The 57,671-nt window shown below is 37.7% G+C and carries 61 protein-coding genes (1 of these 61 only partly in view); 46 read left to right on the top strand and 15 right to left on the bottom strand.

The genetic code is table 11. The features are described 5' to 3' along the window. Window positions 1–157 precede the first annotated feature (157 nt). The 6 genes from FY049_RS07800 (at window position 158) to FY049_RS07775 (ending at window position 6,419) form a co-directional block, all read left to right on the top strand. The gene (locus FY049_RS07800) at window positions 158–922 is read left to right on the top strand and encodes a glutathione S-transferase family protein (protein WP_004821170.1); all 765 of its coding nucleotides are present in this window, start codon (window positions 158–160) and stop codon (window positions 920–922) included. 71 nt (window positions 923–993) lie between these two features. After that, the gene (locus tag FY049_RS07795) at window positions 994–1,368 is read left to right on the top strand and encodes a hypothetical protein (protein ID WP_004720910.1); all 375 of its coding nucleotides are present in this window, start codon (window positions 994–996) and stop codon (window positions 1,366–1,368) included. A 319-nt stretch (window positions 1,369–1,687) separates the two neighbouring features. Beyond that, window positions 1,688–1,957 (top strand): hypothetical protein, encoded by a 270-nt coding sequence (locus FY049_RS07790; protein ID WP_004720907.1) that lies wholly within the window; start codon window positions 1,688–1,690, stop codon window positions 1,955–1,957. A 384-nt stretch (window positions 1,958–2,341) separates the two neighbouring features. Further along, window positions 2,342–4,981: a bifunctional aconitate hydratase 2/2-methylisocitrate dehydratase gene (locus FY049_RS07785; RefSeq protein WP_004720906.1), complete on the top strand. Its 2,640-nt coding sequence runs from the start codon at window positions 2,342–2,344 to the stop codon at window positions 4,979–4,981. An 87-nt stretch (window positions 4,982–5,068) separates the two neighbouring features. Next, window positions 5,069–5,767, top strand: coding sequence for a hypothetical protein (locus tag FY049_RS07780; RefSeq protein WP_446083461.1), 699 nt, complete (start codon window positions 5,069–5,071; stop codon window positions 5,765–5,767). A 319-nt stretch (window positions 5,768–6,086) separates the two neighbouring features. Further along, the gene (locus tag FY049_RS07775) at window positions 6,087–6,419 is read left to right on the top strand and encodes a helix-turn-helix domain-containing protein (protein ID WP_004720899.1); all 333 of its coding nucleotides are present in this window, start codon (window positions 6,087–6,089) and stop codon (window positions 6,417–6,419) included. Between the two features lie 353 nt (window positions 6,420–6,772). Here the strand turns inward: FY049_RS07775 and mqo are convergent, their stop codons facing one another. Next, window positions 6,773–8,419: a malate dehydrogenase (quinone) gene (gene mqo / locus FY049_RS07770; RefSeq protein ID WP_004720897.1), complete on the bottom strand. Its 1,647-nt coding sequence runs from the start codon at window positions 8,417–8,419 to the stop codon at window positions 6,773–6,775. A 320-nt stretch (window positions 8,420–8,739) separates the two neighbouring features. Further along, window positions 8,740–9,225, bottom strand: coding sequence for an Lrp/AsnC family transcriptional regulator (locus FY049_RS07765; RefSeq protein ID WP_004720894.1), 486 nt, complete (start codon window positions 9,223–9,225; stop codon window positions 8,740–8,742). Window positions 9,226–9,706: 481 nt separating this feature from the next. On the opposite strand from FY049_RS07765, the gene FY049_RS07760 reads away from it, so the two are divergent. The 4 genes from FY049_RS07760 to FY049_RS07745 all read left to right on the top strand — a co-directional run bounded on the left by FY049_RS07760 (window position 9,707) and on the right by FY049_RS07745 (window position 14,293). Continuing rightward, window positions 9,707–10,690: an ion transporter gene (locus tag FY049_RS07760; RefSeq protein WP_151801695.1), complete on the top strand. Its 984-nt coding sequence runs from the start codon at window positions 9,707–9,709 to the stop codon at window positions 10,688–10,690. Between the two features lie 8 nt (window positions 10,691–10,698). Continuing rightward, window positions 10,699–11,298, top strand: coding sequence for a hypothetical protein (locus tag FY049_RS07755; RefSeq protein ID WP_262780000.1), 600 nt, complete (start codon window positions 10,699–10,701; stop codon window positions 11,296–11,298). Between the two features lie 302 nt (window positions 11,299–11,600). After that, window positions 11,601–12,821, top strand: a complete 1,221-nt coding sequence (gene gltS, locus FY049_RS07750; RefSeq protein ID WP_105712785.1) for a sodium/glutamate symporter — start codon at window positions 11,601–11,603, stop codon at window positions 12,819–12,821. Between the two features lie 458 nt (window positions 12,822–13,279). Continuing rightward, a complete protein-coding gene (locus tag FY049_RS07745) occupies window positions 13,280–14,293 on the top strand; it encodes a sensor domain-containing diguanylate cyclase (protein ID WP_056510791.1) in 1,014 nt (337 codons plus the stop codon). 206 nt (window positions 14,294–14,499) lie between these two features. Here FY049_RS07745 and FY049_RS07740 read toward each other — a convergent pair whose 3' ends face one another. Beyond that, complete coding sequence (locus FY049_RS07740; protein ID WP_056510794.1) at window positions 14,500–14,958, bottom strand: DUF441 domain-containing protein; 459 nt, start codon at window positions 14,956–14,958, stop codon at window positions 14,500–14,502. Between the two features lie 108 nt (window positions 14,959–15,066). Next, window positions 15,067–15,525, bottom strand: coding sequence for an RrF2 family transcriptional regulator (locus FY049_RS07735; RefSeq protein WP_004720880.1), 459 nt, complete (start codon window positions 15,523–15,525; stop codon window positions 15,067–15,069). A gap of 102 nt (window positions 15,526–15,627) precedes the next feature. Between FY049_RS07735 and FY049_RS07730 the strand changes: the two genes are divergently transcribed. The 3 genes from FY049_RS07730 (at window position 15,628) to FY049_RS07720 (ending at window position 17,706) form a co-directional block, all read left to right on the top strand. Continuing rightward, entirely contained in the window at window positions 15,628–16,536 is a 909-nt protein-coding gene (locus FY049_RS07730) for an NAD(P)/FAD-dependent oxidoreductase (RefSeq protein ID WP_056510798.1), read from the top strand. 109 nt (window positions 16,537–16,645) lie between these two features. Continuing rightward, complete coding sequence (locus tag FY049_RS07725) at window positions 16,646–17,368, top strand: pseudouridine synthase (protein ID WP_446083460.1); 723 nt, start codon at window positions 16,646–16,648, stop codon at window positions 17,366–17,368. A 2-nt stretch (window positions 17,369–17,370) separates the two neighbouring features. Further along, entirely contained in the window at window positions 17,371–17,706 is a 336-nt protein-coding gene (locus FY049_RS07720; protein WP_056510805.1) for a peptidyl-tRNA hydrolase, read from the top strand. Between the two features lie 23 nt (window positions 17,707–17,729). On the opposite strand, the gene FY049_RS07715 is transcribed toward FY049_RS07720, so the two are convergent. The 3 genes from FY049_RS07715 to FY049_RS07705 form a co-directional block, all read right to left on the bottom strand. Beyond that, window positions 17,730–18,173, bottom strand: a complete 444-nt coding sequence (locus FY049_RS07715; RefSeq protein WP_004720871.1) for a GNAT family N-acetyltransferase — start codon at window positions 18,171–18,173, stop codon at window positions 17,730–17,732. Window positions 18,174–18,267: 94 nt separating this feature from the next. Further along, on the bottom strand, window positions 18,268–18,579 hold the full coding sequence (locus tag FY049_RS07710) for a type II toxin-antitoxin system RelB/DinJ family antitoxin (protein ID WP_004720870.1): 312 nt from the start codon (window positions 18,577–18,579) through the stop codon (window positions 18,268–18,270). A gap of 107 nt (window positions 18,580–18,686) precedes the next feature. Further along, window positions 18,687–19,604 (bottom strand): pseudouridine synthase, encoded by a 918-nt coding sequence (locus FY049_RS07705; protein ID WP_056510808.1) that lies wholly within the window; start codon window positions 19,602–19,604, stop codon window positions 18,687–18,689. Window positions 19,605–19,751: 147 nt separating this feature from the next. Here FY049_RS07705 and tsaE point away from each other — a divergent pair, with 147 nt between their 5' ends. The 4 genes from tsaE to hfq all read left to right on the top strand — a co-directional run bounded on the left by tsaE (window position 19,752) and on the right by hfq (window position 23,842). After that, a complete protein-coding gene (gene tsaE / locus FY049_RS07700) occupies window positions 19,752–20,210 on the top strand; it encodes a tRNA (adenosine(37)-N6)-threonylcarbamoyltransferase complex ATPase subunit type 1 TsaE (protein ID WP_224965401.1) in 459 nt (152 codons plus the stop codon). Window positions 20,211–20,275: 65 nt separating this feature from the next. Then, the gene (gene mutL / locus FY049_RS07695; RefSeq protein ID WP_446083459.1) at window positions 20,276–22,285 is read left to right on the top strand and encodes a DNA mismatch repair endonuclease MutL; all 2,010 of its coding nucleotides are present in this window, start codon (window positions 20,276–20,278) and stop codon (window positions 22,283–22,285) included. A gap of 6 nt (window positions 22,286–22,291) precedes the next feature. After that, a complete protein-coding gene (miaA, locus tag FY049_RS07690; protein ID WP_056510816.1) occupies window positions 22,292–23,236 on the top strand; it encodes a tRNA (adenosine(37)-N6)-dimethylallyltransferase MiaA in 945 nt (314 codons plus the stop codon). 90 nt (window positions 23,237–23,326) lie between these two features. Next, window positions 23,327–23,842 (top strand): RNA chaperone Hfq, encoded by a 516-nt coding sequence (hfq, locus tag FY049_RS07685; RefSeq protein ID WP_004720864.1) that lies wholly within the window; start codon window positions 23,327–23,329, stop codon window positions 23,840–23,842. Window positions 23,843–23,975: 133 nt separating this feature from the next. Here hfq and FY049_RS07680 read toward each other — a convergent pair whose 3' ends face one another. Both FY049_RS07680 and FY049_RS07675 read right to left on the bottom strand, forming a co-directional pair. Beyond that, window positions 23,976–25,292 (bottom strand): peptidylprolyl isomerase, encoded by a 1,317-nt coding sequence (locus FY049_RS07680; protein ID WP_446083458.1) that lies wholly within the window; start codon window positions 25,290–25,292, stop codon window positions 23,976–23,978. Next, window positions 25,292–27,742, bottom strand: coding sequence for an LPS-assembly protein LptD (locus FY049_RS07675; RefSeq protein ID WP_446083457.1), 2,451 nt, complete (start codon window positions 27,740–27,742; stop codon window positions 25,292–25,294). Before FY049_RS07675 ends, FY049_RS07680 begins: the two co-directional genes overlap by 1 nt. Window positions 27,743–27,861: 119 nt before the next feature. Here FY049_RS07675 and FY049_RS07670 point away from each other — a divergent pair, with 119 nt between their 5' ends. From FY049_RS07670 to FY049_RS07540, 27 genes are all read left to right on the top strand, one after another. Further along, the gene (locus FY049_RS07670; protein WP_056510819.1) at window positions 27,862–28,881 is read left to right on the top strand and encodes an aminoglycoside phosphotransferase family protein; all 1,020 of its coding nucleotides are present in this window, start codon (window positions 27,862–27,864) and stop codon (window positions 28,879–28,881) included. Next, on the top strand, window positions 28,878–29,567 hold the full coding sequence (gene murU / locus FY049_RS07665; protein WP_056510822.1) for an N-acetylmuramate alpha-1-phosphate uridylyltransferase MurU: 690 nt from the start codon (window positions 28,878–28,880) through the stop codon (window positions 29,565–29,567). The genes FY049_RS07670 and murU overlap by 4 nt, the downstream gene beginning before the upstream one ends. 106 nt (window positions 29,568–29,673) lie before the next feature. After that, entirely contained in the window at window positions 29,674–30,306 is a 633-nt protein-coding gene (rsmG, locus tag FY049_RS07660; RefSeq protein WP_004720854.1) for a 16S rRNA (guanine(527)-N(7))-methyltransferase RsmG, read from the top strand. 24 nt (window positions 30,307–30,330) lie between these two features. Beyond that, entirely contained in the window at window positions 30,331–31,113 is a 783-nt protein-coding gene (locus tag FY049_RS07655) for a ParA family protein (protein ID WP_004720853.1), read from the top strand. Continuing rightward, the gene (locus FY049_RS07650; RefSeq protein WP_004720851.1) at window positions 31,110–32,000 is read left to right on the top strand and encodes a ParB/RepB/Spo0J family partition protein; all 891 of its coding nucleotides are present in this window, start codon (window positions 31,110–31,112) and stop codon (window positions 31,998–32,000) included. The genes FY049_RS07655 and FY049_RS07650 overlap by 4 nt, the downstream gene beginning before the upstream one ends. Window positions 32,001–32,035: 35 nt before the next feature. Then, entirely contained in the window at window positions 32,036–32,668 is a 633-nt protein-coding gene (locus FY049_RS07645) for a MotA/TolQ/ExbB proton channel family protein (RefSeq protein WP_004720849.1), read from the top strand. A gap of 20 nt (window positions 32,669–32,688) precedes the next feature. Next, window positions 32,689–33,111 carry an ExbD/TolR family protein gene (locus tag FY049_RS07640; RefSeq protein ID WP_056510829.1) on the top strand — a complete coding sequence of 141 codons (423 nt, stop codon included), beginning with the start codon at window positions 32,689–32,691 and terminating at the stop codon, window positions 33,109–33,111. 3 nt (window positions 33,112–33,114) lie between these two features. After that, the gene (msbA, locus tag FY049_RS07635) at window positions 33,115–34,845 is read left to right on the top strand and encodes a lipid A export permease/ATP-binding protein MsbA (RefSeq protein WP_056510831.1); all 1,731 of its coding nucleotides are present in this window, start codon (window positions 33,115–33,117) and stop codon (window positions 34,843–34,845) included. A 6-nt stretch (window positions 34,846–34,851) separates the two neighbouring features. Beyond that, on the top strand, window positions 34,852–35,868 hold the full coding sequence (lpxK, locus tag FY049_RS07630) for a tetraacyldisaccharide 4'-kinase (protein ID WP_056510834.1): 1,017 nt from the start codon (window positions 34,852–34,854) through the stop codon (window positions 35,866–35,868). 4 nt (window positions 35,869–35,872) lie between these two features. After that, window positions 35,873–36,634: a 3-deoxy-manno-octulosonate cytidylyltransferase gene (gene kdsB, locus FY049_RS07625; RefSeq protein ID WP_446083456.1), complete on the top strand. Its 762-nt coding sequence runs from the start codon at window positions 35,873–35,875 to the stop codon at window positions 36,632–36,634. 67 nt (window positions 36,635–36,701) lie between these two features. Beyond that, window positions 36,702–37,682 (top strand): DNA polymerase III subunit delta', encoded by a 981-nt coding sequence (locus FY049_RS07620; protein ID WP_446083455.1) that lies wholly within the window; start codon window positions 36,702–36,704, stop codon window positions 37,680–37,682. 26 nt (window positions 37,683–37,708) lie between these two features. Then, window positions 37,709–38,050, top strand: coding sequence for a PilZ domain-containing protein (locus tag FY049_RS07615; RefSeq protein ID WP_004720833.1), 342 nt, complete (start codon window positions 37,709–37,711; stop codon window positions 38,048–38,050). Between the two features lie 27 nt (window positions 38,051–38,077). Further along, a complete protein-coding gene (locus FY049_RS07610; RefSeq protein WP_446083454.1) occupies window positions 38,078–38,851 on the top strand; it encodes a TatD family hydrolase in 774 nt (257 codons plus the stop codon). Between the two features lie 87 nt (window positions 38,852–38,938). Further along, the gene (locus FY049_RS07605; protein WP_004720824.1) at window positions 38,939–39,553 is read left to right on the top strand and encodes a TetR/AcrR family transcriptional regulator; all 615 of its coding nucleotides are present in this window, start codon (window positions 38,939–38,941) and stop codon (window positions 39,551–39,553) included. 5 nt (window positions 39,554–39,558) lie between these two features. Continuing rightward, entirely contained in the window at window positions 39,559–40,125 is a 567-nt protein-coding gene (locus tag FY049_RS07600) for a prepilin-type N-terminal cleavage/methylation domain-containing protein (protein WP_446083453.1), read from the top strand. Then, on the top strand, window positions 40,112–40,495 hold the full coding sequence (gene gspI, locus FY049_RS07595) for a type II secretion system minor pseudopilin GspI (protein WP_105712766.1): 384 nt from the start codon (window positions 40,112–40,114) through the stop codon (window positions 40,493–40,495). Before FY049_RS07600 ends, gspI begins: the two co-directional genes overlap by 14 nt. Then, window positions 40,495–41,151 (top strand): type II secretion system minor pseudopilin GspJ, encoded by a 657-nt coding sequence (gene gspJ / locus FY049_RS07590; RefSeq protein WP_081407352.1) that lies wholly within the window; start codon window positions 40,495–40,497, stop codon window positions 41,149–41,151. Before gspI ends, gspJ begins: the two co-directional genes overlap by 1 nt. Before the next feature lie 47 nt (window positions 41,152–41,198). Further along, a complete protein-coding gene (gspK, locus tag FY049_RS07585; protein ID WP_446083452.1) occupies window positions 41,199–42,155 on the top strand; it encodes a type II secretion system minor pseudopilin GspK in 957 nt (318 codons plus the stop codon). Window positions 42,156–42,388: 233 nt separating this feature from the next. Beyond that, a complete protein-coding gene (locus tag FY049_RS07580; protein WP_056510859.1) occupies window positions 42,389–42,985 on the top strand; it encodes a 6-pyruvoyl trahydropterin synthase family protein in 597 nt (198 codons plus the stop codon). Between the two features lie 74 nt (window positions 42,986–43,059). After that, on the top strand, window positions 43,060–43,773 hold the full coding sequence (gene ung / locus FY049_RS07575) for a uracil-DNA glycosylase (protein ID WP_151957114.1): 714 nt from the start codon (window positions 43,060–43,062) through the stop codon (window positions 43,771–43,773). Continuing rightward, on the top strand, window positions 43,770–44,891 hold the full coding sequence (locus tag FY049_RS07570) for an enoyl-CoA hydratase/isomerase family protein (protein WP_004720808.1): 1,122 nt from the start codon (window positions 43,770–43,772) through the stop codon (window positions 44,889–44,891). Before ung ends, FY049_RS07570 begins: the two co-directional genes overlap by 4 nt. A gap of 6 nt (window positions 44,892–44,897) precedes the next feature. Further along, entirely contained in the window at window positions 44,898–45,422 is a 525-nt protein-coding gene (gene tadA / locus FY049_RS07565; protein WP_056510868.1) for a tRNA adenosine(34) deaminase TadA, read from the top strand. 85 nt (window positions 45,423–45,507) lie between these two features. Further along, on the top strand, window positions 45,508–45,942 hold the full coding sequence (locus FY049_RS07560; RefSeq protein WP_004821248.1) for an SRPBCC family protein: 435 nt from the start codon (window positions 45,508–45,510) through the stop codon (window positions 45,940–45,942). Window positions 45,943–45,953: 11 nt separating this feature from the next. Continuing rightward, on the top strand, window positions 45,954–46,643 hold the full coding sequence (cmk, locus tag FY049_RS07555; protein WP_004821249.1) for a (d)CMP kinase: 690 nt from the start codon (window positions 45,954–45,956) through the stop codon (window positions 46,641–46,643). 118 nt (window positions 46,644–46,761) lie between these two features. Continuing rightward, window positions 46,762–48,447, top strand: a complete 1,686-nt coding sequence (rpsA, locus tag FY049_RS07550) for a 30S ribosomal protein S1 (protein WP_016539437.1) — start codon at window positions 46,762–46,764, stop codon at window positions 48,445–48,447. 159 nt (window positions 48,448–48,606) lie between these two features. Beyond that, the gene (locus FY049_RS07545) at window positions 48,607–48,909 is read left to right on the top strand and encodes an integration host factor subunit beta (RefSeq protein WP_004720793.1); all 303 of its coding nucleotides are present in this window, start codon (window positions 48,607–48,609) and stop codon (window positions 48,907–48,909) included. 21 nt (window positions 48,910–48,930) lie between these two features. Next, window positions 48,931–49,296 carry a lipopolysaccharide assembly protein LapA domain-containing protein gene (locus FY049_RS07540; RefSeq protein ID WP_004720791.1) on the top strand — a complete coding sequence of 122 codons (366 nt, stop codon included), beginning with the start codon at window positions 48,931–48,933 and terminating at the stop codon, window positions 49,294–49,296. A 141-nt stretch (window positions 49,297–49,437) separates the two neighbouring features. Here the strand turns inward: FY049_RS07540 and FY049_RS07535 are convergent, their stop codons facing one another. The 6 genes from FY049_RS07535 to FY049_RS07510 form a co-directional block, all read right to left on the bottom strand. Further along, a complete protein-coding gene (locus tag FY049_RS07535; RefSeq protein ID WP_419301098.1) occupies window positions 49,438–50,505 on the bottom strand; it encodes a fimbrial protein in 1,068 nt (355 codons plus the stop codon). A gap of 15 nt (window positions 50,506–50,520) precedes the next feature. Continuing rightward, window positions 50,521–53,025, bottom strand: coding sequence for a fimbria/pilus outer membrane usher protein (locus FY049_RS07530; protein ID WP_446083451.1), 2,505 nt, complete (start codon window positions 53,023–53,025; stop codon window positions 50,521–50,523). A 24-nt stretch (window positions 53,026–53,049) separates the two neighbouring features. Continuing rightward, window positions 53,050–53,754, bottom strand: coding sequence for a fimbrial biogenesis chaperone (locus tag FY049_RS07525; protein WP_446083450.1), 705 nt, complete (start codon window positions 53,752–53,754; stop codon window positions 53,050–53,052). A gap of 87 nt (window positions 53,755–53,841) precedes the next feature. Further along, window positions 53,842–54,378, bottom strand: coding sequence for a fimbrial protein (locus FY049_RS07520; RefSeq protein ID WP_004720781.1), 537 nt, complete (start codon window positions 54,376–54,378; stop codon window positions 53,842–53,844). A gap of 1,086 nt (window positions 54,379–55,464) precedes the next feature. After that, the gene (locus FY049_RS07515; protein WP_446083449.1) at window positions 55,465–55,800 is read right to left on the bottom strand and encodes an AzlD domain-containing protein; all 336 of its coding nucleotides are present in this window, start codon (window positions 55,798–55,800) and stop codon (window positions 55,465–55,467) included. A gap of 1 nt (window position 55,801) precedes the next feature. Next, complete coding sequence (locus FY049_RS07510; RefSeq protein WP_327858584.1) at window positions 55,802–56,464, bottom strand: AzlC family ABC transporter permease; 663 nt, start codon at window positions 56,462–56,464, stop codon at window positions 55,802–55,804. A gap of 116 nt (window positions 56,465–56,580) precedes the next feature. Between FY049_RS07510 and FY049_RS07505 the strand changes: the two genes are divergently transcribed. Then, entirely contained in the window at window positions 56,581–57,129 is a 549-nt protein-coding gene (locus FY049_RS07505; protein ID WP_004720777.1) for a helix-turn-helix domain-containing protein, read from the top strand. A gap of 103 nt (window positions 57,130–57,232) precedes the next feature. Further along, on the top strand, window positions 57,233–57,671 hold the 5' portion of the coding sequence (pyrF, locus tag FY049_RS07500) for an orotidine-5'-phosphate decarboxylase (RefSeq protein WP_171252519.1). 257 nt of this gene lie beyond the right edge of the window; the window shows 439 of its 696 coding nt (coding positions 1–439); its start codon is at window positions 57,233–57,235; the stop codon falls past the right edge of the window.

The raw sequence follows: 57,671 nt of genomic DNA, 5'->3' as shown, positions 1-57,671 counted from the left end.
CCATAGAATAAGCATTGGGTCATATGACGAGCGATTGAAGTAAAAAGTACATTGTAATTCAGGTGATGAATGTCTAAAGTACACAAGATTACTCAGGATTAATCTTAACTTTTAGATTTATCTAAGCTTTTAATTAAAAAAATAATTTGGAGACTACATGCGTACGTTGTACCAATTCCCACTCTCGCATTACTGTGAAAAAGCCCGCTGGTTGCTTGATCATAAAGAATTGGATTTTGTTGCGCAGAATTTAATCCCAGGTGTCCATCGTGCATTTGCACAACTTAAAACAGGGCAAAACAAGTTGCCTATTTTAAAAGATGGAGAACGTTTTATTGCGGGGTCGACTCAAATCGCATTGTATCTAGATGATGTTTATCCTGAACATCGACTGCTTCGTACAGATCACACGCTTCGTGAAAAAACCTTAGAAATTGATCTGATTGCCAATGAGTTAGGTATTCATGTACGTCGTTGGGGATTGGCACATGCTTTAGCAGAAGGCGATGAACCGCTAGAAATTATGATTGGTGAAAAAGGCTATTTACGTCAATTTGAAAAAATTTCAAAGCCTATTCTAAAAACCATGGTTTCAAAAAGTTATCAATTAGATAAAGAGAAAGTCGAAGAATCTAAATACAATTTAGAGCTGACTATCGACAGTTTAAATAAGATTTTGATTGATAACGGTTGCCGTTATTTTGTTGGCGATCGCCTTGGTTTGGCAGATATCTCGGTATGTTCAATCCTTGCACCGTTATTAGAATTACCTGCGACACCGTGGGAAAAGGAATATGCAGAAAATATTTCTCAAGAATTTACCGAATTTAGCCAACATTTGTTAGAACTGCCTTTAGGGCAATACGTGAAAAGAATTTACGCCACTGAGCGCAATGCACGTGTAGATTGGCGAGGAATGTAAGATTTCAAAGCAAGAAACTCTCCAATTTACTGAAAAATTAAGTATCATAGTGTGGAATTGGAGATTTTTTAATGCAGAAGTTCGTAATTTTAGGTGCGATAAGCACTGTTTTATTGATGGCGGGTTGTACTGAGAAAAAGCCTGCAACTCCTGAAGAAATTTGGAAAGGTTACTGTACCAGTATTGGTAATGCTGCACGTTCTATTACTTTAGATCGTCAAAATGGGATTACCAAGAAAGAAGCAATTGAATATGCAAATAAAGTCACTGATCCAACAACTAAGGGCTTTGTACTTGAGTATTTAGAGAAAGTCTATGCATTATCAGATGCAGAGCTAAAAGCGGATAAAGATGCAGTTCAAGCAAAGTTTAAGAACGAAGCATTTGAACAATGTCTAAATACCCCCCATGATCCGACAAAAATGCCAGATTATAAACCGTTCTAAGGAGCGGTTTTTTTATGGCTTAAAGCACAACAAGCAGGATATATACCTGATCAGCAGACAATGAAAGAATACGATTTGTGTACATTAGAAATGCGAATCGTGAATGGTCAAGACATGCATACTTTTGAGTCCTGATTCTTTTAAACCATTTAAGTGTATTTTTGAATAAAGATTACGATGACGTGGTTTTTTTATGTTGAGTTATCGAGAATATATAAGTAATCGACAAGCCTCGTCACAAAAAATGATTAGCATAAAAATTGAAAAGCATATATACAATATAGAAATAGAAAACAAAAAGTAGCATAGGAGTGAGACAATGGAAGTAGTTGCTTATTTACATAATGCAGATTTGCTCTTAGAAGATGACAATGGTGTCGCTGTGATTAGCGGCAGTCATTATGTGCTGAGTTTAGGTGATCAAGTTTTTTTCCAAGAAGTCATTGATGAACGAGCGAAGTTATACCAAGTAAAAATTTCATTTGCGTGTACTGAACATTCAATGTTTCATGAAGATGAAGTGCAAATGAAATTTGAAGGTTGTCGTACGGAATTCCAAAAGTATGTAGACAGTACGACAGTCCACTAAGGTGGAATGTACTTTGTTCTAAAAAAAAGGCAACATATGTTGCTTTTTTTATGGCTGAAACAGTCTAAAGGCAAGGTAAACATAACTTCAATCTTATTAAAGAGAAGTTCATGTTTTACAAAGATAATATTTTTAGAGCTTTTTCAAATTAATTTGAGAAATAATTTACATAAACGTCTGATGAAAGCGTACTGTGTAGATCTGTAGTTAAATGAAGCGAAAAGTGATGAGTATTTATTTATAAAATAATGGTCATCACGAATTAATACGCTCATTGCATTAACTTTTGGCTTGATTTTTAGTAAAATTTGACAGTCCATATTGCCTGTGAAGCTTTAATAAGCAGGAATTCACAGGTAAATTTTTAAAAAGAGGAATTACACCGTGCTAGAAGCTTACCGCCAACACGTTGCAGAACGTGCCGCACTCGGAGTCCCACCGAAGCCACTTGACGATGCTCAAACTGCTGACTTGGTTGAATTACTAAAAAATCCACCAGCGGGTGAAGAAGCATTTTTAGTAGATTTGCTTGAAAACCGTGTTCCAGCAGGTGTTGACCAAGCTGCATATGTAAAAGCTGCTTTCTTGACTGCTGTTGCTAAAGGTGAAGCGACTTCTCCATTGGTTTCTAAAGAGCGTGCGGTTTACTTACTAGGTACTATGCTTGGTGGTTATAACGTAGCACCTTTGGTTGAATTGCTTGATGATGCTGCACTTTCAAGCTTAGCTGCTGAAGCATTGAAAAAAACGCTTCTTGTATTTGATGCGTTCCATGACGTTGCTGAAAAAGCCAAAGCGGGTAATGCAAATGCACAAGCCGTTATGCAATCTTGGGCTGATGCTGAATGGTTTACTAGCCGTAAAGACGTTCCAGAAGAAATCAAACTTACTGTTTTCAAAGTAACTGGCGAAACAAATACTGATGATTTGTCTCCTGCACAAGATGCTTGGAGCCGTCCAGATATCCCATTGCATGCAAACGCAATGCTTAAAAACGTACGTGATGGTATCAACCCAGAAGTTCCTGGTGAAGTTGGTCCATTAAACCAAATCAAAGAACTCATCGCAAAAGGCAACCAAGTTGCTTATGTTGGTGACGTTGTTGGTACGGGTTCTTCTCGTAAATCTGCGACTAACTCAGTGCTTTGGTTCTTTGGTGATGACATTGCTCACATCCCGAACAAAAAAGACGGTGGTTACTGCTTAGGTTCTAAAATCGCTCCAATTTTCTTCAACACAATGGAAGATGCTGGTGCGTTACCTGTAGAAATTGATGTTGCTAACATGAACATGGGCGATGAAATCGTTCTTAAAATTGATCATGCTGCTGCAAAAGTCACTGCATTTAAAGCAGGCGAGCAAATCGCTGAATCTGAGTTGAAAACGCCTGTTCTTCTTGACGAAGTTCGTGCGGGTGGTCGTATCAACTTAATCGTTGGTCGTGGTTTGACAACTAAAGCGCGTGAAGCTTTAGGTCTTCCAGCATCTACTTTATTCCGTGTTCCAGTTCAACCTGAAAACACTGGTAAAGGCTTTACTCAAGCTCAGAAAATGGTTGGTCGTGCTTGTGGTCTTCCAGAAGGTCAAGGCGTTCGTCCAGGTACTTACTGTGAACCGAAAATGACGACTGTTGGTTCGCAAGATACGACTGGTCCGATGACTCGTGATGAATTGAAAGACTTAGCTTGCTTAGGTTTCTCTGCTGATCTTGTGATGCAATCTTTCTGTCACACAGCTGCATATCCAAAACCAGTTGACGTTCAAATGCAACATACGCTTCCTGATTTCATCATGAACCGTGGTGGTGTTTCATTACGTCCAGGTGACGGTATTATTCACTCTTGGTTAAACCGTATGCTTCTTCCAGATACAGTTGGTACTGGTGGTGACTCACATACACGTTTCCCAATCGGTATTTCATTCCCAGCGGGTTCTGGTCTTGTCGCGTTTGCTGCTGCAACTGGTGTTATGCCGTTGGATATGCCTGAGTCGGTACTTGTTAAGTTCAAAGGTAAAATGCAGCCTGGTATCACGCTACGTGACCTTGTACATGCAATTCCTTACTACGCGATTCAAGCGGGTGACTTAACTGTAGAGAAAAAAGGTAAGAAAAACATTTTCTCTGGTCGTATCTTAGAAATCGACTTAACAGAAATGGAAACAGACTTAACTGTAGAGCAAGCATTCGAACTTTCTGATGCTTCTGCTGAACGTTCTGCTGCTGGTTGTTCAATCACACTTTCTGAAACGAAAGTTGCTGAATACTTGAACTCTAACATCACAATGTTGAAGTGGATGATTTCTCAAGGTTATGGCGATGCACGTACTATGGCTCGCCGTGTTGAGAACATGGAAAAATGGTTAGCGAATCCATCACTTCTTCAAGCTGATGCTGATGCTGAATACACTAAAGTGTATGAAATTGATCTTGCTGACATTAAAGAACCCGTTCTTTGCTGCCCGAACGATCCAGATGACGCTAAACTTCTTTCTGATGTTCAAGGCGTTAAGATTGACGAAGTGTTCGTTGGTTCTTGTATGACGAACATTGGTCACTTCCGTGCTGCTGGTAAATTACTTGATAAAGTACCAGGTGGTTCATTGTCTACTCGTTTATGGTTGGCTCCACCAACACGTATGGACGAACATCAATTGATGGAAGAAGGTTTCTATAACATTTATGGTAAAGCTGGCGCGCGTACTGAAATGCCAGGTTGTTCATTATGTATGGGTAACCAAGCACGTGTAGCTCCGAACACAACTTGTGTATCGACTTCTACGCGTAACTTCCCGAACCGTTTAGGTCAAGGCGCAAATGTATACTTAGCTTCTGCTGAGCTTGCATCTGTTGCTGCGGTACTTGGTAAATTGCCTTCTCCAGAAGAGTATCAACAATATGCTGCTCAAATCGACAGCATGTCTGCTGACATCTATCAATACTTGAACTTCGACAAGATGGGCGAGTATACAGATGCTGCTAAAGACATTGATACTAAGAAAATTGCTGCTGCTCAATTGAGCTAATTTATTGAAAAATAGATTAAATTGAGTTAAAACTAAGGGCTGATTAATCAGCCCTTAGTTTTTAGATATAGTGTGTACAGAATTGAAATGATGCAAAAATTAATAACAGTTTTAAAGGATTTATCAGAAGAGTTTAATCTCGAAGATTATGACTGGGGAATTCCAAGCAGTTGTCCAATAGAAATTCCAGAACTAAATGGCTCTAATTTTGAAAAAAATAGATACCTAAAAGAAAATTTAAAAGATTTTTTATTAAAACAGCACTCTCTAGATTGTTATTATTGGATTATCCAACAGTGGGGTGGCATCGGTTCTTTTAAACAAAATGACGTTAATGATGCCAGAATCAAAAAATTTATAATTGAAATGGGGCAAGATAAATTAACTAAAAATTCATTTGATTGTATTTCTTCATTTTCTAAAGTTGCTTCATTTATTAATCCTGATAATCATGCAATTTATGATTCAAGAGTGATTTATGCATTAAATTGGTTGATTTTTAATTATGCACCTGAAATGGAGTTGTTTTATCAACCTTTAGGGAGAAGCTCTGAGTTAGCTAAATATGACATGCAAACTATTTTTCGATTAAGTAAGAAAAAATATGTGTACAGAAGCAATAAAAGTGCTTATCAAGAATATTGTAAATTAATGAAAGAGTTATCAGTTGAGGTTTACGGGAAAGGCAGTAAGCCATATTTAATGGAGATGCTTCTTTTTGTAATCGCACCAATTAAAATTGTTGGAGATATTGAGGCTAAAGTTTCTGTTGCTATAAATTATTAGATATTAATAAAATAAAAGGTATCGATGAGTATTTTTCTTTAAATGTGGAATACTCATATTCTTAATATGTTATTGATAAAAATAAAAATCTGTTAAATATACATTTTTAGAATATCAGTCATCATATTTTTAAAATCTAAAATAACGACATAATGATTGATGCTCGATGGATCAAAATCAGTGTTCACAGAATCAAACAATGTATTTGTTAGTGGAGTGATATCAAAATTATCGATAAGACAAGGGGAGCCTGAATTAAAATACTCAATATAATAATTAACTTTTTTTTGCATATTCTGAGTATTTAAAACTAGATAGAATGAATATCGGTCATGCAATACGTTATTTGAGAAAACGGAAGGGCTGGACTCAGCAGCAATTAGCCGATTTTTCCAATACTTCAAAAAGTAATATTTCCAATCTTGAGAATGGCAATCAAGGGTACAGTCCTGCAATACTCCAGTACCTTGCTGAAGCATTTAATTGCACTGTAGCGCAATTGTTTTTATTGGCAGAAAGCTTAGATGATGATGAAAACATTGCTGAGAATTGGGATCAGATGCCCATAGATGCACTATTTATACAACTCCCAAAAGATATTCAAGATAATTTAAAACAGCTTATACATAGCTTGATTAAAAATAAGTCCTAATTCTATATCTCATATTTATTAATCTTCTACGATTGATCTTCAGCTTCTATAGTTATTTCATTATACATAATGATTTTAAACAATTTAATCTAACTTGATATAATTGAAATCAACCCGTATGTATCTTTGAAATTTAACACTTTTATTTTCTAACTGTGTTTTAAAATAATAATACTCATTTAACTTATAGATAAAATGATCAGACAATAAAAAGCCCCTTATTCAGGGGCTAGTCGTATAGATCACTCTATACTTATATAAGGCTCATCTCATACTGATCGTATTAAAACACAAAATGAGATATTCAGCCATAAAAAAGATGAGCCGTAGCTCATCTTTTTTACACAAGAAAATTAATGTGCATTTGCTACAGCAGGTGCAGCAGCGGCTGTCGCATCATTTGCAGCTTTACGAGTAGGTGTGTAATTTAAACCTAAAGTCGAGCTGGTATATGTACGCACTTGATCAAGCAGAGCAGGGTTGGTATTTAAATCCTGTTGATAAGACTTCACAATCTCATGCAATTTTGGATTCCATTTACCTTTCACTTGCTCAGGGAACGCTTTTTCCATCAAGCTCAACATAATGTATGGAGAGGTTGATGCACCTGGTGAAGCACCAAGAAGGCCAGTGATTGAACCATCTTTAGAGGTGAAGATCTCTGTACCGAATTGAAGTGTTGCAGGTTTACCCGGTGCTTTTTTGATGATTTGAACACGTTGGCCAGCTTGGCTTAAAGTCCAGTCTTCAATTTTTGCATCTGGATAATACTTTTTCAATTCATTGAACTGATCTTGCTTAGACATCGCCACTTGGCTGACTAAATATTTCACCAAGTCCAGATTTTCCATTCCAATGGTTGCCATCGGAATCACATTGTTTTTGTTGGTCGCATCAATCAAATCAAACTGAGAACCATTTTTTAGGAACTTGTTTGAATAGGTTGCGAATGGACCAAACAATACATACTTTTTACCATCAACATAACGAGTATCAATGTGTGGTACAGACATTGGAGGTGCACCTAATTCAGGCTTACCATAGACTTTTGCAGTATGTTGTGATGTAACAGCCGGATTGTCTGTCATCAAGAAAATACCACCGATCGGGAAGCCAGCATATTGCTTAGTTTCTTCCAGACCTGTCATTTGCAATAATCTAATCGCAGCACCACCCGCACCAATAAACACATGACGAGTTTTAACATGGCTGGTTGTGTTGGTTTTTAGATTTTTAAACGATACAGTCCAAGTTTTGTCTGCATTTTGACTAATACCTGTTACTTCAGATGAAGTTTCAAGTTTGAATTTAGGCTGTTTTTTCAAATGATCAATTAATTGGGTCGTAATTGAACCATAATTTACATCAGAACCTACGTCCATACGTGTTGCAGCCACTTTTTGGTTTGCATCACGGCCTTGCATAACTAAAGGCGCCCATTGCTTAATTTCAGCAGGATTTTCAGTATATTTTAATCCTTCGAACATTGGGCTTTGGCTCATCGCTTCATAACGTTTTTTCATGTAGTTCACGCTATCGCCCCAAACAAAGGCAATATGTGGTACAGGATTAATAAAGCTGTTTGGTTGACCCAACACGCCATTTTTGACCTGATAAGCCCAGAATTGTTTACTTACTTCAAATTGTGAAGCAGTATCAATGGCTTTTTTAATATCAACTTTACCGTCTTTTTCAGGGGTATAGTTCATTTCCATAAAGCCAGAGTGTCCCGTTCCTGCGTTGTTGAATCCCGCAGAACTTTCTTGACCTACCTGATCCAAACGTTCATACATATTGATGGTCCAGTCTGGTTCAACTTCATTGAGGTAAGTCCCCAAGGTTGCACTCATAATACCGCCACCAACAAGTACCACATCTACAACTGGTTCATCTGCTGTTGTGTTGACTTTTTTAGAAGCAATTGGTCTGAATAAAAAGATCAATCCAATAACAAAAATAACCCCGATGACAATCAGTAGGTATTTAAAAAATCTCTTCATATATTTCCTGTTTCATCAAGTTTTAATAATATTGTAATGTAGAAAAGTTACATAAATGTTAGTTTGTGTAATGATTTTTTTCGTAAATGATTTAAATATATGAAATAATTTGTTTTTAAATTTGTAAAGATGTGTACAAAAAACAACCAGATTAAAATTTGATTAGTATATTTGTGTAATAAATATTCAAAAAAGTCTTAGACTAAAGTACTATTTTTTGTAGGTGTTAAGCTTTTTGTAGCTTTAAGCTGGCTAAAAAATATGCTGAAAAGAAGAGTTTTCCTGCTTCAATGTGAAAACTCTTCTCAAGATTTTTTTGCTTATTCAATCATCATGAGGTCTGATTTATTTTCAAGCTTTAAAGGACGTAAAGCAAAAATAGAACGAGTATGGCGAATACCTTTCATTGAATATAAATTTTTACGTAAAAAGCGCTCATAATGTTCAGCATTTTTCACCGCAACTTTGACCAAATAATCATAATCGCCTGTTACCAAGTGCGCTTCTACAACTTCAGGCATTTGACTGAGTGCATCACTAAATTGTTCTAAAATTTCGTCATCATGACGTTCTAAGGTGATCTCAATAAAAAATAGTTCATTAATCCCGATGGCTTTGGCATTTATGGTTGCAGTATAGCCTTCAATGACATTTAAAGATTCTAGACGTTTAACACGTGTCCAACATGGCGAAGAGGAAAGTCCAACCAGTTCAGAGAGCTGAGCGACCGTTAAACGACCATCTTTTCGAAGTGCCGATAAAATTTTGCGATCAATCCTATCTAAAGTGTACTGACTTTCATTCATGAGCTTTACCACAGAAAATATTTTCGAGAATAATGGAATATATGAAAAATCATTCCGAAAATACTGGAGATTTATATTAAATACGGGAAACATTCTATTCAGTAGAACGCTAGAATAAACTTATCAAATCAAAGACATTTGGGAGACTGGCTTTGATTTAGCGGATAGTATCTTTAGAGGAAAGGGTGCCTTTAACGATACTGTCCGCGACCTTATTCTACGCTTTAAAAAAATTATAAAAATAGTTTCAAAACGATAAAATTCAACCGCGCCTTCACAAATTGCATATGATTCAATAAGACATTGTAATCTTATTTATTGTATAATAAAAAATTATGCAATGAATAAGATATATTTATACTTTGAGTTCGATTCTTTAACAGTCAAAATAATCAACAAAATTGTAAACTCAAGCAGCTGAAGATGTGCAATTAAATCGATAAGTATTAAGATGATTTATCTTTAAAATAAAGAATAATGCATGCGATTCACAGCTTGGTACACACTCCGAAAATTTGTATATGACAATTTGCATAATGAAGATTATGAAACGTGGTTTAGTCGTGCGATCAATTTTTCTTTGATTTTTCTAATCATTGGTAATGTTGTCGCGGTACTTTTAGAATCAATCAATGATGTTTATAAAGCCTACCAGCTTTACTTTGACGCTTTTGAGGATTTTTCAATCATTGTCTTTACAGTTGAATATATTTTACGTTTTTGGAGTGTTGCAGAAAAAGAACCGTTTGATTCTGAATGGAAAGTACGTTGGAAATATGTGACCAGTGGTGCTGCGATTATCGATTTACTGGCGATCTTACCTGCATATATCAACTTCTTTGTACATATTGATTTGAGATTTTTGCGGATTCTGCGCTTACTGCGTTTATTAAAACTTACCCGATATTTTATTTCATTACAGATTCTACTGCGCGTTATAGAACGTGAAAAGGGTTCATTTCAAGCCGTGATTTTTATTTTGGTGATTATGATCGTGATGGCGGCAGCAGGCATTTATGTTGTCGAAGGTCGTGCACAACCCGATGTCTTTAGCTCAATCCCTGCATCTATGTGGTGGGCGGTGGTGACATTAACCACTGTGGGTTATGGTGATGTAACGCCAATTACTCCACTTGGACGCTTCCTTGGTGCTTTGATTACCATACTTGGTGTTGGATTGGCTGCTTTACCCGCTGGTATCTTGGCAAATGGTTTAGCCAATGAATTGGAATTAAGAAAGCAACAACTGGAGTTAAAGTTTCGAGATTTGTTAGAAAGCTGTGAAATTGACATTATTCATGATGAAGACAAGATTGATGATATTCGTAGAGATGTTGGCTTATCTGCTGAGCAGACACGAGATATTGTTTTACAACTGATTCGTGAACGTAAAGAACAGGAATTGGAAAGAGAAAAAAACAAGTATTGTTTCTGTCCAAATTGTGGGTATAAGTTACCTGAGTGAGTATTTGGATGAATAAATTTAATCTTTCTGAACAACAGAAAGCTAAATTCGTGAGTATTTTTTCTGAAAGTTTTGGGCTAGATATTTTACAAAACCGATTGCAATCATTTTTTGAGGAAATTTTTCAAAATCATCCATATTTAAAACTTCCACAAATGGATATCGTGTCTACAGCTTCTTTAAAATATCAAGTGTATTATCAAGAACCTGATGCCGATCCTGAAACATTAACTATTGGTATAGGGCATTGGAATATCTATATCTGGAGAACTTTGGATGGAAACTGGTGTCTAGATGATTTGTATGAAGAACCAATCGGAATCGTGGCAGAGATTTTAACTTTGTGTCCGTTGTTTTCAATGATTCCAAAAAATGTGAAAAATCTCAAAGAACTATTGGAAATAGGAATGATTTTAGAACAGCATTTATTTCAATTACCGAAATTTTCGGAAATTCAACCTGATGACTGTCGTGAAGTATTGTCATGGGATGGACGTTATTTATTAACAGGTAATAAAGTCGAAAATTTGAAGTTGTACAGTTATAGGGAGTGGGATGAATTGATTCAGCGTGAAAATTTTTTTAATAATGAATTGACTCTAAAATGAAGATGAGTAATTGCCATTTATCATGATATAAGTAGTGAATTATTTAGACTCAGCAGTCATCATCTGCATAGCTGTATCCATCCTTACATTGGCCGAGACGAATCAATCCTCGCTTTATTTGCGCTAAGTGCTTCACAATAACAACGATAAATTCAATCTATATAATGATGAAAATTCTTCTAAATATTTTGACCAACGAATAGCCGAATAAGAGTTTTAAATTTATTTTTTACATATTTTTTAATGAATTATTGAGTAAATTTAAGTATTAATAACGCCATAAAAGTTTTGAATGGTTAACAATGAACATTAATGTTGATATTTTTGGCACGATTGCAATTGCTGTAGCCGTTCTTTTTATTGGTTATTTTCTTGTAAATAAGATCAGTATATTAAAGCAATATAATATTCCTGAACCTGTAGTAGGTGGATTAATTGCTGCTGCTGTGACTTTTGTGCTTTTTAAGCAATTTAATATGACGGTAAATTTTAATGCTGATATTCAACAAAGTTTTATGTTGATGTTTTTTACTTCTGTTGGACTGAGTGCGAGTCTGATTAAGTTAAAAGAAGGGGGAAAGTCACTGATCCTTTTTATGGTCTGCGTAGTGATTTATGTGCTACTGCAAAATGCTGTTGGGATAAGTTTGGCAACCGCACTCGATTTAAATCCTTTGATTGGCTTGATTGCAGGATCTGTTACTTTAACTGGTGGGCATGGTACAGCTGGAGCATGGGGCAGTATTTTTGAAGAAAATTATGGTATCAAAGGTGCGATTGTCTTAGGAATGGCGAGTGCGACATTTGGTCTGGTCATTGGTGGAATGATGGGTGGTCCAGTTGCAAAGTTTCTGATTCGTCGTTATCAATTGGCTGAAGAAATAGCGCCATCAGCAGCGCGTATGCAAGCTCCTCCATCTGCTGAAACAGCACCATTTGAATATCCAGAAAAAACCCGTTTGATTACCGCCGATGATGCGGTTAAAACCATAGGAATGTTTGCACTGTGTATCGTCTTTGCTAATTTCATGACGGGTGTTGCCAAAGGACAATGGTTTGAGTTACCGACCTTTGTATGGGCATTGGGTTGTGGGGTATTTTTACGTAATACACTGGAATATGTATTTAAAATTGAACTGTTTGACCGTTGTATTGATGTGTTTGGTAATGCCTCATTGGCTTTATTTTTAGCTATCGCCTTGATGTCTTTGCAATTGTGGTTACTTGCTGATTTAGCAGGTCCATTGGTGATCATTCTGATCGTTCAGACGGTTTTCCTTGCTTTATATCTATTTTTTGTCACTTTTCGAGTTATGGGTAAAAATTATGATGCAGCAGTATTGTGTGCAGGTCAGTGTGGGGTAAATTTAGGTGCAACACCGACTGCTATTGCCAATATTCAAGCGGTAACCAATACTTATGGACCATCACATAAAGCGTTTTTAATTATTCCTCTAACCGGCGCATTTTTTGTTGATATTGTGAATGCCGTTGTTATTCAAACCATTACAAAGTTCTTTTAAATGTTCTGTTAGAAAAAGCGATGTGATGACTTAAGCATTTGGGAAACAGCCACAAAAAGTGGCTGTTTTTTTGTATTTAAATCAGTTTGATCATTACTCTTTTGAATCTCACACTGTTTTATACAATTCATATGGCTGCAATAAATCGTGATTTAGACTAAGGTTTTCTGTTGGTGACTTTAAACATTCAAAAACACTTAGATGAGGAATTGAATATTTGAGCGAGATCAACGCTTAAAGGATGTAACGGATTGAAGTTTTACTCAAAAATTTAATGAACACAGTAATATACTTTAAATATGAATCATCATAATATGTATACCACAAACTCTGTATTTGATATATTTTACGTGTTCAAGCTTTGAAATTAAGTCAGCGCTAGGCACTTGCATTTATTTCATCAGTGTAGCGTTTGAGCTTATATACTTAAATTGGATCACACTCGTCTAGGATGATGTATGTCTAAAACGAAACAACCAACCTCAAAACAATTACTGTCAGTGATTCAGACGCAGACAGCAATTGCAAAATTGGGCTTGGATATCAATGCTGTCATGACCTTAGTGGCAGAGCAAGTTCAATTGATTACCCATGCAAAAGGTGCAATTGTAGAGCTCGCTGAAGAAGGTGATATGGTTTATCGTGCCGTTTCGAATGGTGCAAATCAATTTCTAGGCCTACGTTTGAAGATGGATTCTAGCCTTTCAGGGCTTTGTATCGCGCAGAATACGACTTTATATTGTAAAGACAGTGAAACTGATGAGCGTGTAGATCGTGAAGCATGTAGACGGGTTGGGCTGCGTTCTATGGCTGTTGTACCACTAATTCATTGTGATGAACCGATTGGTGTATTAAAAATTTATTCAGAACGGGTAAATGCCTTTAAAGAAAGTGATATCAATTTACTTACACTCATGTCTGAACTGATTGCTGCTGCGATGTATCATGCCAGTAAGTTTGGTGCTCAAGAACTCTATAAGCTTGCGACACAGGATCAGTTAACAGGACTTGCTAATCGTGCTTTGTTTCTTGATTGTTTAAGACAAGGTGTTGAACAGGCTAAACGTACACAAAAGCTACTTGGAATCTTGATTATTGATATGGATGGTTTGAAACCAATCAATGATCAATATGGACATCGTTTAGGTGATGAGGCGTTAAAAGAAATTGGTAAACGTATCGTCAATATTACCCGACATGATGATTTGGTTGCACGTTTAGGTGGTGATGAGTTTGCAGTGATATTAAGTAGTCTTGGCGATCAAGAGCTGGCAAAAAAAGTCATGAATCGTATTGTTGAGGCGTGTGGATTACCGTTTGTATTTGAAAACGTCAAATTGACTATGGGTGCAAGTGTAGGTTTGGCTTTATTTCCTGAAGATGGTATTGAACTCAATAAGTTGATTGAGTTTGCAGACCTTAAAATGTATGAACATAAACGTTCTAGAAAAATGATTAATCTAAATACTTGAGATTTAAGATCTTTAATAGGAAATAAATTTTAGTGAAGTTTAGGTTTGTTTAATATTAATTATTTGGAGCATATGCATTGAAAGTATCTGCAAATAAGTATGTACAAGTATTTATCAATTGAATGTAGCTCAAATTTAACCTGACAGCCTCAATAGAATATCGATAACTGTCAGATCAGCTTTAAGTAAGGACATTTTAATATACCTTAAGTTTTTCCAATCAGTAAAGATAGGATTCCTGCAGCAATCAAGGGACCCACGGGAACACCTCTGAGTAATGCAACTCCAGCGACTGTTCCAATCAATAAGCCTGCAACGACATTGGGTTGGCTGGTCATTAAGGAAACGCCACGACCACCTAACCATGCAACCAATAAACCGATCGCAATGGCTGTTAATGATTTCCAATGCATAAATGATTTTAAAATGACATCACCGGGGATTTTGCCGCTGGCAATTGGAGTAAGCACGCCAATGGTTAAAATAATAATGCCGACTTCTAAACCGTGAGTTTGTAATAATGGGAAAAACTCACTTAAAGGTGTGATTCTAAAGACGATCAAAACCCCAGCTGCAATGGTGACCGCAGTATTGTGACTAAAGATACCGCAGGCCAGTAAAACAAGGAGCACAATTAAATTTAGGTCCAGACTAGAAAGACTCATCAATATTCATCATTAAAAATTAATACATCACCCCATTATACTGAAAAGCAGCATGTGAATTTGTCTTGTCAGGCGATGATTCACATTTAAATTCCGCCGAGTGCGGATTTAATGGACAATAAATTTTTCAGTTTCAGCACCCAATAAATTCCACTCATACTCAAAGTCTTGGGCCAGTTTAGACAGATTTGTTGATTTAAGCTGTTGTATTAAAATATTTTGTGCTTCTTGCATGGCTTGGTTTAAAGCCTTGTTCACTACCAATTCAACCAGACAGTTGGGTGTTTCTTGTTCATTGCCAATGGCAAAAATAGTAGGTTCTCCAACAGCCTGATAAATATCAAATAAAGATATTTCCTCTAAAGCTTGTACTAAGGTCCAGCCACCACCGGGGCCTTTGTCTGCATGGACAAAGCCTGCTTTTTTTAAACCAGACATGGTACGACGTACTACGACAGGATTGGTGTCTAACATGATTGAAATTTGTTCAGAGGTGAACGGTTTTTTTTCACGGGCCATATGTAATAGCACATGCAACATTCGAGAAAGCTTACTGTCTTTACGCATAGTTCTTAAGTCAACGCTCTTTTGTTAATTGTAACATTAAAAGTTGCAAATATAAAAATAACTCAATATAGTAACTTTTAAAGTTGCTTATTGGTGTTGGAAATGAACTACGATGTTGTAATTATTGGTGGGAGTTATGCAGGTTTATCAGCAGCATTACCATTGCTTCGTGCTAGAAAAAAAGTGTTAATGATTGATGCAGGCATGCGTCGTAATCGTTTTGCTGAACATTCGCATAATTTCTTAACCCAAGATGGCAATACGCCAGCAGCAATTATTCGTGATGCAAAATTACAGTTGGACAAATATCAAACTTTGTCATGTATTAACGCATCAGTCACCGATGTGAGGGCTGTCGGGCAGCAATATGAGATTCAAATAGACCAAGCCGATGACACGGGTACAACCATTCAAGTCAAAAAAATAATTATTGCTACAGGTGTTAAAGATGATTTACCTGAAATCGATGGTTTAGCAGTACGGTGGGGGAAAAGCATTTTTCATTGTCCATACTGTGATGGCTATGAGTTAAATCTGGGGATGCTTGGAATGTTATGTTCAGGTTTACATTCGATCCATATGGCACTGATGTTGCCCGACTGGGGCAATACCACTTTATTTTTAAATGATGCAATTTCACAAGCTGAATTAGATCCCGTCATACTTGAGCAACTTAAACAAAGAAATGTGAAATTGGATACACGCAAAATTGTCAAAATACACAATCATTGTGATTTAGTTTTTGAAGATGGTGAGCAGGTTCAATTAGATGGATTATTCGTCTCTACTTTTATGCGCATCAACGCTCCTTGGGTTAAAAAACTGGGGATAGTGCTTGATGTAAATGAATATAGTGAAGCCATTCAAACCACAGCCATGAAAGAAACCAATCTTAAAGGGATATATGCTTGTGGCGATATTACCCGTTCAGGTGGGTCAGTTGCTTTCTCAGTCGCAGATGGGGCACTAGCAGGTGTTGCTGTACATAAGTCATTTATCTTTAATACCTGATAAAAGCATCTATTGATTAATCAATAAGGCTAAAAAAAGCCTGAATGTTGTTTGGGTTTCAATTCACGATACTTTAAAATGTATCGTGAATTTTTTAAGGTATTGATTTATGTTCTTGGAAAAAATGTTGCAATCACAAGGCTTTGGTTCACGTAAGCATTGCCAACAACTCATTAAAAATGGTGCAATTCAAATCCAAAACGAGGTCGTTACCGACCCCAAATTTAAACTTGATCCTCAAAACCTAGTATTTTCAGTCTATAGCGGAACATTTCAATACCGTGAAAACGTCTATATTGCCTTAAATAAACCGCAGGACTACGAATGTTCCCATCAATCAACACACCATTTTAGTGTTTTTGATTTATTCGATGATGTCCTTATGAACCGTGGTTTACAAACTGTTGGTCGTTTAGATCAGGACACGACGGGTCTATTGTTACTGACGGATGATGGGCAGTTTTTGCAAGCATTGACTCATCCTAAAAAGCATGTGGCTAAAGTTTATCAAATACAAACAGCAGATCCGATTACAGATGATCAGATTCAACAACTTGAACAGGGTGTAGAATTACGCAATGAAAAGGGTACATTTGCAGCAACAGATGTACAGCGCTTGGCTGAATATGCATTACAAATCACTGTGCACCAAGGGGTTTATCATCAAGTCAAACGGATGTTGGCTGCTGTGGGGAATAAGGTTGAAAGCTTGCATCGTGCACAAGTCGGGCAATTAGCACTCAAAGAATTAGTTGAAGGTGAGTGGGTTTATTTGACAGAAGATCAGGTGAATGCTGCTAGAAATAGTCAAAATGAACAAATAGTGATTTGATCATGGCTTTAAAGCTCTATATTGCTGTTTTAGATGAAATGCCAGACTTTATGGTTCCAACCCTTGTTGCACACGCAGTCTTGGCTGCGCATTTACAATTCGTTCAAGATGCTGATGTCGAAAGTTATAAAAATTGGTTAGAACATTCTTTTCGTAAAGTTGTGGTCAAGGTGAATCAAAAAGAATTTGATAAAATTGCTCAATTAAAGTGTTATTTAGGGCATGAAAGTACAGTATTGGATGCTAAAAAATCCTGTGCTGTGGTCTTTCCTATTTCACAGGACACGGTACCCAATGTACTTAAATTCGCAAAGATGTGGAAACCTACGTTGAATTGATTAAAAAATGCATTGTAAAAAAACTACTTGAGGAAACAATGAAATGTCTGGAATTCATTGTCTTTAACAAAGCCCATTTGTTCATACAGCTGATGTGAATGGTAATTGTTTTTCTGGGTCTCTAAACTGATCCGTTGCGCATCTTCATGGCGTGCAAACAGAATTGCAGTATCAATCAGTTGTTTGGCAGAACCTTGTCGACGAAAAACAGGTGTTACATAAACATCATCTAAAATATAGTACTTTGAACAAGAAACAGATGAAAAGCCTTGGTATAACAGCACAAAGCCTGTAAAAACATCATCTTTTACATGAATAAAGATAACACTTTCTTGATTTTCAAAACGTTGTTTTAAAAAATTAAAGGACTCTTGGATATTGGAAGATGCGCCGTAAAATTGGCGATATTCATCAAATAAAGTAGCAAGTTGATTTAAATCTTCTTTGGTCGCTCGTCTAACGATCATTTATTACTCCTTGCAATGATTTTTATCTTTGCAAAAGAGCATAACCAAAAAATAGAAAAGTAAACTTAATTATTTGTTTAAAAATGCGACAGTGTTATTTTTTGTCACTTTCACCCAAGATGGCATTTAACTCTGCAAATAGATCTTCATCGTCATCATTTAAATCAACAGAAGAATTGAGTTGCCCGTTTTGTTGGTCTTGCTTAAGTTTTCTCAGCTTGAATAACTGATCCATATTGATATTTTGATTTTCTATGGCGAAAGGGATGGATTTTGTGATGACGACTTGTTTAAAAAACAGTCGAACTGCTTGTGCAGGCGTAATCCCCAATTGTTTAAAAACAGCAAATGCTAGTTTTTTTTCTTGTGAATCAAGGCGTACTTGATAGACTTCGGTTTTTCTCATGAATAGTAACCAAACAAAATTTGAGTTTGAATGCTTATTTTAATCAAAGCTTTCGGAATTTCAATGCTTAATCGTCAAAAAGTCATATATTTGTCATTACGTCAAAATTACAGTGTCAATTCATAGTCAGAACAAAAGCAATATTCGACTTGTGTAATTGGGTCAAGGAACTCAATTTTTTTGGCTAACAGCTGTAAGGGTTGTGAAAAATCAGCAGCATTTTTATGTAGAACTTGCGGGTAAAAAGGGTCATTTTTAATTGGAATATTTAACCAATTTAAATGTACCCGTAATTGATGTTGTTTACCTGTAGTAGGCTTTAGTAAGTATTTTGCCCAAATTTGATTGTGTTCAATTAGATTAATTTCGGTATATGAGTTTGATTTTCCCTCAACAACTTTCATGGTGTAAAAGGGTTCACCCTTTTCCATTCTCAAGTCCACAGCACATGGAAATTTTAAATCAGCATTGAATTGAGCAATCGCTTGATAGGTCTTATTGACTTGTCGCTCAGCAAACATTTGTTGATATAAACCACGTGTTTGAGGGCGTTTAGAAAACAATACAACGCCAGCAGTTTCCCGATCTAAGCGATGGATTGGGGTGAGGTCTGGGTTGTTTGTGGTTTTTTTTAAACGAACTAATAATGTTTCTTGTATATATTGCCCTGATGGGCTGATGGTTAAAAAGTGAGGCTTGTCTACGACAATTAAATCTTCATTTTCAAACAATATCTTTTCTTGAAATGGCACATGAATTTCATGGGGTAAAAATCGATAGTAGTAAAGATGGGTATTCTCTAGATAAGGCTGATCAACCGTTAATGCTTGACCTTGTATATCGATGATGAGTTGCTCTTGAAAACGTTGTTGCCATTCATTGGCTGAAATATGTGGAAAATGTTCACATAAATAACTGAATAAATTTTTAGGTAAAGCTGCTAGCTTGGGGAGATAAACTTTTGATGCAGTTACGCCATCTCTCATTGGTGGTTGATATTCTGAAAGAGCGGTGACGGGTTTCATAAGCGTATTTTTTATGCAGATAAGTTTAAAGTGAGTTGTCTAAGCGTGTTGGAAAGTATCAAAACATGATTTCTAAACAATGCAACATAGGTTTTAAAGTCACGCAATGCTATCATATTGTCTGGTTTGAATCATGTCGTGAGCGTTATGCAATATTCATATAAATTAAGTCTGAGCAATGAACAAGACACCGAAATGTTGGCACAAAAGTTAGCTCAACATATTGCAAAAGGCGTGATTTATTTAATCGGTGACTTGGGGGCAGGTAAAACCACACTTACACGCTATTGGTTGCAAAGTTTAGGTCATCAAGGTGCGGTTAAAAGTCCAACATATACCTTGGTGGAACCTTATAATATCAATACGAAAGAGGTGTTTCATTTTGACTTATACCGTTTAAATGATCCTTATGAGCTTGAATTGATGGGTATTCGTGATTATTTAGAGGTCGAGAATGCTTTATTCTTATTTGAATGGCCTTCTAAGGGCGGTGATGAAATTCCACAGCCAGATCACGTCATTCGCATTTTAAAAACAGAAGATGAAGCTGCACGAGAAGTGGTCATTGAAAGTATTTCTGCTGAATTGATTGAAGCGTTGACTTGATCAATGTTTTCAGCATTTTAAGCCCATCATATATTTTAATTTATTTAAATTTTTAGGTTAATTGAATGCAACGCGAAGATATCAGTTTAAGACGTATCCAAAATCTAGATCCAGCACTGGCCAACCAAATTGCTGCAGGTGAGGTGATTGAACGACCATCATCGGTAGTGAAAGAGTTGCTTGAAAACTCGATTGATGCAGGTGCGACTGAGCTGATTATTCGTGTGGCAAATGGCGGCAGTACCCTGATTGAAATTATTGACAATGGTCGAGGTATTCACGCTGAGGATCTAGCACTTTCAGTCACCCGTCATGCAACCAGTAAAATTCAATCTGCTGAAGATTTACATGCAATTGTGAGTTTGGGCTTTCGTGGTGAGGCGCTTGCATCTATCGCAGCGGTTTCGCGTTTAACCTTAACCAGTAGTCAGGATGATTCAGGTGTCGGTTACCAACTGGAAGTCAATGGTACAGCATTTGATCATCAAGATATTCAAGCGGTAGCAACCCAACAAGGTACACATATCCGTATTCAGGATTTGTTTTTTAATGTGCCTGCGCGGCGTAAATTTTTAAAGAAACCAAGTACTGAATTTGGTCATATTGAAGAAATTGTACGTCGAATGGCACTTACGCATTTCGATATCCGCTTTGTTTTAGAACATAATGACAATATTCGCCTTAATTTGCCGATTGCAGATAGTGGTGAGCTAAGATTTCAACGGGTACAGCAATTATTAGGTCGCCAATTCACTGAAAATGCTTACTGGATAGATGCAGACAGTATTAGTATGCGTTTATCAGGTTGGTTAGGACATCCTTCAGATGCGCGTGCACAAGCCGATTTGCAATATGTCTATGTGAATGGTCGTATCGTCAAAGATAAAACCATTTCTCATGCTTTGCGTATGGCATACGATGGTATTTTGCATGGGCATCAACATGCAGCGTATTTGCTGTTTTTAGAAGTTGATCCTGAAAATATTGATGTGAATGTGCATCCAACTAAGCATGAAATTCGCTTCCTAAATCAGCGTGAAGTGCATGAGTTTGTACGACATTTTGCTAAAGACACCTTATCTCAATTCCAAACTGCAACTGCGGATTTGTCTTCTGCAATGAAGCAGGATAGCGCAAAAGAAAATCAAGCATTGCCAGCACAGCCACGTTATCAGGAACAATTTCATTTACATCGCAATGTACCAACTGAGCAAGATGTAAGTGATCAAAATAACCGAAGCAATTCAGATGGGTCTATACAGCATAGTGGTCTAACAGATTTTAGTGATGGACATGCCCAAACAGTCAATTATTCCCACTATGAACTACAACAGCAGTATCGAGGCACTCAACAACTCAATAACGCCTTGAAAAGCTATTTAGCCCCTTTACGTGACTCTGGGGATGCTGATCAAGAATTAACAGATCAAGCGTCCTATGAGCGATCTGTACAAGAAATCCAAAATAAACAGGTCCATCAGGTTGATGAATATCCGTTGGGAATTGCAATAGCGCAATTACATGGAATTTATATTCTTGCACAGAATACGGAAGGACTGATTATTGTCGATATGCATGCAGCGCATGAACGTATTTTGTTACAACAAATGAAATCTGCATGGGATAAACCAGAATTTTGGACCTCACAGCAGTTGCTTATTCCTAAAGTTATTTCGATTACCCGTATGCAGGCAACCCGTGTTGATGATTTAAAACCACAGTTGGAACGCTTAGGTCTAGAAATTGATCAATATGGTGATGATCAAGTGATTGTACGTGGTGTGCCTGCGATTTTACATAAAGCAGATTTTGAATCCTTGGTACCTGAATTACTCAATGATTTAGATCCAAATGATGAAGCGCAGGCGCTACAGCAAAAGCGTGATCAAATTTTAGCAGGCATGGCATGCCATGGTGCAGTGCGTGCTCATCGAATGCTGAGTCTTTCCGAAATGAATGCTTTGTTGCGTCAAATGGAACACACAGAATTTGCCAGTCAGTGTAATCATGGTCGACCAACATGGCGAGCATTTCCATTACCCCAATTAGATAAATTATTTGCTCGAGGAGAGTAGTTGTACATGTCAAATCAATTGCCCGTCATCAATTTAATGGGACCAACCGCAAGCGGTAAAACTGCTTTGGCATGTGAACTGTATGATCATGGGAATTATGAGCTTATTTCTGTAGATTCTGCCTTGGTCTATAAAGATATGGATATTGGTACTGCAAAGCCAACCAAAGCGGAGCAGGAGTGTTATCCGCATCATTTGATTGATATTATTACCCCACTAGAGGTTTATTCTGCTGCTGAATTTGTCGAGGATGCTTGTAGACTGATTGATGATATCCATGCACGCGGTAAAACACCTATTTTAGTTGGCGGTACAATGCTATATTTTAAAGCGTTGCTTGAGGGGCTCTCTACAAATTTACCAAGTGCTGATTACGAGATTCGTGCTGCGATTGAGTTAAAAGGTGAAACGGAAGGCTGGCAATCGGTGTATGATGAATTAAAATCTGTTGATGTATTGGCAGGTGAAAAATTTAAAGTCAGTGATAAGCAAAGAATCATTCGCGCTTTAGAAGTGTATAAAATTACTGGTCGTCCGATTACTCAACTACAGGCGGAACAACCGAAGAATCAACCGTACCGATATGATTTTCATAATTATGCTTTATTGCCTGATCGCCTAGAGCTGCACAAGAGAATTGAACTTCGTTTGGAAAAAATGTGGGAAATCGGATTTTTAAATGAGGTTGAAAATCTTATGAAAAAATACGATCTCGAAGAAAATTTACCTTCTTCACGCTCTGTTGGATACCGACAGGCGATAGATTTTTTAAAAAACAGTGATTTGAGTCAAGAAAGTGAGCGTCAAATGAAGGATAAAGCACTATTTGCGACACGACAATTAGCAAAACGTCAATACACATGGTTACGATCTTTGCAAGAAACACACTCTTTTCAAACTTTTTTTACGATAAACCAAGCACAAGAAGACTTGCGAAACTTATACGGATAAAGCAAAATTTAACAACTACCTTTTTTATAAATTTTAATTGAAAAATAAAGGTAGTTTTTGCGCTGATTTTAATTTTTTTTGGAGTATAAAATGTCTAAAGGTCAAACTTTACAAGATCCGTTCTTAAATTCTCTCCGTAAAGAACGTATTCCTGTTTCTATTTTTCTTGTAAACGGTATTAAATTACAAGGTCATATTGAATCTTTTGACCAGTATGTTGTTTTGTTGAAAAACACAGTAAGCCAAATGGTTTATAAGCATGCTATTTCAACTGTAGTACCTGCACGTAATCCACGTCCAGCTGGTGCTCCTGCTGGTGCTCAAGGCGCTGCTGGTGGCTTCGGCGGTCAAGCTGGCGGCTTCGGCGGTCAAGCTGGTGGCTTCGGTGGTCAAGGTGGCTTCGGTGGTCAACAAGGCGGCTTTGGTGGTCAACAAGGCGGTTTCGGTGGTCAAGGTGGTTTCGGTAGCCAAGGTGGCTTCGGCGGTCAAGGTGGCTTCGGTGGTCAAGGCGGCTTTGGTGGTCAAGGTGGCTTCGGCGGTCAAGGTACTGACTTTGGCGGCGAAACAAAATTTGAAGATTCACAAGAAGATGAAAACAATCGTTAATTTCTTGATTTAACAAGAACGATTGTAAAGGAGACGCCAAATTGGCGTCTCTTTTTTATTGGTGTTGCTAAATTTAGAGAGAAAAAAACCAGTGCAAAAGCACTGGTTTTTAATTTAACGACTTAGCATAGACTTAACTTTCATTTTTCTTTGGATCTAGGCTTGGGTCTTTGATTTCAATGTAAGTATTTGCACGTAACTCTCTTAACCAGCCATCATATTCTGATTCGAATTGACGTTCGCCTAAAATTTGGCGAGCCATACGCTTTTGGTACTCTGAGGTCATATCTTGTTGACGTGTGCCTGTAACTTGGAGAATATGCCAGCCAAATTGAGTTTGAAATGGTTTACTGATTTCGTTGACTGGCGAACTTTGCATGAGTTTGTCAAATTCAGGAACCATCATGCCAGGGCTTACCCAACCAAGACTTCCGCCATCACGAGCAGAACCAGGATCATTTGAATAGGTTGAAGCAAGCGTAGCAAAATCATCACCTGCTTTTAAACGGTTATAAATACTGTCAATGGTTTGCTTTGCATTTTCAGGGCTAACAACTTCTGATGTTTTAATCAGGATATGACGCGTATTAAATTGCGGAACTAAAGCTTTTTGCTCATTCGATTTTTTTTCTAATAATTTTAAAACATGAACACCATCTTTTGCTGGAATTAAGTCAGTGGTTTGTCCTGGCTCAAGAGTCGTAACACGTGCAGCAAGATCTGTTGGAATATCTGAAAGCGGACGGAAGCCCATATCAGCACCATCGACTTTAACTTGGGCTGTGCTAAATTTCTTTTCTAAGCTTTTAACGTCATTGCTGTCTTTTAAGTCAGTACGAACTGTTTTTGCAATACTTTCTAACTCACTTGCAGGCGCTTCTCCTGAAATACGCATATGTAGTACATGGACTTGACTACCAACAGCAGCTTGACCTTCAGGTGATTTTAAGAAGTTTTCAACATCAAGGTCAGTGATCTTGATACGAGACATCACTTGTTGTTGACTCAATCGTTGAATGAGTAAATCTTCTGCAACACGGTTACGAAGTAATTCATAGGTACCGGGTGCAACAGCATCTAATTTTTTTTGAAAAGCTTCTAAAGAATTTGCACCAGATTGTTGAGCAACTTTTAATACGGCTTCATTTAAGCTTTTTTCATCTGCTTTTAAGCCATACTTCTTTACTTGTTCAAGCTGTGCATCATGGGTGATGAGCTGACTCAGTACTTGCTGTTGCAGAATGTTTTGTGGTGGGATTTCTTTCTTTTGTGCCTGAAGTCGATGTGTCGCTTCAGCAACATCTTGGTCTAAATCACTTTTTAAAATTGCTGTAGAACCAACAATTGCAATGATTTGGTCCTGCGGAGCAGCATAAACTGATACCGAGGTGGAGATGAGTAAAGCTAAGGTTGATGCTTTAAATAATTTTTTAAATTTTTGCGTCTTCATTAATGTGTCCAAGATTGATTAGCTTTATCAAAACCTAAAATACGATTTTCAAGTAATGAACTTAACTTGTTGTTCAAACCACCAAGTCCTTTTAGTGTGATCTCAGCCATCACTGCGCGTTTTGGCTTTGTATCAGGAAGAGAAACGTCATCTAGATCATTAAAGTACGAGCGACCATAGACGGAAATTCCCCAACAACAAGATTCATAATTCACACCCAATAAATATTCGCGTGCGACATGGTTGTCAAGGTCATATTGAACATGCCCCATAATACGCCAGTTGTCTTTTACAGGCTGTATAAATGATGCAACTGCTTGATCATATTCTCGTTGACGGTCAGGAAGGTTATTGCGATAAAAATAACCGACGTTATAAAGGTTTCCACGCTGGCCTGTATAATACAGTTGGAAGTCATGTTGTGCGCTATCACCATTTGACATCCACGCTGAGTTGGTACTCAATGTGAAGTTTTGTGAAAGTTGGCTAGAAAGACTCAGCACAGGGCCGGTATGTTTTTCTCTGTCTAAATCATCAGTATTGTTAAGCAGTGTAACTTTTCGATCATCAAAATAATAACTTTGACCAATACTGGCTCTTAAACGCTCTAAGCCCACTGTATCAAATAAACTATAACTTAAGCCTAAAGATAAAAAGTTATTGTCTTCTAAGCGGTCGTGTCCATAAAAGCGATACGGGCTAAACAATTGATCATAGTTGATAGAAGCTGTTGTTGAATCAAAGTTTGGATAACCTGTTTGATTTTTATATGGTGCGTAAGCGTAGAAAGCACGAGGTGTAATAGTCTGGAGGAATTTCCCGTCCTTTTCAAAAGTTAAACCCGTATCCAAGGTAAATTGAGGAACAACAACGGATTTATTTTTGCTATCTTGGCTTTGGTTATTTAAGTTAAGTTGATCTACCGTGGTTTGATCATAGAAAGTATTTAAACTACGTACAGAAACTTCAGGGATCACAAAAGACCATGGATTGCGGAAATTATAACGTGTCGCAAATTGGTTATATAAACGTGTACCACTTGGCTGGTTGTTATAATCAGCATCGTTGATGTCTTTTTGGAAATACGCAGTATCGTTATTAAATTCGTATTCCAAACCTTGCGGATTTCCAGCGACATAGTTCAGTAAAAACTGTGGTAGGCGGGCATATGGCTTATCTACATCTTTGATGGTTTTATCAAGTGTTTGAAAGTCTTCAACTTTAAGCTGAGCTTTTAACCCAGGAATACCGTGATTATAGTTAAGTTCCCAAGCGCGGCGTTGGTTAAGCTCTGTGCGGGAATTTGGATTGCTATCTAGATCTGAGAAGAAGTCTTTATCAGAAACATAGTTATATTCTAAATTGGTTGACCACTGTTTGGTGATATCCCACTTGTGTAGGAAATGGAGGTCTTTACGATCTTCATCATTATAGTCGCGGTCAGAGGGTAAGTAACTTCCCCAAACGCTACCAGCACCAAAGTTCTCAGTTAAGTAGCGAAATTCACCTTGAGCCATAAGACCACGGTCAGTAATCAGTCGTGGTGTAATGGTGGCATCATAATTAGGTGCCAAATTTAAATAAACAGGAACTGCGAGTTCAAAACCGCCATCATTGGTAAAGCCGAAACTCGGGCTTAAAATCCCGGTTGTACGGCGGTCATCGATCGGGAAGTTAAAGTATGGAACTGCGAGTACAGGCACATCCTTAACATAAAGTTTAGTGCCGCGCGTTACACCACGACCAGTATCTTGATCCAATTCAATTTTATTGGCCTGAATTTTCCAAGTGGGTTTTTCATCAGGTGGGCAGGTGGTATAGGTTGCATTTTCAAGGATGATATTGGTTGGTGAGGTTCTTTCTATTTTTTCTGCATGACCATGTGCGTGAGTCAATTCTGCAATATAGAAACTATTATTTAACTGCCCAGTTTCATCTTTGAGGTTGTAATCGATCTGATCACTCTGCGCGATAATACCACCTTGCGCCATTTGTACATTGCCTTTCGCTTTGGCGAAAGTTTGTGTTTTATCAATGGTCACTTCATCAGCACGGATCATGCGTCCAGATTGATCAATGACCACATCACCAGACAGAAAGGAGTCGCCATTGGGATTGTAATACCCATTATCTGCGGTAATCACAGATGAGGCTTCTTCTGGATTTGTCGATTTAGCTTGAGTACTAAAAGGCGTTACCCAGACACCTTCACAATAACGGGTACTTGGATTTTTTAAATCACGTACCTGCGCTTCAGGTGAGTTTTTGTCCACATAATATTGTTCAAAGAAATTTTGCCCTGCAAAGCTTTCTTTGATGGCTGCATTCAGTTGCTTATTATTAACTTCAGAAACAGTGTCTGTCGATTCAGCATAGCTGGATACTGAACTTCCACAAAGAAGTGTCAAAATAGCAGTCGCTAAAGGATTAAATTTAAACTGATGCTTCATTTGTCTCATTAACCAAATATGCTAATCGCAATTAATTATTGTCGCATCATAGAGAAAAAGTCGATAAGTAGCTACACTTAGCACTTCAAAAATTCAGCCTGAATTAGATTAAATTGCAAATGAATACACAACGTGAACAATTGATACAAACATGGTTAACATCTGTACTCAGTTCAGATCAATTTGAAATCAATTTTTTAGCAGGCGATGCGAGTTTCCGTCGTTATGCACGAATTACCTTGAATAATAAAACATTTATGCTTATGGATGCACCTCCTGAGAAGGAAGATTGTCGTCCTTTTGTTGCGATTGATGAATTCTTTGACACAAATGGGGTGCGTGTACCTCATATTGTTGCCAAGGACTTAGATCAAGGTTTGTTGCTACTTGAAGATTTTGGCGATGTATTGCTATCTACACAATTGAATGATCAAACGGTAGATGTACATTATGCGCAAAGTTTTAAGCAGTTGGTGCAGTTACAGTCTATTGCTACTGCTTCATCACAATTGCCAGCATATGCCTATGAAAAGTTGATTTCAGAAATGGAATTGTTAACGGATTGGTTGTTACCATCATTAGCAATCCAAGTGACAGATGAAGAACATGCGTTAATTAAAAGAACTTTTGCTATCCTTGCCAACGCTGCTTTGGCACAACCTCAAGTAATCGTACATCGTGATTTCCATAGTCGTAATCTGATGATTCTTGAAGGTGAGAAAGACCAAGGCGTGATTGATTTTCAAGACGCAGTGATCGGTGCGGATACTTATGACTTGATTTCGATTACCCGTGATGCCTACGTACAGTGGGGTCCTGAGCGTGTGTATGCGTGGTTTAAAGTATTTTATGACTTATTGCCAGAATCTGCGAAGCAAGATCGTGATTTTGATCAATTTAAACAAGATGCTGACTTTATGGCAATTCAGCGCCATATCAAAATTTTAGGTATTTTCGTTCGTTTGTTTGAGCGTGATGGTAAGTCTGGTTATCTCAAGGACTTGCCTCGTGTCATGTGGTATTTACTGGAAGAGGCAAAACCTTACCCAGAATTACAATCGTTTATGCATTTTATCCATGCACGGGTTTTGCCGAAATTTGAAGAAAAATATGGCACATATGAGGTAGTTGCAGCATGAAAGCGATGATTTTAGCTGCTGGTCTAGGCAATAGAATGCGACCTTTGACCCTCTATAAGCCAAAGCCTTTATTGGAAGTAGGCGGCAAAGCACTAATTGTATGGCATATTGAAAAATTAAAAAAAATGGGTGTGACTGAAATCGTGATTAACTCTGCATGGTTGGCAGATATTCTGATTGGCACCTTGGGTGATGGCTCACAATTTGGTGTGACTATACGCTGGACGCGTGAAGATGAGGGCTTGGAAACTGCAGGTGGGATTATCAATGCCTTAGCACTTCTCGGTGATCAACCTTTTATTCTGGTCAATGGCGATGTATGGACCACTTTTGATTTTGCATCATTATTAGATATCAATCTTGCCGATGATCTTGCGCATTTGGTTTTTGTTAATAATCCTGAACAGCATCCTCAGGGCGATTTTACCTTGGCAAATGGTCGCGCTTATACCTTTGATCAAAATCAGCAAGGTGAAAATTTAACTTACAGTGGTGTCGCTGTGATCAACCCAAAAATGTTTGATGGTCTGGAGCATGGTAAAAGACCGCTTGCACCCTTGCTTAAACAAGGCATGCTAGATGGTAAAATCTCTGCTGAGAAAATGCAGGCAGCGTGGGTTGATGTGGGTACACCTGAACGTTTAACAGCCTTGGATTTGCAAATAAGACAGGGTGAGTATATTTAAGTGAGGATAAATACGCCTAAGTGCGTATTAACTCATCGTTAACTACTGTTCCACGGGCGAGAAATAGGTATACTTTCAGCTAACTTTTTAGAGATGTTATTTGATCATGCATCCATTTTTTCAAGAGTTAAAGCAAGGCAGTCTAAAGCTTGGCTTAAAACTTAGTGATGAAGCATTAGGATTATTGTTGCAATATCAAGATGCACTCGTCCTGTGGAACAAAGCTTATAACTTAACAGCGATTCGCGATCCAAAAGAAATGTTGGTTAAACATTTATTGGATAGCTTAAGTATTTTAAATGATTTACCCGCTGGTCGTTTACTCGATATTGGTACTGGCGGGGGTATGCCAGGGATGATCATTGCACTGTGCCAACCTGAACGCCAATGTGTTTTGTTGGATTCAAATGGTAAGAAAATTCGTTTTCTGAAACAGTTTATTGCAGATTTAAAACTAAAAAATGTTGTCGCAGTTCAGACACGTGTAGAAAATGAAGATAGTATCCATGATCTAGGGCAATTTGATGTGATCACCAGTCGTGCATTTGCTTCATTGACAGATTTTGTGACAGCTTCAGAACCTTATATGCATGAACGCAGTATCATTGCGTCAATGAAAGGTTTGATTCCCACTGAAGAAGTTGATGCTTTAAAAGACAAGTGGAGTTGTGACATTATTGAATTGCATGTACCTCGGTTGGACGAACAACGTCATTTACTTTTATTAAAACAGATTTAAAACAGACTAAGGGTTGGGGTTACCATGGCTCAAATTATTGCTATCGCAAACCAGAAAGGTGGCGTAGGTAAAACCACGACAGCCGTGAATTTGGCTGCCTCTTTGGCAGTGTTGAAAAAGCGTGTTTTATTGGTGGATATGGACTCACAGGGTAATGCTACCATGGGGTCGGGTATTCAGAAAAATGATTTGTTGTATTCAGTCACCGATGTACTTCTGGGTGAAGTACCGATTGAAACTGCAATTAGTAAAGCTGAAGTCGGTTATAAAGTGCTTGGCTCAAATCGTGATTTGGCAGGTGTTGAATTGGCAATCGCAGAGCAAGATGGACGTGAGTTTATTTTGCGTAATGCTTTACAGCAGATTGAAAAAGACTTTGATTATATTATTGTTGATTGTGCACCAAGTTTAAGTTTAATTACGGTCAATGCTTTAGCTGCAGTCGATGCAGTGATTATTCCAATGCAATGTGAGTATTATGCATTAGAAGGATTGGCAGATCTGACCCAGACCATTGATAAAATTCAGCAGGCTTTAAACCCTGAATTGGAAATTATTGGGGTGCTTCGTACCATGTATGATGCACGTAATGCACTCACTCGTGATGTTTCTGCCGAATTAGAACAGTATTTTGGTAAGAAACTTTATGATACAGTGATTCCGCGTAATGTGCGGTTGGCCGAAGCGCCAGCACATGGATTACCGATTATTTATTTTGAGAAAAGCTCTAAAGGTGCAATTGCATATTTAAATTTAGCAGCTGAAATGTTGAAAAAGAGTAAAGTGAAAAAAGGAAATAAAGCATGACCGTGAAAAAAAGAGGGTTGGCAAAGGGTCGTGGCTTAGATGCATTATTAGGTTCAATCCAAAAAGAAAAATTACAACTTGAAGTTCAAGCATTGGATCATGGCCAATTAAAACAGATGGATGTAACCCAATTAAAACGTGGTGCATATCAACCCCGTCGGTTTATTGGTGAGCAAGATTTACAAGAACTTGCAGCGTCAATTAAAAAACATGGTGTAATGCAGCCGATTGTGATTCGTCCGATTGAAAATGACGAAACACCCTATGAAATCATTGCAGGCGAACGCCGCTGGCGTGCTGCTCAATTGGCGGGTTTAACTGAAATTCCTGCAATTGTACGTGATTTGACCGATCAAGTTGCGATTGCCTTGGCATTGATCGAAAACATTCAGCGTCAAGATTTAAACCCTGTTGATCAAGCGTTAGCATTACAACGCTTCCATGAAGAATTTGGGCTTAGTCATCAAGAAATTGCGGATACCGTAGGTAAAGCACGTACTACCGTGAGTAACCTATTGCGTTTATTAAGCCTAGAAGATGAAATCAAAGATTTAATGCAGCAAGGTTTGTTAGACATGGGACACGCCCGTGCGATACTGACACTAAAAGCTAAAGATCAATTGCAAATTGCAAAAATTGTGATTGATAAGAGTTTATCTGTTCGTCAAACCGAGCAGTTGGTGCGTGATTGGAATACACCAAAGCAGGAAAAATCTAAAGACCCACTCGCACCAGATGTACAACAACTGACTCAGAAACTGTCAGAGCGTTTTAGTGCCAGTGTAAAATTAGACTATAACAAACAGGGTAAAGGGAAACTGGTCATCAGTTATAACTCGCTTGATGAGTTAGATGGAATTTTAAATATCTGTTTACCAGAACAATAATGTTTAAGCGATTTAATTAATTTGGGGAACTAAAGATGTGGGAACTTGTTAAAGCCGGCGGTTGGTTAATGCTGCCATTGGTTTTATGTTCAATTTTTACTGTTGCGATTTCAATCGAGAGATTTATACGGCTGAAACGATCTTTAGTTCTACCTAAGTCGCTTATGATGCAAAAAGGTCGTAATGTTGACGATGTTTTAGATGAAATGGAACAAGATCAAGCTGTTTGCCAAACTGCATTGGGCTATATTTTTAAAGATGGTATAGATGCTTACGCTCAAGGTGAAGCATTTGCACGTGCTCAGATGGAAGCGACTGCTTCACGTGAAATTGGATATTTAGAAAAAAATATCAATTTCTTAGGTACATTGAGCGCTGTTGCACCGTTATTGGGTCTATTGGGCACAGTGATTGGAATTATCGAATCCTTTTTAGTCATTGATTTAGGTACGAATGCCAATCCAACCATGATGATTCCTGGTATTTCTAAGGCATTAATTACCACAGCTGCCGGTATGGTGATTGCTATTCCTGCACTATTTGCCTACCGTTATTTTCAGCGCTTAGTTCAGGAATATGTGGCTGAACTCGAGCAACAGTCGACTTTATTTCATGCCGCCTTATTTTTTCAGAAACACCTTGAAAATGAAAAAAAGAAAGCTGGTTAAATCCGTTTTAGGGGTGTTTCATGAAATTTAGACGCAGAACAGTTGAAGATATTCATATTAATCTTACGCCATTGATTGATTGCTTGTTATTTATATTGGTGATTTTATTACTGACCACCACCTTTAATCAGCAAAGCCGGATCAATCTTTCTTTACCGGATGCACAAGGTGTTCCGCCAAAAGAATACAAAAATAAAATTGAAGTCATGGTAGACTCGGCAGGACATTATGCAGTAAATGGGCAGGCACTTTCGAGTAAAGAGTCGGCTGATTTAAGTACTGCAATTAAGCATGCAGCAAATGATAATCGTGATCTGATGTTTGTGATAGCTGCAGATGCTAAAGCGACGCATCAAGATGTTATTCGAGTGATGGACGTCGCAGGACAGCTAGGTTTCGTTAACATCAATATCAGTACCAAAGTTCCATCTCGAGGTTATTAATTAGTGAATCAGGATTTTAAGGTCTATGTCCGTCTTTTGGCGTATTTAAAGCCGTATTGGGGGGCAGCCTTACTCGTTATTGTTGGATTTGGCTTAAATGCAGCAACTGAAGTCTCCGTAGCAAAGTTACTTAAATATATTATTGATGCAATTCAAGGTGGTAATCGTGGCGATCTTGATTGGTTTCCCGCACTGATTATTCTATTGATATTCTTCCGTGGTTTAGGTTTGTTTATGGGTGGCTACTTTACTGCAGTCATCTCAAGAAGTTTGGTGTTTAGTATTCGTCAAGAAGTTTACGCCAAGCTCCTAAAACTTCCAGCGCAGTATTATTTGGATAATTCATCTGGTCATATCACAGCAAAAATAATGTATAACGTGGAGCAACTAACCGCAGCTTCATCTGAATCATTAAAAATATTAGTGCGTGATGGTGCAATTGCTTTAGGCTTGTTGGGCTATTTACTGTATACCAATTGGCGTTTAACTTTATGTATTTTCATCTTTATGCCGATTATTGGCTTATTGGTGCGAAAAGCTTCTAAACGGATGCGTAAACTCTCCATTCAAGTACAAAATACCATGGGAGATGTGAACCATATTGTTCAGGAAACAATCAGTGGTAATGCTGTTGTAAAGAGTTTTGCTGGTGAGGAAAATGAACAAAAACGTTTTTATAAGTCTTCAGAAGAGAACTTAAAACGTGGTTTGAAAATGGTGGTTGTACAGAACTTAAATAGCCCACTGGTTCAACTGGTTATGGCTTTTGCTTTAAGTATCATTATTTGGTTGGCATTGCGTCCACAAATTTTAGGCGATACTTCAGCGGGGGAGTTCGTTGCTTATATCACAGCAGCTGGGTTGCTGGCGAAGCCTATTAAAAATCTAACAGATATCAATGAAAAATTACAACGCGGTATCGCTGCGGCATATTCTGTATTTGAAGTTTTAGATTTACCTCAAGAAGAGAATACTGGAACTTTAACACCAAAATTATTGGGTGATATTAAGTTTGAGCATGTGTCTTTAACTTATAAAAATAATGTAAAAGCAATAGATGATTTTTCATTAGACATACAAGCAGGCCAAACCATTGCTCTGGTTGGGCGTTCAGGTGCTGGTAAGTCATCTTTGGTGAATATGTTGGTGCGCTTTCAGGAAATTAGTGCAGGGCAAATTTATCTAGATCAACTACCTATTCAGGATATTGAACTCAGTTGTTTACGCACACAAGTTGCGATGGTCAACCAGCAAGTGGTTTTATTTGATCGAACTGTGCGTGAAAATATTGCATATGGTCAGTTAGAAAAAGCATCCGATGAAGCTATTGTTGCAGCAGCTAAGGCGGCTTATGCACACGACTTCATTATGGAATTACCAAAAGGTTATGACACACCATTAGGAGCGCAAGGTTTAAGTCTTTCAGGTGGTCAACGTCAACGCATTGCCATTGCGCGTGCAATTCTTAAAAATGCACCGATTCTTATCCTAGATGAAGCCACCAGTGCTTTGGACAATGAGTCTGAACACTTTATTCAAAAAGCATTTGATGAAGCGATGCTTGATCAAAATAGAACCACGATTGTGATCGCTCACCGACTATCCACGATTGAGAAAGCGGATAAGATTGTGGTTATGGATAAAGGGCGTATCATAGAGCAAGGTACTCATACTGAGTTATTGGCGAAGCATGGCGCTTACTATCAATTGTATGAACGTAACTTTGAGGAATAATCGAACATGTCTATTGCGCAAATCATTCAAGATGCTTGGAATAAACAGTCCAAGTGGTTGATTGCATTGCGGCCATTGTCATGGTTATATCAGTTCGGTTTTACGGTAAATAAGCAACTGTATCAAAAAGGTATAAAAAAAACCTATAAAGCACCTGTCCCAGTGATGATTATTGGAAATATTACTGTGGGCGGGAGTGGGAAGACACCGTTATTGATTCAGTTGGTTAAATATTTGCAACATCAGCATGTCCGAGTTGGTGTGATTAGCCGTGGTTATGGCGGTCAAGGGCCTTTCCCTGCACTGGTTACTTTAGATTCTGTGCCTGATCAAGTAGGCGATGAACCCTGTTTAATCGTTCAGTCTACTGAGGTTCCCATGGTGGTGGGTGGCAATCGCCAAGCCAATATTGAGTTACTACTGCAACATTACCAGCTTGATTTAATCATCAGTGATGATGGTTTACAGCATTGGGCTTTAGCGCGTCAAATCGAATGGATTGTACTTGATAATAATCGTGGTTTGGGTAATCAGAAGCTACTTCCTGAAGGTTATTTACGCGAGCCTGTGAGCCGTTTAAAACACGGTACCGTGATTGAACATGCACATCAGCCACATTCAGCTCTGAATATGCATTTAGAAGTGACAGAACCTTATCTTTTAAATCCAAGTTTTGACCAATCTGAGCAGTTTGATCCTACACTTGATTATTATGCAGTCGTTGGAATTGGTTTTCCTCAACGTTTTTATAACACCTTGGAAAGTATAGGTGTAACTCAATTTCAATGTCATGAATTTCCAGACCATTATGATTATGAAATTGATGATTTGCAGTTTGAAGATAACAATCCGATTATCACTACTGAAAAAGATGCAGTAAAGCTTTTACCGTTATTGAAAAATCATTCTACATTTAGTCGTGAGATTTGGGTGGTTCCAGTTGGAGCGGTCTTGTCTGATGAATGCTATCTATTACTCAACCAACAACTTACTCAACTTGGTATTGATCTAATACAAGGTTAATTTGATGAAACATATTGTTATTCCTGCGCGTTTTGCGAGTTCACGTCTTCCGGGTAAACCGCTCTTAGAAATTCATGGTCGAGCCATGATTTTACGTGTGGTCGATCAAGCAAAAAAAGTACAGGGGTTTGATGACCTTTGTGTGGCAACAGATGACCCTCATATTGCAGCGCTTTGCCGAGCAGAAGGTGTGGATGTTGTGATGACTGATCCGAATCATCCTTCAGGCACAGACCGTTTAAGTGAAGTTGCTCGGATCAAAGGTTGGGATGCTGAGGATATTATTGTGAATGTACAGGGCGATGAGCCTTTGTTGCCTGCACAATTGGTGATTCAAGTTGCGGAATTATTGGCGCAGAAAGCGGATTGTTCAATGTCGACCTTATGTGAGCCGATACATCAGCTTGACGAGTTTCAGCGTGACAGCATTGTGAAAGTGGTGATGTCTAAGTTCAATGAAGCGCTTTATTTTAGTCGTGCGCAAATTCCTTATGATCGAGAGGGTGTTAAACAGGCTGAGCAAAAGCTACATCAGCATGCTTATCGTCATTTGGGCTTATATGCTTACCGTGTCAAGCTTTTACAAGAATATGTTACTTGGGATATGGGTGTTTTAGAACAGTTGGAAAGCTTAGAGCAATTACGCGTTTTAGAAAATGGACATCGTATTGCGATTGATATCGCACAAGCAAACTTACCACCCGGTGTCGATACTCAAGCTGATTTGGATCGCTTAAACGCCTTGGATGTAGCGGTTTTTGAATAGTTTGTCTTTGCGTTATTTATATTTGCGTCACTTGTTTTTACCTCACTTGTATTTAGGTTTTTGATTCATGGATGCTTCTAATTCTCAGGTTTATCCTTGGCAGCAACAAACATGGGAAACCTTAACAGGTCGCTTTCCAAAATTAGGGCATGGTTTATTGTTCTATGGTAAAAAAGGCTGTGGTAAACATGCGTTTACCCAATATTTTTTGTCATGGGTTTTGTGTTTAAATAAAACACCACAAGGCGCTTGTGGCGAGTGCGCAAGTTGCCAGTGGCTCAAATCGGATACCCATCCTAACTATGTTAATATCACGACCGATGAAGAGAATAAGAAGCAAAACGCGAAAATTAAGATCGAGAAGATCCGTGATTTACTACCATTTGTGCAGCAAACAGTAGATGGTTGGCGCGTTATTGTGATTGAACCTGCAGAAGCTTTAAACATTGCTTCTGCAAATGCATTATTAAAAACGCTAGAAGAGCCAGGTGATCGAGTACAGATTATTTTACTTGCGGAACATTATCTAAAGCTCCCAGCAACGATTCGTAGTCGATTACAGCACTTTGCCATGGATCGAATTAGCCCCACGCTTTCAGAACAATATTTGCAACAACATTTACCCGCTGAAATGCATTCTAAAATTAACTTGTTGATGAATTTATCCAATAATATGCCATTGCAAGCATTGGCGCTTGCTGAGCTGGATTGGTTAAATCGACGTGGGGAATTTTTACAAGATTGGCAAAAATTGGTCAGTCAAAAAAGCATGCCTTTACAGTTTGCTTCAAAATGGAATAAAGAACTGAGCTTTTATGATTTTTTACAAATGTTTGAATACTTGTTGTCAGATATAATTTGTGTCAAGCTGAATCAAATTGTAAAGAATTCAGATTTACAGTTGGATGAGCTTGCAGCGCAGTATCAATTACAAAGCTTGTTCTCTATTTATGAGGATTTACAACAATCTAAGCTAAAAGTTGATCAAAATGTACAAACAAATCTAATTATTGATCAATTGTCGATTCAGTTAATGAATGTGACATAAAATTTGAATATTCAGGGGGAATAATCATGCAACCACGTATGGGCGGTTTGATTCAAGTCAACATCAATGATCGTGCAACCTTACAAGCCAGTTATATGCCTTATATTTTAGGTGGTGGCTTATTTGTACCATCAAAGAATGCTGTAAAAATGGGCGATGAAGTGTTCGTATTGGCAGGTTTGCCAGATCAATCACAGAAAGTTCCTTTAACAGGGAAAGTGATTTGGATTTCGCAAAAGCAAAATGGAATTAAGCCACAAGGTTTTGCAATTCAACTCACTGGCGAAAAAGGCATCTATTACAAAATGGAAGCAGAAAAACTACTCGCAGGTAGTATGTCTTTAGACCGTCCTAGCTTTACAATGTAAGCCAATTTTCAATATTTAGGAATTTCTGTGTTTGTTGATACGCATTGCCATTTAACCATGTTAAATCTTGAACCTTATGCTGGGGATCTCGATGCCGCATTACAACAAGCAAGAGATGCTGGTGTGTCTAAATTTATGGGGATTTCTGTAGATTTGGATGACCATATCGCACTTGCAGAAATTGCCGCAAGACATTCAGATGTGGGCTATAGTGTTGGTGTGCACCCATGTGAAGATCCTGCAGTGATGCAACGTGCAAGTGTTGAAAAACTGGTTGAATTGGCGCAGCCTGAAAAAGTTTGGGCCTTGGGTGAAACAGGCTTGGATTATTTTCATAGTACTGAATTTATTGCTGAACAAAAAGCCTGTTTTGCACGACATATTCACGCATCGCAACAGGTTAAAAAACCTGTAGTTGTCCATACCCGTTCAGCAAAGCATGAAACTGTAGACATTATTCGGGCTGAAAAATCAACACATGGTATTTTGCATTGTTTTACAGAGGATTGGGAGACTGCAAAGGCGGTTTTAGATTGTGGTTACTATATTTCCTTCTCTGGAATTGTTTCATTTAAAAATGCGCAAGATTTAAGAGATGTTGCAAAGCAGGTACCTTTAGATCGCTTGTTGATTGAAACGGATAGTCCTTATTTGGCGCCGATGCCTTATCGAGGAAAACCGAATGAACCAAAATACGTTCCTTATGTAGCCAAAGCGCTGAGTGATGTATATGATAAAACGCTTGAAGAGATCGCTTTCATTACCACACAAAATTTTGAAAATCTGCTTCAACAAAAGTGATTGAAAAGCACTGATTTAAAAAGCAATCAATAGAAGTGCGTCAATTTATTAACGGATAGAATTAACAAGAGAGTTTATCGGGTGAAGATGGATCGACAGGCTCAGTTTAGAGCAAGAGAAGCATTGATTTTTCAGGTTGCTGAACAACTGCTTTTAGAAAATGGTGAAGCTGGGATGACATTGGATGCCCTTGCTGCAGAACTAGATCTAGCTAAGGGAACACTTTATAAGCATTTTCAGAGTAAAGATGAGTTGTATATATTACTCATCATTCGTAATGAACGTATGTTACTTGAAATGGTACGTGATACTGAAAAAGCATTTCCTGAGCATTTGGCTTTTTTTATGTTGCACCATTTACACCATCCTGAACGTGCAGTGTTATTCCATCAGATCGAAGAGCGATTATCCACTACTGGACAAGGCATCCATCATTTATTTAGTGAACTCTATCAAGTGCGTAAACAACGTTTACGTATCATTATTCGAATGACAGAATGCTATCTAGAATCCATTCAAAGTTTGATGTCGGTACGTGATTATTTGGCTTCGATTTGGTCAATTACGCATGGTGGAGCAGCGATATTGAATTCAAGCTTCTATCAACGTTATTTAGGTTGTCGAGATACCTTACGTGTCGCATTGATTGATCAGGCATTGGCTGTGCCAAAACATCCACAAGCCTCAGAACAGGTGGCTTAGCTGCAATGAAAAATCTACGATCATCTCAAAAAATGCGAGGTTTTACCTTAATTGAGGTGATGGTGGTGATCGTCATCATCAGTATTATTGCCTCATTGATCATTTTAAATATTGATGGCGTAGATCAGCGTAAAGCTATGCAAGCGCGCGAGATGTTATTGCTCGATTTAAAGCAGATTAATCGTGAAGCCAATGATCAAGCGCGTATTTATGCACTCGATTTACACAATGCTACGGATGTTGCAGATGCACAGTATGGTGTTATTGAATATATTCCAGTCAAAGAAGAAGCTGAGCAACGTATTCGAGTGGTTGACAATAAACCATGGAAAGAAGTGACGGACTTTCCTAAAAGAGCGTTGCCAGAATACGTTTCATTTTCTATTGAAACGGAAGATCATCAATTCCAAAATGCAAATAACTCAGAACTCTTGGGGAATAATGCACCTAAATTGATTTGGTTTGGAAATGGTGAAGTCAAACCTGTCACAATTCAAATGTATTATCAGCAAAAGCCAGTGGGTGGGGTGATTCGAGTTGATTATTTGGGTAAAGTAGATGAAGAAAAATAAAGGCTTTACTTTAATTGAGGTAGTTGTGGCTTTGGCGATTTTTGCAGTCGCAGCAATGGCTTTGACCAAAGTCGCGATGCAATATACGCAGTCGACAGCCAACGCGATTTTACGAACCAAGGCTCAGTTTGTTGCACAGAATGAAATCTCAATGATGATGATTAATCGTGAATGGTTGTCAGGAACGTCATCCAAACAAATCACCACACAAGGTGAAACTTGGCAGGTAGATAAAAAAGTAGAATCTACACTGAGCCCAAATGTACAAAAAATAGATGTGCAAGTGAGCCTTTTTAATCCTGATACGGGTAAAGTAGAAGCAGGGATTACCAATATGGTGTTCTTTAATTATCCGATCAAAGAAAAATAATGATGAATCTAATCAAGCATAAAAAAAATCAAACTGTGTATGCACAGAAAAGCACAGGCTTTACCTTAATTGAACTTTTGGTGGCCATTGCAATCTTCGCTGTTTTGTCAGCATTGGGCTGGAAAATATTTGACTATCTGATTAAAGTTAAAGATCGTAATGTCATACATGAGGAAAATTTAGGCCAATTACAAGGTGCGTATCAACAGATTCAGCGCGATACCTTACAGATTGTTCCTATTTCTGCAAGAAGTGGTGAGGAAATTGAACCTGCTTTAGGTTTAGATAATCAAAAACTTTCTTTCAGTAAAACAGGTGTAACCGACCCGCTTAAACAGGGGTTGTCACCCTATGAACGAATTGAATATGTTTACAATGCACAAGAGAAAAAACTTTATCGGTTAAAATATTCAAATTTAAATCGAAATAATTCAGAACAGCCCTTGTCGAGTGTGTTATTGGCAGATGTGGATCAGTATCGTATTGATGTTTTAAATCCAACAGAATTAGATCGTTGGCCAAATGATATGATTAAAAATGATAGGCAATTGCCGCGTGGGATTAAAATTAAAGTCACGATTCGTGATATAGAATATGAATGGATTTTTAGTTTGCTCAATTCTGACTATCTGATCAATAACGGCGCAGCTAATTAAATCAGTATTGTGGTAGATGCGGATCAATAAATTTAGGTAAATCATTCATGCAATTAAAGCAGCAAAAGGGTATCGCATTAATTACGATTTTAGTGATGGTTGCTTTGGCAACCATCATTGCTGCGACGATTGCTAAACGTCAAAATTACACCAATGAAAGTACAGGGTTTTTAAAACGGCAAAGCCAAGCACTTTTCTATGCAAAGAGTGCAGAAGCGTTTTACTCTGAAATATTGGTGCAAGACAGCGAAAACAGCAAAGAGGCAGATTACTTACAAGAAACATGGGCAAAACCGATGCCAGTATTTCCGGTTGAAGATGGATATGTCACAGGTGTGTTGGAAGATGAGTCCGGTAAATTCAATTTAAACAGTTTATTAACCAATGAAGGTAAGCCCAACGACGCGGCACAGAAATATTTTTCTAAGCTTTTGGTTCGTGTCGGTTTACCTGCTGATGCTGTTCAAGCCGTGATTGATTGGCAAGATCCAGACAATGAAACCATAGGTTCATATGGCGCTGAAACAAGTTATTACCAAGGTTTGCCTAAACCATATTTGGCTGCAAATCGAAAATTTTCCAGTATTGAAGAACTTAAACAGGTACGTGGCTTTGAAGAAAAGAAATATGATTTAATTGCACCTTATATATCGGCACTGCCTGATATTGCAACAAAAATTAATGTCAATACTGCACCTGTAATGGTTTTGGCAGCCATGGATGAAAAACTAGACGTAAATAGCATACAAACAGCTTTAAAAGCGCGACAAGAAAAACTTGAGCACTTTGCCAATGTTGGTGAGCTAATGAAAGTCGCACCATTTGACAGCTTGGACGCTGCAAGCAAAACCGAGGCAGACAAGATTTTCGGTGTAACATCCAATTATTTTAAAGCCAAAATCGAAGTATCTTTAAGCAATCGAAAGCGTCAATTTACCACGCGCTTTATGCGTAATGATAAATCACAAGTTTATGTTTATTCGCGTAGCCTTGCACCATTTTGAAAATTTTAGTGAATATTTATTTTAACTATATGATTTTAAATAACTATAAAAAATAGTTAAAAGGTAGTTAAAAGGTTGGTTGATTGAGTAAACATGATTCGATAAGCTAAATAGGCCTAAAAAATGGGATCATCCTTTTTGCTAATTGCAATCAACGTGAAAATTAATGCTCAGGGTTCGAGTTTTGCTTTATAATCGAGATTCTTTACCGATTTGTTTATAAAATTTGGCTCATGTTAATTCGTAAGTTATTTAAGTTTGAAAATGCACATATTGTGCGCAATTGCACGTCAGATCGTTGCAAACGGTCTATACACGGGCACAGCTATAAAGTTGAATTACTACTTAAAGCTTCAAAACTTGATCATGGTCAAATGGTATATGACTTTGGATTGCTTAAAGGTGTAATTAAAGAAATTTTCGACAGTTTTGACCATGCGATCTGTTTTTGGCAAGAAGATAACTCTGAATATATTCAGGCGTGTAAGACTTTTAGTGCTCGTTGGGTGGCTTTGCCAGTTTCTCCATCGGCTGAACAGTTTTCACGGATATTCTTTTTTCTCGCGCAACAGATTTTAAAATCCACCATTACCCAAAATGGGGAAGGGGATGTTGAAGTCTATTCTGTGATTGTGCATGAAACCGATACAGGTTATGCGCAAAGTTTTCAAGAAGATATTGAAAATGCTCAGATGGGACTGTTGAATCTGGATAAAATTATTTTTTCTGAGCAGGTCATATCTGAATGGTCTGACCCAGAAATGTATGAAAAATTGAAACAAGGTATTCCGTTTCAAAACCCTGAAGTGGATTTACAGGTTAAAATTTAAATGATGATTCTTGAGTGAAATCCATCTTTAGGACAAATAAATTTTTAGGAAAATGAAATTTAGGATGAAAGTTGATGCAATTATCTGAACTCGAACAAACAAAATTAAATCAAGTTCGGTTAGATCAAAGTTGGAAAGAAGGTTTAGCTGAGTTTCTTTTGAGTCAGCAAATGGATGATTTGCGTTCTTTTTTAGTTGCTGAAAAAAATGCAAATAAAACCATTTATCCACCGAGCTCACTTATTTTCAATGCATTAGACACAACGCCATTGAATCATGTAAAAGTGGTCATTTTAGGACAGGATCCTTATCACGGCCCTGATCAAGCGCATGGCTTGAGTTTTTCCGTACAAAGAGGTGTTGCATTGCCTCCGTCTTTACGTAATATCTTTCATGAGTTAAATACAGATTTAGCTGTGCCTGTATCCCGACATGGTGATCTCACTAAATGGGCTCAACAGGGTGTATTGCTTTTAAATAGTGTGTTGACAGTGGAAGCTGGGCAACCGACATCACATCAAAAACGCGGTTGGGAAAATTTTACAGATCATGTGATTGATGTGTTGAATGAGCATAGAGAGCACATTGTATTTATACTTTGGGGTGCATATGCTCAGAAAAAAGGACAACGTATAGATCAAACGAAGCATCTGGTATTAAAAGCTGCACACCCATCTCCATTGGCAGCAAATCGTGGTGGCTTTTTTGGTTGCAAGGTTTTTTCAAAAACAAATAATTATCTGAAACAATATGGCATTGAGCCAATCGACTGGCAGCTGGACGCATGACAAACTCTCCCGAAATAAATAATTATCACCCAGATCTGATTATCGAAGAAGCGAAAAAGGGATGGCGAATTATTCGCTTAAATCGTCCTAAGTCGCTTCATGCACTTGATGAATCTATCGTTGCGGCATTATTGAAGCTGTTTGAGGATTTTCATCATGATGACTCAGTTAAGGCAATTTGGTTAGATTCAACCACGCCTAAAGCTTTTTGTGCAGGCGGTGACGTTCGTAAACTGCGTCAATTGGTGATCAACAATGAAGTTGAAACAGCCAATAAGTTTTTTGAAACGGAATATGCTTTAGATTTACTGTTGCATAATTATGCTAAACCTGTAGTGGTTTGGGGTGAAGGTTATGTCATGGGTGGTGGCTTAGGCTTATTTATGGCTGCCCCATTTCGTTTAGTTACTCCGTATTCGCGTCTTGCTATGCCTGAAGTGAATATTGGTCTATATCCAGATGTGGGGGCTACACGTTTCTTGGCAGATCGTGGTCCGATAGGTTTATTCACAGGTTTAACTGGTTCGATCATGACTGCAGCGGGTGGTTATGGGATTGGCTGGGCAACCCATATTTGTGATGCCCAACGTGATGTGGTTTTACAGAAACTGATTGATATTGATTGGGATCATTATCCTGCTGGTGATTTCCGTGCTTTAGATGACACCTTAAATAGTTTACATCGTCCTGTTTCACCGGGACCGTTGCAAAACTCTTTGGATGTGATTCATAGTGTTTGTCGTGGTGTAAACTTTGAACATGATTATGAAGCGATTATTGGCCTAAGTGATGCGCGTAGTGATTGGTTGCGTCAAGCCAGTGAGAATCTACAAAAGGGCTCACCAAGTACTGCTGCGATTACCTGGTTGTTATGGCAGTGGGGACGTCAAGTTCATCCGTGGTCTGAGGTTTTTGAATTAGAAAAACAAATTTCTGATTGGAAAATTCGTCATCCTGATTTTGTTGAAGGGGTACGCGCACGTTTGGTGGATAAAGATTTATCACCAGAGTGGGAACAGGTTGAGTCTAGAACATTGCGTGGAATACTTGCTAAAAATCCACCTGTCACGACGATTGACAGTTGGAATGCGCTGCTAAGTCAGTACGGTATCATTTAAGGTCATATGACTGAAAAAACTCAACAACACATAGATCAACAATGGATGCAGCTGGCTTTAGAGCAAGCTGCATTTGCTGCATCTATCGGTGAAATTCCTGTAGGTGCAGTGATTGTAAGTCAGGGGCAAGTCATTGGTGAAGGTTATAATCAACCGATTGCTCAGCATGATCCAACAGCCCATGCGGAAATTCAGGCACTGCGCAATGCGTGTCAAAAGATTGAAAATTATCGCCTGCCAGAAGACGCTACTTTATACGTCACACTTGAACCTTGTACCATGTGTGTTGGTGCATTAATCCATGCAAGAATCAAACGTGTGGTTTTTGGCGCGACTGAACCTAAAGCGGGTTCACTTATCAGTAGCCGCCAACTGTTAGAGATTGGCTATTACAATCATATATTTCAGTTTGAAGGCGGTTGTTTACAAACGCAGTGCTCAAGCCAACTGTCTGATTTTTTTAAAATGCGTCGTGAGCAAAAAAAACAATTAAAGTTACAACAAAAGACCTTAAATGACTCATTAAAATGATCTAGAATACACAAGATTTTAGTGACAATGAAAATTGTCAAAATAAGGGTTTAAAAATATAGTTAAAGTTTAAAAGGGTATAACAATGAATTCTATTCAAGTAAAACAAGAGTTTAATGCACCAATCGATCAGGTTTTTGACTTGTTATCAAAACATTCAACCTATAATGTGGCTTTTGCTCCCATTCAAGTTGTACGGGTAAAAGATGCTGCTGATCCTGAACGCCCAGATGGATTGGGTTCTATCCGTCGTATGGGGTTTGGTCCGATCAAGCCGATTCAAGAGCAAATTACGCATCTGGATGTCAATAAACGTATTGAATATAAGTTAATTAACAATCCATTGATTAAACATCATATTGGAATTATTGAGTTTACAGCGCTTGCTGCAAACAAAACCCGTGTTGACTATACGATCGAATTACAAGCACGTGCACCATTTGTGAGTAAATTAATACTTGCACAGCTTAAACTAGCGATTACACTTGGATTTAAGAAACTTGCTAAGTCTGTAGCTTAATTGGAAATTCAATGACAATTCAAATTATCACAATCGATGGGCCAAGTGGTTCTGGTAAAGGAACACTTGCAGCAAAACTTGCGCATCACTATCAATTCCATTTATTAGACTCTGGTGCGCTGTATCGTTTGCTTGGATTGTCATTGCATCAAAAAGAATTGTTAGACGCATTAGATACTGAATCTGTATTGCAACAAAGTGTGACCATTGCAACAAATTTAGATATCGTATTTAAGAGTGCTGACAACGGAATCATGATTTTGTTAGATGGTGAGGATGTCTCACAAACGATTCGTACTGAACGTGTTGGTGAATTTGCTTCAAAAGTCGCAGCAATTCCAGCGCTTAGAGCGGCATTGGTAGATCGACAACATGCTTTTGCTCAGTTGCCTGGCTTGGTTGCCGATGGGCGTGATATGGGCACTTCTATTTTTCCACAAGCACAAGCGAAGATTTATCTCACTGCTTCAGCCGAGTCCCGTGCAGAGCGTCGTGTAAAACAGTTGCAGGGAATGGGGCTGGATGTTAAAATAAGCGACATTTTAGCAAATATACAAGCTCGAGATAAAAGAGATATGGAACGCACCGTCGCTCCACTCAAGCCAGCAGAAGACGCTTATATCATTGATAGCTCAGAAATGAACATCGATGAAGTGTTTAAACTGATGACTGATTATGTCGAGTTACATTTAGCTAAATAAAGAATATTTAACCAAATATTAGCCAAAGCATAGCTTGATCAGTTTATACGGACTATGTGGATGGCTTAACTAAACCGGCCTTGTCTGATCCAAGACCGTTGACTTTACTAGGTATATCATGACCGAATCTTTTGCAGCCCTCTTTGAAGAAAGCGAATCAACTCTCAATATCGACAAAGGTGCCGTTATTAAAGGTATCGTTGTTAGCATCGACTCTGACTGGGTTACTGTTGACACTGGCCTTAAATCTGAAGGTGTTGTTGCACGTTCAGAATTCTTAAACGAACAACGTGAGCTTGAAGTTCAAGTTGGCGATGAAGTTGATGTTGTTGTTGAAGCGCTTGACAACGGTATGGGTCAAACAGTTTTATCACGTGAAAAAGCGAAACGTGCTGAAACTTGGACTAAACTTGAAAAAATCTTTGAAGACGGCGAAATCGTTACTGGTGTTATTTCTGGTAAGGTTAAAGGCGGTTTCACTGTTGACATCGGTCCAGTTCGTGCATTCTTACCAGGTTCATTGGTAGATACTCGCCCTATTCGTGATACAACTCACCTTGAAGGCAAAGAGTTAGAATTCAAAGTAATCAAACTTGATGCTAAACGTAACAACGTTGTTGTATCTCGTCGTGCTGTAATGGAAGCTGAATCTTCAGCTGACCGTGAAGCGCTTCTTTCTCAATTGGAAGAAGGCCAAACAGTTACTGGTACGATCAAAAATCTTACTGATTACGGTGCATTCGTTGACCTTGGCGGTATTGATGGTCTTCTACATATCACAGATATGGCTTGGAAACGCATCAAACACCCTTCAGAAGTTGTTGAAGTGGGTCAAGAAGTTACTGTTAAAGTACTTAAGTTTGACAAAGAACGTAATCGTGTATCTTTAGGTCTTAAGCAATTAGGCGAAGATCCATGGTTAGCGATCATGAACCGTTATCCTAAGGGTTCTATCGTTAAAGCACGTGTTACAAACTTAACTGACTACGGTTGTTTCGCTGAAATCGCTGAAGGCGTTGAAGGCTTAGTACACGTTTCAGAAATGGATCACACAAACAAAAACATCCACCCATCTAAAGTTGTTCAGATTGGTGATGAAGTTGATGTTATGGTTCTTGAAGTTGATGAAGAACGTCGTCGTATTTCATTGGGTATCAAGCAAACTCGTGCGAACCCATGGGAAGAGTTCTCTAAGTCACACGACAAAGGTGAAAAAGTTTCTGGTACGATCAAGTCTATCACTGACTTCGGTATCTTCATCGGTTTACCTGGCGGTATCGATGGTCTAGTTCACTTGTCTGATATTTCTTGGAACGAACAAGGCGAAGACGCTATTCGTCGTTACAAGAAAGGTGATACAGTTGAAGCAGTTATCTTATCTGTAGATGCTGAAGGTAACCGTATCAGTCTTGGTATCAAGCAAATGAACAGCGATCCGTTCAATGACTTCTTAGCTGCTAACGAACGCGGTGCGTTGGTTAAAGGTACAGTAACTGCTGTTGATGCTAAAGGCGCAACAATTAAGTTAGCTGACGAAGTTGAAGCTTCTTTGAAAGCGTCTGAAATCAACCGCGATCGCGTTGAAGATGCAACTAAATTCTTAGAAGTTGGTCAAGAAGTTGAAGCTAAAATCATCAATGTAGATCGTAAATCACGTTCTATTAACTTGTCGATTAAAGCGAAAGACGAAGCTGAAGAGAAAGAAGCTGTAGCAAACTTGAAAACAACTACAACTGCGCCTGCAGGTCAAGACAATGGTCCTAAGACTATTGGTGATTTGATCAAAGCACAGATGAACCACTAAGTGATTGTTAAGAAGTATTATTTAATGTAATTAATTAATATTTTTTATTCAAATAGTGTAAAAGATAGCGTAGTATATGATTACTGCGCTACCTTTTTGTATTTAAAAAGGATATTATCTGGTGTATATCAATTAGCATTAAAATTAATGAGGTCTTAAATGACAACTGAAGCACTTAATAAGTCTGACTTAATAGAAAGAATTGCTCTTAAAAATCCGCATTTAGCAGAGCCATTAGTCGAAGAAGCAGTTAAGATTATGATCGATCAAATGATTGCATCGTTATCTTCAGATGACCGTATTGAAATTCGTGGGTTTGGTAGTTTCGCTTTACATCACCGTGAGCCACGTGTGGGTCGTAATCCTAAAACAGGTAAATCAGTAGAAGTTGCAGCAAAAGCTGTACCTCACTTTAAACCTGGTAAAGCACTCCGTGATGCAGTAAACGAATCTGCTAATTAATAAAATTCGAATGAGGTGAGTATGCGCTATTTCTTAGTTGCATTACTACTGGTAGTCTTTGGTTATGCTTTAGCATTAGTCTTGCAGAATCCAGCTGAACTACCTGTAGATTTATTGTTTACTCAAGTACCAGCAATGCGTTTAGGGTTATTGCTACTATTAACTTTGGTACTCGGGATTGTTCTTGGATTGTTGCTTGGTGTACAGGTTTTCCGTGTATTCCAAAATGCATGGGAAGTTAAGCGTCTTCGTAAAGATATCGATCATCTCCGAAAAGAACAAATACAGACAGCACAATTGGCTGCTGCTGAAGCTGCTGCAAGTGCTCGTCATGAAAAGACGGTATTAGATATTCAACCAGAAAATAAGAATATCAATCCGCTTTAATCATTATGATAAAAAAAAGCGCTTTACCATCACTGTAAAGCGCTTTTTTATTTGTACTGATTGTTGATTGTGTCAATTATTCAATACCAGAAACTTTGTTCAATATTATCAAACAAATAAAAGAACATAAGTTCGCTTTTTTTAATCATATACAATATTTAAATAAGCTTGAGATCTGACCAGACCAGGTGTCACTGTATTTGTTGTTCTTACGTAATTGGCTTTAATTACATGTTGAATCAACTGAGAAGTGCTTAAATTGCCAAAGGTCCACTTGTTGGTACTCTTTGATTGGTTTGGATCTAGACTAATTATCGCATTGTTTTTATCACGTAAACGAATCCCTACGCCTGTCGCATAACCAGCACCAACTTGATTTTCTAATATATTTGTCGCATTGGATTGATTTAAGGCATCCGTGGTATAAGCCTTTATTTCGCGACCTGCACCATCATTTAAATTTGCACAATTAATACTGAGGGTTGCTGTATTACTTGAGCTTAATGCAGTTTCATTTCCGACTAAACCCAAGTTTCGTACACTGACGTCAGGTAACGCAATAGTGTAGCTACTTTGACTTAGTGAGCATGTGGATTCAGATATATTCACTGCTGCATTTAAATATACGGGAATTTGTGTATTTGCAGGAATAAGAACATTATCACTAACACGTCTTAAACTGATGGTTGCTATTCGTAGATTCGAAACATTGATCGTTGTGGGGTATGAGGTCATTGTTGATGTTCTGGGCAAAACATATAATGTCACTCTCATTTTTACACCATGTGTATCACCACTATAACTATAAATAGCTAATTCAGTGGTATTTAGCGTTTTTAATGTGCCACTTGCAGGTGCATCGCCCATTTCAACTTTAATTCCTAAAGCTGGGTAAGCATTTAAACGCGAAATATTGGCATCATAAGGAATCACATTGGTGGCAAAAACATTCCCAAAAATGGTTCTATTTGTGCCAACAGTACATCCACTATAGACACGGAAAATATCAAAATTTGCTGAAGCAACTTCGCGAGAATAGACATTGGACTGTACCGATGTCCCTTCATATTTATTAATGTTCATAGTACTGGCATTCATCGTCGGCATGCTATAGCCGCTGGTGAAATTGCTGCCTACACTGCAATCTGCAAATACTGTAAAACTTGCAGGGAGTGTAGATAACATAAATAACAATTTATATTTCAGCATAAAATTACTCCGTGCTTATTTGCAATTTAGGCTAAAGCTTGCAAAAGGGATTTGATTTTTACTTTGCTCCAATATTTCTTTGGAAATATTGAATTGACAAGAATCAGTATTACTCCAAGAGACGCTATAGCGTCCAGGATTTATATTTTGCATAAAAATTTGCTGACCTTGTCCTACTGTAGTCACTGCATTACCCAAAGTATCTTTCACTTGAGCACCCATTGGAATGAGCGCCTCATTTGCGTGTTTAAGTTCAATTAAGGCTTTTGTGGTTTTTAATGCTTTAAAATCAACCAGAATACTTGCGTTTGATTTAGGTACAACTTGTAATTGGGTTGCATCAACATCGGTATTTAATGGAATTGTATTTGGGTTTAAGTTGATACTATTGTATTGGTAAGGATTTAGATAGGGAATAATCGCATTGCCCCAGCGATCAATTTTAATATTATTTCCATTGGAAAGGCTGGTTCCCTCTAAACCTTTGGCATGAATAATTGCAAAAGTATCATTTAAATCATTGGCTAAAGTAATACCGTGTTGATGTGCAACAATTGCACCTTGTGCTTGTAAAGAGTATTGACGTTGTTGGTCAAAGTCAGTTGCATAAGTCGATGCTAAATAAACCGGATTGGTTCGATAACTTAAAGAACTGCTGAAGAGATCTTTATCTTTACTATTTGAATAATTGAAGTTATAGCCAAACTGTTGATTTTCACCTAAATTTCCAAATATGCCGATTTGATTGGTATTGAGCGCATTATTATCTGGATAGACTTCACTACTTAGGCGTAAATTACTATTTTTCTTTTTAAACGACAGGGGAATATTCACATTCACAAAGTATTGGGTGTCTTTATCTAATTTGTATTGATCATTTTGAGTATGTTGCATACCCACATAGTAACTGATGCCTTTATAACTATTGCTATAACTAATTTGGTAAAATTTTTGTGTATTGACTTGATGCCAAAATTTATATTGCGAAAAATTGGCTGAAATAGCACCAAACTGATGACCTAAGTTTTGGCTCAGTTGAATATAGTTTGATGACTTGGGACGACCATTAAGCACCAGCGCAGAACTGTTGTTTTGGATATAACGATTCTGCATGGCTTCATCAAAGGAATAATATTGATCATTTCCATAAACAGTACTGTTTAAACTGATATTTGTTTTTGCACTGTTTAGAGCAAGGTTATAGCGCAGCGTAAGCAAAGAACTGTCTAAATTTTGGTTGGATTGGTTAATATCTGCTTTAACATAATTGCTTTCTAGGGCAATACCACCGAGCTTGGTATTTAACGCGGTTCCAAGAATATAAGATTGATAGTGATCACTGACCAGTGCTGAGCTGCTCACTGACATAAAATCATTTAATCCATAATCAAAAGATGCATTGATTAACTTCTCATCATAGGATTTGCTATTTTGACGAAAAGTACCTGCTGCAATTTGATAACGATACTGTTGCGCGCGGATAGACTGAATAAAATTATTATAAGGCAAATCAAAACTGCGGATTTCACCATTTGCTTCAATAATATCTACATTTAATGTACCACCCGTCCCAGGTGTTTGGAGATCTGTAATGTTAAATGCACCGGCAGGAACAGTACGTTCCATAATAATTTGTTGATTTTGGCGTACCCGTATTAAAGCATTACTTTTTGCATAACCTGAAATTGTAGGTGCATAACTTTGCAATGAAATCGGAAGCATTCTGTCATCGCTAGCAAGTTGTACCCCACGAATGGCGATACTCGAATTACTATTGATGGTTTTGGTATTGGTATAGAAATCACCAAGGCTAAGCTGAGTTTTTAAACTAGGCAGTACTCGCATAAGCTTGTTTTCATAGCTGGTATATTGGCCTGAATGATTGCTGTCTCCCATACTGGTACTACCAGAATGACGGAATTGCCAATCATCAATATTGATACCAGAATTAATATTCAGAAAACTAGAATCTTGTTTGTTGTCCTGACCATAATCTGAATTATAGTAATTGTAGTAATATTTGAGAAAAGCACTATTTCCACCAGTTTCCCAAAGTGATGGATCTATATAGCCAAATGGTCGCTCATTTAACATTGATTGAGGGCTTGAAACATCCACGCGTTGTTCCGCTATATTCAGCTTCCAGAACACGACATGATTCATTAAGCGTGTATCGATACAGTCACCAGTGACTTTATCTAAATCGATAAGTTTATGATTGAAATCAAGCTGCTTAACAGTACTGCGTGGAATACAATAGCGTTGCTTTTCAGGTGATTCAGGATCATCTGAAATATGCACAATAGAGCGGGTGATATAACGATCATTTAGGTAAATATCGAGGATGTAATCATTTGGCGCGACTTTATCGCTTGAAACAAATTTTTCAAGATCAATTGTTTTAGAATTTTTGCCGTATAAAAAACTATTATCGAATTGTGGTGCTTGCGCTATAACATTTTGATTGCATAGATATAGACTTAGCGCCAAAACACTATACCTAAGTGTGAAATGTTTCAAGCACAATTCTCCCAATAATTTAGATTAAAACTGTTTCTCTATTGTCGATAAACTGCCGTAGTCATTGATTAAATAAAGCTGGACGGACTTGGCGTCTGATAAATTTTCGACCTCAATTTGTTGTTTTGAAAATGGTTCTATAAAGCTTAGATTTTTAATTTCGCTTGGCGCACCATTTTTTAAAACCAGATTCGATTTACCAAAATTTAAGTAATAAGGTGTCGGATTATTGATTTGTAGTTGGTTATTTACACGTTGTAATTCAACTTTTTGAAACGCTTGTTGCTGTTCCATTTTGATGCCAGTTGGTCGGTAAAACAGTTTTAAGCGGTTACGAATCGCAAATTGTAAGTAATTTGCTTCAGCTGTTGGCTTGGCTGGGATATCAAGTACGTTGAGCCAAAACAATGTTTCTCGATCAGTAGCAAGTTTTTGTTTTTGATTGAAAATGACACGTAAAGATTGACCTTTAGCAGCTTCAATCGTGGTTATTGGAGGGGTAACAATAAATGGGGCTTGGGTTGTGGTTGGATCTGCAATAATGTCTTTACTGTCCACCCATGATTGTACTAATGCAACTTGATCACCTACATTGGTTAATTGCACAGATACAAATTCTTTATCACTAGGGTAAATTACACGGGTACCTGTAATCACAATACCTGCTTGAGCGGATGTGATCAAAGTACTGATCATTAACAAGCTAGAAATAAAAATGGTTTTTTTCATCGAAAGACCCTTGGGGAGAGGCAAGTCTGGTTAAGATGTAGAAATTAACGCAGACTTGTTTGAAAACTTACAGATCCAAATTTTTAATTATGGATATACAACATAGTAAGTAGCAGTCGTGCTTACATCACCAGCAGTTGTTGCACCAGTTGCATAGTAACGCGCATAAAAATCAAGATTTGCAGAACCGTTTGCAGTTGCAACATTTGAAGTCACAATGTTTTGGCCTGTACGATCTTTAGTAAGGTCAATTACTGCTTTTGCAGAGTTTAATAATTGAATATTTACATTTGTTGCACCGCCAGTCGTTACGGTATTGTTTAAACGGCCTGCAGTATTAATATTTGCATTGGTGTTGTCATAATAAACACCCACATTACCTACAGGGCATGCAGTTAGATTAATGGTAAATTTAGTGTCGCCATTTGTTGTCGCCGCTGTCGCTAAAGTTGATTTACCTACAGTCGGTAAAACAACAGTGTAGTTACCAGCAGTACCACCAACTGTACAGGTTTGATCAACGATTTTACCTGTAACTGTTACTGTACCATCAGCAGCCGCAAAAACTGTTGAAGATGCTAAACCTAAGCCAATGATCGCTAAACCCAATTGAATATTTTTCATAGAATTTCTCTCAATACTGCGTTGATTTGCCCTTTACTGGTACTTTCCTAATAAAGGGGAAGTGTTTAGGAGCTAAACAATAAGGGCTACTATAAATTTTTCCTAAATAAAAACAATGAAAAAAAGAGACAAATATCACATTATTTTTATCTTATAAGCACAATATAATGTTATTTGTTTTAGATTTGTTTTTTATTATTTAAATACAAGAGTATGTTTATAATTAACATGTTTATTTAATTTAAAGCGGATTTGTTTCTGTTTACTAAAAAGTGACAAAAAATGTCACTTTTTGTGAATAACGTCATATTATAGCAAATTATTTTGATCTGCTTATATTAAGTATAAGGGCTTATTTAAGTTTTTCTAAAATACTTTATTATCATGATTAATCAGATATTATTTTTATTTTAATAGACTGCACTGTAATTGAGCATTTTTATCAACAAGTTTTATAAGATTGAATTTAATGGATTTTTTAGTATTTATTTAGCTTCTTTGTAAATTGTTTTTAAATGCATAGATCAACATAAAATCGCGCTCATCTTAGAATGATCTCAACAGGAGAAGAAACTTTGAATACCACTATGATTCACTTGGTATGATCACTTTTTGATTTATTAAAGAGAATTATTGTTTAGTTGTTCTGTAGTGTTTGTTTAGTTATAAAGAATATATTTAGAAATAAAGCAAATAGATTTATTAAAAATAAAACTCTAGTGTAAACATGGATGCATGCAATCAATAAATTAAATAAAAATATAATTTTTATTTAATTTAATATTCATTTAAGCTTTTACTGGTTTTTAATTACTTGAAAAAGAATTTATCTGCTGTAAGGATTAAAATATAGAGAAGGCAGTGTTTTGAGAAATGTTTTATTTTTGGAGTGAGTGAAGTGCTTCACAATGATCAATATAAAATGAATTTTAAGCGCTTTATGATTGATTAAGTATTCATAAAAAATAAGCATAGAGATTAAAACATTATCTTCGATCAATAATTAAGCACACGTAGTCACTTACATTATGCTGTTAAAAAAGCGCTTTGATTGTTGCAAAACGCTTTTTTTAAGCTTTAACAGTTCTATTGGGCTAACCAGAAAAATTCTGCAAAGCGAAAGAATGTGGTGATCATCATTGCGATCACAATCGTCGTGATAAGTGAGTGGTTTTTCCAAATCAGAAATAAGCCTACCAATACCCCCATGATTTTGCCTAAGTCTGCCCAATCCGTACCTTCAAAAAAAGTGCTGAGAATCGCAATAGAAAACAATAAAGTTGTTGCGGCATCATTAAAAAGTTGCTCGCGTTGTTGAGTGATCGTAAAATATTGGCCGAGTGAAAGTCCTGCATATCGGATCAAATAAGTCCCCATTGCCAGCAGCATGATCCCGATCAAAATGATAAATTGCTGATGCATGTTATTTTCTTCCTACAAACAAGCCAAATAATGACATAAGTATCGGAATCCCTAAGGGTAGAAATGGAAAAGTAGCGAGGCTGATGACTGCACCAGTCATTGCCGATTTTCGAGCAGATTTTCTTTTTAATGATTTAAAGGTAAGTGCAAACAATACGACAGGAAAAATCGTATCGATACCCAGTAATTTTGCATAAGCTAAATGACTTCCCAATACATAACCGCTTAAAACGCCTATGGGCCAAGCAAATAAAATTCCGACTCCGCACAGCCAATAAGCACTCAGCTTTAGCTCATTTGATGATTGGCTTAAACCAAATAAAACACTTTCATCATTCATAATATGTGTAGCAAAATATTTTAATTTATTTTTTTCTATAAAATGGGTAATCGCTAAACCAAAAGGCAGATGTCGTAAATTAATCAGCAATCCGACAATCGCAGCTGTAATTGGACTGCTTCCAGCAGCAATCATGCCAATGAAAGTAAACTCGGCAGCACCAGCCAACACACAGATTGAAAGCAGTAAAGGTATCCAGATCGGCAGTTGATAATTGACCGCAAGCGTACCTAATGAAATCCCGATCAGTGCGGTTGCGATGCAGAGAATCACGATTGATTTTATCAGGGGCTTGGGTAAATTTTTTATTTCTTTATACTTCATTTAGATGAGCCTTGCTTGGGGTAATAAGATCGTTCGATAAAATGAACGATCATTTGTTATAATAGTTTGATTATTGTTGTTCGTCAAACCGAACGATCGTATTTTTTGGAAGGATAATGTCTATACCAATTGAAATCATTGCAAATAATCTGCAAAAAGAAAGAAAAAGTGCTGCATTATCTTTGGGAGAAGTTGCTCGACGTGCTGGTATTGCGAAATCCACACTTTCGCAACTTGAATCTGGGCAGGGCAATCCGAGTCTCGAAACTTTATGGGCACTTTGCGTGGCTTTAAATATTCCTTTTGCCAAACTTATGGAAGCACAAGCTCAAGCCACGCAAGTGATTCGTTATGGCGAAGGTGCTTCTGTTGTTTCTGAAATATCAAATTATCAGGCTGTTTTGTTGGCGACATGCCCACCCAATGCACGACGAGATGTGTATATGCTTACAACTCAACCGGGTGAGCCGCGTTGCAGTAAACCGCATCCTATTGGCAGTGTGGAGCATATTATTATCATGCAGGGCTCTGCCAAAGTGGGTTTATTAGACAGTGCTGAGTTGCTTCAAGCAGGGGACTATATTTCCTATCCAGCAGATCAAGCGCATATTTTTGAGGCACTAGAACAAGACACGCGTGCAATTTTGATCTCAGAACAGAGATAAATCATGAGCAAGATGTAAGAATAGTTGATTGTTTTGTGATGAAGTCGATTTTCTGGCTTTGTACATGGCATGAATCACTTTATAATGAGCGCAAATTTATGTGATGGAACTGAGATTCGTGAGTATTATTGTTGCCTTAGATGCAAAAAGCCAATATGACGCCCTAGCAATTGCTGATCAGCTTGACCCATCACTATGTCGTTTAAAAGTCGGTAAAGAACTATTTACCCATGAAGGCCCTCTGGTTGTGAAAGCACTACATGATAAGGGCTTTGAAGTATTCCTCGATTTAAAATTTCATGATATTCCGAACACAACTGCGCAGGCAGTTTGTGCTGCGGCCGATTTGGGCGTATGGATGGTCAATGTCCATGCCTCAGGTGGGCGTAAAATGATGGAAACTTGTGTAGAACGCTTAAAAGCAGGTAACTATAAAACCCAATTGATTGCGGTTACTGTACTTACTTCAATGGAACGTGAAGACTTGCGTGAAATTGGTTTAGACATTGAGCCATTTGAACAAGTGAAACGTCTGGCTAAAT

The sequence above is a fragment of the Acinetobacter sp. 1125_18A genome, assembly GCF_052824985.1.
This window is presented reverse-complemented; position numbering and strand designations above follow the sequence as displayed.

What these genes read in the sequence shown, in the direction of transcription:
- FY049_RS07800 (WP_004821170.1), top strand. Translation starts at nt 158, where the DNA reads ATGCGTACGTTGTACCAATTCCCACTCTCGCATTACTGTGAAAAAGCC.
- FY049_RS07795 (WP_004720910.1), top strand. Translation starts at nt 994, where the DNA reads ATGCAGAAGTTCGTAATTTTAGGTGCGATAAGCACTGTTTTATTGATG.
- FY049_RS07790 (WP_004720907.1), top strand. Translation starts at nt 1,688, where the DNA reads ATGGAAGTAGTTGCTTATTTACATAATGCAGATTTGCTCTTAGAAGAT.
- FY049_RS07780 (WP_446083461.1), top strand. Translation starts at nt 5,069, where the DNA reads ATGATGCAAAAATTAATAACAGTTTTAAAGGATTTATCAGAAGAGTTT.
- FY049_RS07775 (WP_004720899.1), top strand. Translation starts at nt 6,087, where the DNA reads ATGAATATCGGTCATGCAATACGTTATTTGAGAAAACGGAAGGGCTGG.
- mqo (WP_004720897.1), bottom strand. Translation starts at nt 8,419, where the DNA reads ATGAAGAGATTTTTTAAATACCTACTGATTGTCATCGGGGTTATTTTT.
- FY049_RS07765 (WP_004720894.1), bottom strand. Translation starts at nt 9,225, where the DNA reads ATGAATGAAAGTCAGTACACTTTAGATAGGATTGATCGCAAAATTTTA.
- FY049_RS07760 (WP_151801695.1), top strand. Translation starts at nt 9,707, where the DNA reads ATGCGATTCACAGCTTGGTACACACTCCGAAAATTTGTATATGACAAT.
- FY049_RS07755 (WP_262780000.1), top strand. Translation starts at nt 10,699, where the DNA reads ATGAATAAATTTAATCTTTCTGAACAACAGAAAGCTAAATTCGTGAGT.
- gltS (WP_105712785.1), top strand. Translation starts at nt 11,601, where the DNA reads ATGAACATTAATGTTGATATTTTTGGCACGATTGCAATTGCTGTAGCC.
- FY049_RS07745 (WP_056510791.1), top strand. Translation starts at nt 13,280, where the DNA reads ATGTCTAAAACGAAACAACCAACCTCAAAACAATTACTGTCAGTGATT.
- FY049_RS07740 (WP_056510794.1), bottom strand. Translation starts at nt 14,958, where the DNA reads ATGAGTCTTTCTAGTCTGGACCTAAATTTAATTGTGCTCCTTGTTTTA.
- FY049_RS07735 (WP_004720880.1), bottom strand. Translation starts at nt 15,525, where the DNA reads ATGCGTAAAGACAGTAAGCTTTCTCGAATGTTGCATGTGCTATTACAT.
- FY049_RS07730 (WP_056510798.1), top strand. Translation starts at nt 15,628, where the DNA reads ATGAACTACGATGTTGTAATTATTGGTGGGAGTTATGCAGGTTTATCA.
- FY049_RS07725 (WP_446083460.1), top strand. Translation starts at nt 16,646, where the DNA reads ATGTTCTTGGAAAAAATGTTGCAATCACAAGGCTTTGGTTCACGTAAG.
- FY049_RS07720 (WP_056510805.1), top strand. Translation starts at nt 17,371, where the DNA reads ATGGCTTTAAAGCTCTATATTGCTGTTTTAGATGAAATGCCAGACTTT.
- FY049_RS07715 (WP_004720871.1), bottom strand. Translation starts at nt 18,173, where the DNA reads ATGATCGTTAGACGAGCGACCAAAGAAGATTTAAATCAACTTGCTACT.
- FY049_RS07710 (WP_004720870.1), bottom strand. Translation starts at nt 18,579, where the DNA reads ATGAGAAAAACCGAAGTCTATCAAGTACGCCTTGATTCACAAGAAAAA.
- FY049_RS07705 (WP_056510808.1), bottom strand. Translation starts at nt 19,604, where the DNA reads ATGAAACCCGTCACCGCTCTTTCAGAATATCAACCACCAATGAGAGAT.
- tsaE (WP_224965401.1), top strand. Translation starts at nt 19,752, where the DNA reads ATGCAATATTCATATAAATTAAGTCTGAGCAATGAACAAGACACCGAA.
- mutL (WP_446083459.1), top strand. Translation starts at nt 20,276, where the DNA reads ATGCAACGCGAAGATATCAGTTTAAGACGTATCCAAAATCTAGATCCA.
- miaA (WP_056510816.1), top strand. Translation starts at nt 22,292, where the DNA reads ATGTCAAATCAATTGCCCGTCATCAATTTAATGGGACCAACCGCAAGC.
- hfq (WP_004720864.1), top strand. Translation starts at nt 23,327, where the DNA reads ATGTCTAAAGGTCAAACTTTACAAGATCCGTTCTTAAATTCTCTCCGT.
- FY049_RS07680 (WP_446083458.1), bottom strand. Translation starts at nt 25,292, where the DNA reads ATGAAGACGCAAAAATTTAAAAAATTATTTAAAGCATCAACCTTAGCT.
- FY049_RS07675 (WP_446083457.1), bottom strand. Translation starts at nt 27,742, where the DNA reads ATGAAGCATCAGTTTAAATTTAATCCTTTAGCGACTGCTATTTTGACA.
- FY049_RS07670 (WP_056510819.1), top strand. Translation starts at nt 27,862, where the DNA reads ATGAATACACAACGTGAACAATTGATACAAACATGGTTAACATCTGTA.
- murU (WP_056510822.1), top strand. Translation starts at nt 28,878, where the DNA reads ATGAAAGCGATGATTTTAGCTGCTGGTCTAGGCAATAGAATGCGACCT.
- rsmG (WP_004720854.1), top strand. Translation starts at nt 29,674, where the DNA reads ATGCATCCATTTTTTCAAGAGTTAAAGCAAGGCAGTCTAAAGCTTGGC.
- FY049_RS07655 (WP_004720853.1), top strand. Translation starts at nt 30,331, where the DNA reads ATGGCTCAAATTATTGCTATCGCAAACCAGAAAGGTGGCGTAGGTAAA.
- FY049_RS07650 (WP_004720851.1), top strand. Translation starts at nt 31,110, where the DNA reads ATGACCGTGAAAAAAAGAGGGTTGGCAAAGGGTCGTGGCTTAGATGCA.
- FY049_RS07645 (WP_004720849.1), top strand. Translation starts at nt 32,036, where the DNA reads ATGTGGGAACTTGTTAAAGCCGGCGGTTGGTTAATGCTGCCATTGGTT.
- FY049_RS07640 (WP_056510829.1), top strand. Translation starts at nt 32,689, where the DNA reads ATGAAATTTAGACGCAGAACAGTTGAAGATATTCATATTAATCTTACG.
- lpxK (WP_056510834.1), top strand. Translation starts at nt 34,852, where the DNA reads ATGTCTATTGCGCAAATCATTCAAGATGCTTGGAATAAACAGTCCAAG.
- kdsB (WP_446083456.1), top strand. Translation starts at nt 35,873, where the DNA reads ATGAAACATATTGTTATTCCTGCGCGTTTTGCGAGTTCACGTCTTCCG.
- FY049_RS07620 (WP_446083455.1), top strand. Translation starts at nt 36,702, where the DNA reads ATGGATGCTTCTAATTCTCAGGTTTATCCTTGGCAGCAACAAACATGG.
- FY049_RS07615 (WP_004720833.1), top strand. Translation starts at nt 37,709, where the DNA reads ATGCAACCACGTATGGGCGGTTTGATTCAAGTCAACATCAATGATCGT.
- FY049_RS07605 (WP_004720824.1), top strand. Translation starts at nt 38,939, where the DNA reads ATGGATCGACAGGCTCAGTTTAGAGCAAGAGAAGCATTGATTTTTCAG.
- FY049_RS07600 (WP_446083453.1), top strand. Translation starts at nt 39,559, where the DNA reads ATGAAAAATCTACGATCATCTCAAAAAATGCGAGGTTTTACCTTAATT.
- gspI (WP_105712766.1), top strand. Translation starts at nt 40,112, where the DNA reads ATGAAGAAAAATAAAGGCTTTACTTTAATTGAGGTAGTTGTGGCTTTG.
- gspJ (WP_081407352.1), top strand. Translation starts at nt 40,495, where the DNA reads ATGATGAATCTAATCAAGCATAAAAAAAATCAAACTGTGTATGCACAG.
- gspK (WP_446083452.1), top strand. Translation starts at nt 41,199, where the DNA reads ATGCAATTAAAGCAGCAAAAGGGTATCGCATTAATTACGATTTTAGTG.
- FY049_RS07580 (WP_056510859.1), top strand. Translation starts at nt 42,389, where the DNA reads ATGTTAATTCGTAAGTTATTTAAGTTTGAAAATGCACATATTGTGCGC.
- ung (WP_151957114.1), top strand. Translation starts at nt 43,060, where the DNA reads ATGCAATTATCTGAACTCGAACAAACAAAATTAAATCAAGTTCGGTTA.
- FY049_RS07570 (WP_004720808.1), top strand. Translation starts at nt 43,770, where the DNA reads ATGACAAACTCTCCCGAAATAAATAATTATCACCCAGATCTGATTATC.
- tadA (WP_056510868.1), top strand. Translation starts at nt 44,898, where the DNA reads ATGACTGAAAAAACTCAACAACACATAGATCAACAATGGATGCAGCTG.
- FY049_RS07560 (WP_004821248.1), top strand. Translation starts at nt 45,508, where the DNA reads ATGAATTCTATTCAAGTAAAACAAGAGTTTAATGCACCAATCGATCAG.
- cmk (WP_004821249.1), top strand. Translation starts at nt 45,954, where the DNA reads ATGACAATTCAAATTATCACAATCGATGGGCCAAGTGGTTCTGGTAAA.
- rpsA (WP_016539437.1), top strand. Translation starts at nt 46,762, where the DNA reads ATGACCGAATCTTTTGCAGCCCTCTTTGAAGAAAGCGAATCAACTCTC.
- FY049_RS07545 (WP_004720793.1), top strand. Translation starts at nt 48,607, where the DNA reads ATGACAACTGAAGCACTTAATAAGTCTGACTTAATAGAAAGAATTGCT.
- FY049_RS07540 (WP_004720791.1), top strand. Translation starts at nt 48,931, where the DNA reads ATGCGCTATTTCTTAGTTGCATTACTACTGGTAGTCTTTGGTTATGCT.
- FY049_RS07535 (WP_419301098.1), bottom strand. Translation starts at nt 50,505, where the DNA reads ATGCTGAAATATAAATTGTTATTTATGTTATCTACACTCCCTGCAAGT.
- FY049_RS07525 (WP_446083450.1), bottom strand. Translation starts at nt 53,754, where the DNA reads ATGAAAAAAACCATTTTTATTTCTAGCTTGTTAATGATCAGTACTTTG.
- FY049_RS07520 (WP_004720781.1), bottom strand. Translation starts at nt 54,378, where the DNA reads ATGAAAAATATTCAATTGGGTTTAGCGATCATTGGCTTAGGTTTAGCA.
- FY049_RS07515 (WP_446083449.1), bottom strand. Translation starts at nt 55,800, where the DNA reads ATGCATCAGCAATTTATCATTTTGATCGGGATCATGCTGCTGGCAATG.
- FY049_RS07510 (WP_327858584.1), bottom strand. Translation starts at nt 56,464, where the DNA reads ATGAAGTATAAAGAAATAAAAAATTTACCCAAGCCCCTGATAAAATCA.
- FY049_RS07505 (WP_004720777.1), top strand. Translation starts at nt 56,581, where the DNA reads ATGTCTATACCAATTGAAATCATTGCAAATAATCTGCAAAAAGAAAGA.